Consider the following 44,340-nt stretch of genomic DNA (forward strand, 5'->3'; position numbering starts at 1 on the left):
GTACAATGGCTCGAGATATTGTTTCAATAGTAGATGCAATAATTGAATCCTAATGAAGCTTATGTGGGTGAAAAATACATTCAAAATAAAAAATACAGACGTTTAGTAAATTTTAAATACTTTCTCAAATAATCAATTGATGGAGGATAAAACTGTGAAACATCTAAGGAAATTCTTAAAAAGGCTTTTTATCCTACTTTTTATTTTCGTTCTTATTGGTATAGGTATACTATTTGGTACTGAATACGGTCGGGGTCTTCGGATAACCCTTGCTGAGAGCATACTGACTTCTCAACATCCACAATATGTAAATTATACCTTCTTATCTCAAAAAGAGTTAGATAAATTGGTGGAAATTGTTAATAATCCGAAGTGGGAAAATAGTGATAATGGAGTATATGAAAAAGTAGCAGAAAAAAGATTAAAAGAATTAAAAAAACAACCTTTAAAAATCGATGTTGAAACCATTAAAAGTAACAAATCTAGTCGTTTTCATTTTGAAGGGAAATTAGTGACCATTAGTAATCCTTTCAATGTTAAACTTGTTACCCACCAAGGTACCCAGGGGAAAGACAAGGGGGAAAAAATTAGCGTAATGGCAAAAAGGAATGATGCTATTGTTGCTGTGAATGCGAGTGGATTTGCTGATGAAACTGGTAGAGGTGGGGGAAGTGTAGCAAGCGGAATTGTAATAGAAAATGGAGAAATTATTGATACAGGACACGATAAGGATTCTCCTGCCATCATTGCTGGATTAACTAAATTTGGTCAAATGATAACTGGAAGTTACTCTCCACACCAACTATTGGATAAACATGTTGTATCCGCAGCAGGATTTATGCCACAGCTCATTGTAAATGGGAAAAAAATGATAACAGAAGGTGACGGAGGTTGGGGGTCTGGACCACGTAGTATAATGGCCCAGAAAAAAGATGGCTCCATTATGTTCCTAGTTATAGATGGTCGACAGGCACATAGTATAGGCGCCACGTTGAAAGAATGTCAAGATATTTTATATGAAAAAGGAGCTATAAATGCAATGGCCATGGATGGAGGTTCTTCTGCTACCCTATATTTAGGTGGGGAAGTTAAAAATTCACCTTCTACTCTATCTCATGAGGACCGATTCTTACCAAATGCTTGGACGGTAACAGCGAATCCAAAGCAAAAAGTACAAATAAAGATAGATGGAGAAATTACTGATTTGAGTTCATTAAAAGATCTAGACTAATCAAACCGATTCTGGTGCAAAAACATTGGGTGGACAAATTCTCTAGGTGGGACAATTCTGCTCCTTAGAGAATTTGCCCTTTTTATCGTATGTATGACTTCGATTTTAGCTAATGTTTTGTTTTCTAATATTCTAAATATGATTGTTTCCGCTTCAAATGGAGTAATAAAATTATTCTACCGTAGTATTCAAATTAAGCAATTAAATCATAAAAATAGCTCGAAGTATAGAATTTTATTTGGAGGAACTGTATGAGTAAACTTGCTCAAAAATTATTTATTAATATATCAATTATAATCTTTCTTATTTTTACATTGTCATTATTATTAACAAATTATTTTTTACCTAAATATTATTTATATAAAACACGAGAAAAAGTTAATACTGTGACAGCACAAATACAAAATCAATCAAAAGAAAAATTTATGGATAACATTCAAAATATGGAGGAAAATTATAATCTAACTATTGTGTATACACCTATAACCAACAAAGCAGATGATTTGAGCAGGTCTTTACGTGAGGAACTTTCAAAAAAGCGAGTTACATTGAATCGTTTTTGGATTGGAATAGAAAAATTAAAACAAGTAGAAAAAGGTGAAAAAGCCGGTGAACTATATGATCAAGGAAAATTAAAGGCACAATTCTTTGCTAATGTACTTTCAAAAGAAGATATGTTTATTGTGGTAGGGGTATCTATGGCGTACTCAGATGAAATCATAAAGATACTTAATAATTTCAATATTTTTGTTTTTAGTATTGCCATTGTTATAATTATCATTTTAGTATGGATACAATCTAAAAAAATTACGGATCCTTTAAAGCAACTGAGTACAGTTACAAAAGATATTTCAAGCTTAGATTTTAAACAAACTAATATAAAAACCAATGATGAAATTCAAGATCTGGCTGAGAGTATAAATATAATGAGTAATAAACTATGCCAAGCCCATCACGATTTAACTCACAGAAATGAAAATTTAAAAAGAGTTATGGGTGATATTACACATGAATTAAAAACGCCTATTGCATTGATTAAAGCATACTCTCTTGGAATCAAAGATGGGTTAGACGATGGAACATATCTAGATACTGTTATTAAACAAACTGATAACATCTCAAATTTAATTGAAGAACTTTTGAAATTTGCAAAAATAGAACGGAATGAATTAAAAAAAGAACAATTTAATATAGTATCACAAATTCACAATATTTTAGAAGCACATGAAATTGAAATGAAATCCGAAAATATAGATGTATTTTTAAAATATCCACAAGATACGTTACTTATATTTGGTGATAAAGAAAAAATAGAAATGGTTCTTAATAACTTTATTTCAAATGCAATTAGATATACAACAAATCAAAAAATAGAAATTAAGTTAGAGGAGTCTCGTGAACAGTTGTTGTTTAGTATAAAAAATGGAATAGAATTTTCAACTACAACTAAAATCGAGAAAATTTGGGAACCATTTTTTGTCTTAGAAAGCTCTAGAAGTAAAGACATATCTGGAACAGGTTTAGGTTTAGCGATTGTAAAAGGAATATTAGAAATGCATGATTTTCAATATGGCATTTACACTAACAAAGATGAAATAGAATTTTATGTGTATATGCAAAAGGGCTTAGAGTAAATTAATATTGTCTAATTATCAGTGCTAGAATGCAATCATAATAGTTTCTTTCTTTAAAAATTTGCATCTTATCAAAGTTGAAAATATCCTACAGTAGGTGCTTTATGTGTAAAAAGGTAAATATCTCAGAGGATTTTTCGTAACATATATCTCCACTTGGTTGGGAACATATCACATTGACAGGTAATTATGTGTGGAACTTAAACCAAAAAACAAATTTCAATAATCTAAGACCATTACGAGATAAAAATTATATAAAAAAGCAATAAAATAAATAACCGATTCCTTAACGTACAGGAAATCGGTTGTTTTGTGTCCAAATTGTGTCTAAACGTACAATTTTCCCGAAATGATATGGTGACCCCATGCCCATCAACTTAACATTTTGAAGTATCCCCCAAATGAAAAAAATTGCACTGTTAAAGGTAAATATAGAATTAGAATGTAGATTATCAAGAATTAATAATTAGTAAAGTAGAAGATTTTAATAAAAATTGGTAAAATAGTAACCAAGTATTGAAATTAGAAATAGGACTGTGTTAAAAAAGGAGATTCTATACTATGGAGCAAATTATTTCAAACAATAAGAACGAATCTACAGAGATATATTATAAATTATTCTCTATGTTATCTTTGTTAACTTTTCATAAGATCACATCCATTGAAAAGAAAAAGAAAAGCCTTAAGCTTTCCCTTGAAAAAGAATTAAAAAATTTAACAAAGAATAATCCTTATAAATTATAATACGGTTCCCAAAGATTAAACTCTATAAGAGAATTTATAGGATTTTATTAAACCAATATAATCTCATATTAATTTGACCTTAAAAACGCTATTCTTTTTGTAGAAATATACAGAAAGGGTGGCGTTTTTTATGAATCTTTCGATTCAAGGTGAACTACAATCATTTGCTGAAGAGTTGCATCAACATCTTACTCCCTCATTTTTAGAGAATCTTGCTAGGGAACTAACTTTTGTACAACGAAAGCGTAAATTTTCAGGTCATGATTTAGCTATTATCTGTGTCTGGGTTAGTCAACGTGTTGCGAGTGATTCATTAGTTCGACTGTGTAGTCAACTTCATGCTGTTACAGGAACTCTTATGAGTCCAGAAGGACTCAATAAACGTTTCAATAAGAAGGCGGTTTGCTTTTTAAAACATATTTTCTCCACATTATTAAAAAATAAAATTTGTGAAACATCATTGATTCCAAGCTCTTCAATCACCTATTTTCAACGGATTCGTATTTTAGATGCAACGATTTTTCAAGTACCAAAACATTTAGCTAATGTGTATCCTGGGTCAGGTGGTTGTGCACAAACAGCGGGTATAAAGATTCAATTAGAATATGATTTACATAGCGGACAGTTTTTAAATTTTCAAGTTGAACCGGGGAAGAACAATGATAAGACCTTTGGAACAGAATGTTTAGCGACATTACGACCTGGCGATCTATGTATTCGGGATTTAGGCTATTATTCACTGGATGATTTAGATCAAATGGACCAACGTGGCGTGTATTATATATCGCGGCTTAAACTAAATAATATGGTGTATATCAAAAATGAGTTTCCTGAATACTTTCGAAATGGGACAGTAAAAAAACAATCTCAGTACATCAAAGTTGATTTAGAACACATTATGAATACCTTAAAACCAGGACAGGTCCATGAAATAACAGAAGCTTATATTGGAAAGGATAAAAAACTATTTACACGAGTTATTATATATCGATTAACTGAAAAGCAACTTCGAGAACGTAAGAAAAAACAAGTGTATACGGAAAGTAAAAAGGGTATTACGTACTCAGAGAAAAGTAAACGCTTAGCTGGTATGAACATTTATGTTACCAATACACCTTTGGAATGGGTACCGATGGAACAAATACATGATTTTTATTCTCTTCGCTGGCAGATTGAAATTATCTTTAAAACTTGGAAATCCTTATTTCAAATTCATGATTGGCAAAATATCAAACGAGAGCGATTAGAATGCCACATTTATGGAAAACTCATCGCTATTTTTCTATGTTCTTCTACTATGTTTAAGATGCGACAATTAATTTTACAAAAGAAGAAAAGAGAATTAAGTGAATATAAAGCCATTGGAATGATTCAAGACCATCTATACATTCTTTATCAAGCTATACAGCAAAACACCCGAGAAATAACAAGGATTTTAATCCGCTTATTCCATCTTCTACAGAAGAATGGACGAAAATCTCACAGATATGAGAAGAAAACTGTCTTTGATATTCTGGGTGTTGTCTATGAGTATAATGGATTGAGAAAACAAAAGAAAGCTGCATAGTAAAAAAATGAAACCCGTTAGGGTTTATTTAGTATGCCTATTTTTAAGGAAATCAAATATTTTAAGAGCTTTTTAGTTTATATGAAAAAAATTTATTTTATTTCCGTTCTTAAGTTGATGGGCATATATGGTGACCCCTATTATGAGTATTCTAATCAAAGAAGATAAGACGAAGGTTTTTCATTTTTTCCTGGAGAATGTTACAAAAATCAATTAGTAAGGTTAATCCTTCAGGTGGACTAAGAAAACTCGTTGTTATTATACATAAGGTTGTTTTACTAGCACCAAATGATCCAGGTAATCCAAAACGATAACTACTACTAATTTGGCATAATTTGTATTAATACCCCTTTTCGGGGGATGGGCAAAGAAACCCAAATAAAAGGTAGGCACCTCTTATGAAAGAGATGTCTACCTTTTATTGTCCCAAAATATGACGAACTTCCGTAATATCCATATTCGTAAACTTCGCAATATCTTCTATATCCATTCCGTTTTTATGCATGCCACGGATTAATTGTTCTCTTTCAGCTAATTTACCCTTTTCAATGCCTTTTTGTTCGGCATATTTGAATTTAGAAGCTTCATCAATAAGGGCTTTCTGTCTTGCTTCATACGACATACGGAATGCAGGGTCTTGACTCATCTTTTCCCACTTTTGCATCGCATCTTTTAAAATTGGATCTCGATTCATGGCAATCTCCTCCAGCGTATGTGTTAATTGTGTATCCTCATTTGCAGATAATAACAGTAACCATCTTACAAAGGCATCTTCCCATGGATTCACTTGCTCTTCTTTCCATTGATCCATTAATTTCGGAATTTCAATCACATGGAGTTCTAAATCATCTAATAGTAACTTTTGCAACTGAATATCCCATAGCTTTCCTGTTGTATGGAAGTTTTCATACTCAGAAAAGACAGGAAAGTTCAATATATTAATGGTTATCGTTTTTCTAAGTGCATCGTAAGAGTTACCTTTTTGTAACTGGGATGCATATAAGCGACTCCAGTAATACAAGCTACGCTTTAAAAAGTGATGTTGGTCATTGAGTTGTATTTCTACTGAAATTTGTGTCTTATCCTCTAATGTAGCTAGTACATCTAGGATAGACAACTTATCGTTTTCATATTCTCTATGCAGGTGTGGGTCTTCTATTTTCAATTTTTGAATCGGTGAAGATAAAGAAGACGCCAAGATAACATTTAAGAATTGCATTAAAATCTGTTCGTTTCCTCTTGAGCCAAATAATTGTTTAAATGCAAAATCGACTCGTAAATTCACTAAAGGTTGATTCATGGTTAGAGTCACCTTTCTTTTCGGTATTCTATATGTCTATTGTAGCGAAGAGTAAACAGAAGAAGCAACCCCTGAAGATGATGTTGGTCGGTTTTCTTTTTATTAATTAATACGGTATGTAAAATTATATACAAAGTTCAATTATAGGATTCATACCCAACTATTTTTTATAAATTAGTTGCATATTTTGCAAGGCGATCCGCTAAATCATTGAATTCATTACCGCTATGAGCCTTTACTTTTATAAATTGTATATTGATATTCCGCATGTATTTCTGCATAAAATCTTGGTACTCTTGTGTTTGAGGGTTTTTAGCTCTCCAAGCTTTTGTTGCGAAATTTTCAATACCTGTATAGTCATAGTACAAAATCATGTGTTTCCAGCCATTCGCTAAAGCTAATTCTACCGCACGTCTTGCACCCATGAGCTCAGCACCTACATTATGAGTAGCTGTTACATCTGGGTAGGGATAGGCACTGAAATCCTTTAAGTACACTTGGTTTTGAACAATCATCACTAAGCCATATCCTGCAATTTTTCGCTTCATGTTATAACTTCCATCAATATAAACTTCTACGATGGATTCTTGTGAAACACCTGAAGAATGTAACTTTGTTGGCTGTTCTTTTATGTTTTGAGAAGGAGGAGATACCTGGTGCTTTTTATTTTGAATGAGAGTGGATGACAAATATTGTTGTGCTTCTTTTTTAGAAGGAAAAGAGCGGTACTGGGCACCTGAATACCCTTTCACATGCGTCTCACATTCTTTCCAAGAATAAAAAATACCGGTTTCCCTTCCTTTTCGCACAGCATATACTTTCTTTTTCATTCATCTTCCCCCTCATTCCATTTCTAGCCAGCCCTCTTCTTATGTATTATATAACTGAGAACACAAGAATATAAGATTTAAATGTATACTAGGGTTATGTGTTGTATGTTTTTATAAACAATACGGTACGTGAAATTATAGGTGTGGGGGGTGACTATTTACACCTTCCCTGTAAATCTGAATTCTTTGTGATATCATTCCTTTATAATACATTAAAGGAATGGGAGGAAAAAATACATGGAAAATCACCCAAATTGGCAACCTATCCAAAACTTGCCTATCATTGCAAATCTAATTGATGGGCAATCTTCAGATGCTAAAGAACAATATATAAATCTTTTAGAAGCCCGCAACAAACCTCATGTGTTGAATGATGCAATCATACAACGCACCATCCGTGTTTACACGGAACAACTAGAATTTGTATGGATATTTAAAGAACAGCTTTCCAAATGGATAAAAGAAGAGCGTTTAACACCTGTCGAGCAAAGTGAAATTGAACGCCTTCAAGGACAAGTGCAACAATTACACCATACTTTAACCGATATTTTAATTTTAACGGAAGAATTAAAAGAGGGAACCTATGAAAAGGTAATGGAAAAAAGTGATTTGCAACTTGGAATAGAATCTTTGCAAAAGATTAAACGATCCGATTATTGAGAAGAAATGCTTACACAAAAACGGATTCTGCAAGCAAAACGAGAATTTGTACATTTCTAGTAAAAACGTTATAATAGCAACCTAAAATGAATCATTACCTGGAGGTATACATATGAATAAAACAGAACTTATCAAACAAGTTGCCCAGGAAGCAAACTTAACACAAAAAGATGCAACTGCATCTGTGCAAGCTGTTCTGGATCAAATTACACAAGCCCTAACAAAAGGCGACTCTGTACAATTAATTGGATTCGGTACATTTGAGGTACGTGAACGCTCTGCACGTACAGGACGTAATCCTCAAACAGGAGAAGAAATGTTCATTCCTGGAGGAAAAACACCTGCATTTAAAGCGGGGAAAAGCCTAAAAGAGGCTGTAAAATAGATTAACATATATAAAAAGAAGAGGGATTCTTAATCTCTCTTCTTTTTCATATGAACCATTCCTTATTTCACTAAGTACTGTTGCAATTCTTTCATCAGATAATCTGCCCCTTCTGAGCTGACAATAATTTTACCGTTTGCTAATACAAAATTACGTTCTGAAACTTCTCCTGTCACCATGCAAATTCCATCAGGTTGATACTTCTGTAAAACAATTTTCTCTCCGTCTACAAAGATTTCAATTGGTGTTTTAGCCTCTATATCTAAGGTATTCCTTAATTCCCTAGGAAGCACAATACGCCCCAATTCATCGACTTTGCGAACTACTCCTGTTGATTTCATCAAATCTCTCCCTTTTTATCAAATCTATTTTAACAAGGTTTCTTCAAAAATCAAAAACATGAACATCCAGAAATACACACTAACAACTTGTTAGAAAGGTAAATCGTCGTCCGAAATATCAATTGGTTGACCTGAATTAGAGAATGGATCATCATTCTTTTTAAAGCCAGAGTTACTAGATTGATTAAATGAGTTCGAACCTTGATTACCAAAACCAGCTCCTACTGGCTGTTGATTGAATGAATTACGTTCTCCTCCACCACTATTACGTGGCTCTAAAAATTGTACACTCTCGGCAACTACTTCAGTAACATATACACGCTTCCCGTCTTGCCCATCATAATTACGTGTTTGAAGACGACCATCTACACCAGCTAAGCTACCTTTCTTTAGATAGTTTGCTACATTCTCTGCAATTCTTTTCCACACTACAATATTTATGAAGTCTGCTTCTTGCTGTCCATCCTTCTTAAATTGACGGTTAACAGCTAGCGTAAATGTTGCGACCGCAACCCCATTTGGCGTGTAACGCAAATCAGGATCCTTTGTAAGACGACCAACTAAAATTGTACGATTTAAAGACATATGTTTATTTCCTCCCTTAGTTCTCTTTATTTTTTAGGTTCACCAAACCATTCATACATGGCTTGACGACTAATAATCCATTCCTTCCGCTTTCCTTTTGGATGTAAAAAGAATTTGATTAAGCCTTCATCTAACATCCGTTGTAACTCTACTACTTTCTTTTCAGTCATACCTGAAGGGCTGATTTTGTGTTTCAGCGTTTCACGAGGAATTCCCCAATAGAATGATGCTTCACTTGGCGTCATGTACTTCTCAATTTCTTTCATGAATATCTCCTTTGTTGTTTTCCTTTTATGCTATACTGATTAGTGAAGGGAATGTGCTAGATTCCCTTCACAGTACGATACTCATTCAAATACCCTTTGTTTGCTTTTTGCAACAGAGGGTTTTTATTTTTGATACTTAAATCTTGATTCTAAAATAGCCAAACGAATGAGTTTCACTTTAATTTCCTTACTCAAAGATAACCACTCTGGCGTATTAATTTTCATCATTGTTCCCTCCTTTTCTTTACATCATTTTGATTACTATCATATCTCTTTCTAACTCATTGACCTGCAAATGATATGGTGTGCCTGTTGCTTCTAGCGCATTGCAAAACATTTGATAATACTTAAAATTACTAAAATCGAAACCAATTTGACCTCTTGTAAGGAAATGTCTTAAGTCTTGAATTACTTCACCTGACCTCTTTTTCATAGTAATCACTCCTTATCTCTTTTGCTCTTATAAGGTCATTTTAACTCGTATTATCCGACCTTGCAAGGTCTGGGTGTTGAATTTTCTAAATTTTTGTTTTTTATTACAGAAGAATAAGTGCCAATTTATATTAATTAACACGGAAAACTTTAAAATACCATTTGAGGCTCATATACTACCTTAAATAAGGTTTTCATCCATCCGATACTTGTTACATTATGTTCAATGATAAAATTCAATACAGAGCAATCTGAGAACCCGTTTTTATAAGAACTTCATATTTTTGAATAAAATAAAAAAGAGCTGAATATAGTTCTTTCAGCTCATCTATTAATAGCTTCAGTATGCGTACAAGAAGGGAATTGAGAACAACCAAAAAACTTGTTGTCATTTTTCTTTGAATATCGAATCACCAATTGCTGTTTACAAACCGGACATTTCCGTTCTGCTGGCTCAACTTGCTGATACACATCCTCTGCTTTTTGTTCTGGATTTACTTTGTTAATTAAGTTTTGAAGCTCCAATCGATCAATGAGCTTTACCTGACATACTTTTGCTAGTTCTTCAGCTTGTTTTGTAAATACACTATTGGTTACGATCCACGCCTCATCAGCCTTGTAGTATGCTTTTCCTGCGTACACCTCTTGCACAGCTCGAATCCCAACTCGGTTTCTTATTCCGTATCGTTTCGCCTGGATAACAACACGATTTTTCCCTTTTAATATGACGTCCACGCCGTAGTCACAAGAACGCTTTGTAACCTCTGGACGGTATCCAAGTTCTCGAAAGAGAGCCTTTAGATACACTTCAAATTGAAACCCATCCATTTTATCAATGAACTGAATCCCCGACTTTGCCATCCTCTTCAAGATTCGAATTTCATGTATTTTTCTAAAACTCCATTTTAAGATATGAAAGATAATATATAAGCCCATTCCATACAAAAAAAGCTGTAGTATTCCTGGCATCGCTAATGTATTAGACACTTCGTTCCATCTCCTTTTTCTGTATTTGCACCGCTTGTTTCTTTTGCTGTGGTTGCATTTGTTTGTGAAGTTGTTGCTGTTTTTCAGTTGATTGTATGACTACTTTCAGTACATCATTCCAATCTTTCTGCTGTGATGGAAGATGCATTTGAACACGTGGTGTAATCGTTAAAGCTCCCATCTTTTCCGTAAACTCTTTCCCCGCTTTATCATTATCTACCGCGAGGACAATTCGATTCACGGGAAGTCCTTCATCCTTTGCCTCTTTAAATGTACGTAAAACTGTCTTCATCTTCAGCCCATTCATACTAACGAGCCTGGCATTTTGAAGACGGGCTTGTTGTAACGTCCAATAGGAAAGAAGATCAATGGGACTCTCAAAATAATAAATGGATGTTGGTTTTCCAACATCCACTGTAAATCCTGTATGCGGTTTTCCATTCGGTAAGATTTGTTTAAATGAGCCTCGCTTATTCTCCATCTTAACCGTCCCTTGTCGTTCTGCACCTACTATATCCCCGGTTCCACCTTTCTCCCGCCATTTAAACACGACATTTTTCTTTTTATCTTGTGCGATAAGGTTTTGGCCAATCAGCCAATTGACTAATCGGGAGTCAATTTTACGCTCCTGGGTTAAATACTGCTTAATCGCTTGTTTATCCTGGACTTCTAAATGTCCTGGATAGCGAAATGGCTCGTCTTGTTTCGGCTCTTCTTCCTTAGAAGATGTAAAGGTTGGATAATCACCAAGATTCACATCACGGACAGCTTCTTGAAAAGACATGCCATAGTACATTCTCGCAAAACTTATGGCTCCATATCCTTTCTCCCCTCGGCTATTCCATGCATACATATTGTCACGAATTAATAAGCTATCGTGCTCTGTATGTCGGTAGTAGTTTCCCTCTTTTTGAAATTTCTCCCCTTTGGCTTCTAAATACGACAACAAATCCACATCTTTTGCTTTCATGACTTCCTCCTCTGCCAGTCGATATGTCATGTTGGCACCTCCCCTTGTTGTGAATGGTTTCAAGAATAAAAAAAGAGAACTGTTTGTATCAGTTCTCTACATTATTTACCGAATAAAAATTTCAATCGTTTCTCTTGTGTACTGTAAGATAACCGAGCATCAAATTTCTTCCCTGTTTTTTTGGCTTCAAACCCTTTAATTTGATCCGTCATATTTTTTTCTAATAATTTGATCACATTGCTACTACTAATTTTCTTTCCAGACACGACTCCTGGAATAATGAATTCACAAGTCTTCTTATACTGTTCACATAAGTAGTTTGTTTTCCCTACAATCACTCGGCTCTTACACAGCGGACATTTCCCTAGCGTTCGATCTTCTATTGTTGGAAAACGAAACTTTAATCCCTCTTTATCCAAATAAAGTGCCGCCGTAAATTCACCCTTTTCCCCTTTAAATCCTTGAATAAAGTCTGAGCATTGTCCTTTCAAGATCTTCTTCATTTGAGAAGGAGGAATCGCTTTTTCTTTGATTTTGGCTGGCAACATGAACTTACAGCCATTTTTATATTCTGTGCATCCGAAAAATGTTTTCCGATGAAGAATATCCCCTTTTTTACAGTCTGGACACTTCCCAAGAGACAGCTCTTCTGTCGTCGGAAACTGGAATTGCACTTTCCCTTCTCGTAGCACCAAATATGCTGAAAACTCTTTCTCACCGGATTTAAAGCCTTTTAACAGATCCGTTTTCTTGCTTTCAAATAGCTTTTTTATTTGTGCTTCAGGAATCGCTTTTTCTTTAATTTTCTTTGGCATACGGATCTCACACTCAGGATAGTTACTGCACCCATAGAAGTTTCCTTTATGAAGGATTTTCCCCTTTTTACATGGACAACGGCATACTTCAATTTGTTGATTCCAATTCAAAATCATTTCATCCGCTACTTTTTCTTCTGTTTCTCCCAGCTTCGCAACCGTATCTTTCACAAAAGTATTTGTATTTTCCACAAACTCACCGTATGGCATTTCTTTCTTTTCGATCATATGAATCATCCCTTCCATTTCAGCCGTATAAGCTGGATTTTTGATTTCATCTATCGGAAATTTCTCTACAAATGCACGACCAATTTTCGTTGTACGAATCTGGCCATTAGTAACTGTGATGTAATTTCTCGTTGCAAGCTTAGGAATGAACGTCTCTTCTGTTGCGACTGTTCCAATCCGTTTTCCTTTCATTAACTCTTTTAAATGGTCATCATCTAATTTACGACCGGCGGTCTCCATAAACGTTAGAATGGAACTTTCAGTATGAAATGCTGGTTTCTTTGTTTTCGACTGAACTAAGTCATGTTTTACGATTTGGAATGAGTCTCCTTCATATAAAAAAGGGATTTGAAAGCTTTCCACAGAACCTTCTTCCATGTCCTCATGAAATACGCTTAAAAATCCCTTCTCTTGAAGAACTTTCTCTTTTGTACTATATGTGTTTTCCTCTTGATCCATAAACTGTACCTCACGTACCAAATAAACAGCCGGTGGCATAAAATTCCCAATAAATCGTTTCACAATGAGGTCATATAATTGAATTTCTAATGGTTTTCTATTGGTCCCGTCATATGGTTTTGTTGTCGGGATGATGGCAAAGTGACTATCTACAAGTTCATCGTTAAAAGTGGCATGTTTTTCTGTAATGGTATGCGTATCTACAAGTTGCACCAAATCCGCATAATTGGTAGACTGCAAGGCTTGGAATACTTCTTGTACTCTGCCTACCTTTTCCGTTGGCAAATGCCTGGACGATGAACGAGGATACGAAATCCAACCTTCTTCATATAAACTCTGAATATGTTTTTTTGCGGTCTCTGCACTCACTTTCAATTTTGAATGTGCCTCTTTATACAAATCCGTCAGGTTATATAACAATTTTGGTTTCTTTTTTCTGGTACTCTCCTTAAACTCCGTTACCGTTAATGCTGTACCAACTAATTTAGCACCGAGCTTTTGCAAAGGAGTCGGATCTAATAATTGGTCTTCTGTCTTCATGATTGCCTCTAAGCCATTGTCTGTGATGAGCTTCAAATTATAGTAGGTTTGTTCTCTATAATTCTCTATTGCTACTTCACGTTGCCAAATCTCATGTAACAGACACATTTGCACACGCCCCGTTGCCAATAAGAATTGATTTTTAGCAAGTTTCGTTGTACACCCTCTCGTCACATTCATTCCGAGAAGATAGTCCAGGTATTGCCTTGCTTTTGCGGAGTTTGCAAGTCCGTCATAGTGTTCTCCTGGCTCTAATCGATTCAATCCAGCCTCTAATTCTGCTGGTTCATAAGAAGAAAGCCAAAGACGAGATTGTCGTTTATTTACGCCCGCATACTCATACATTTCACGATAAATCAGCTCACCTTCACGGTCTCCATCACAAGCGTTGACCACATGATCTACATCTTGACGCTGTAATAGCCCTACTAGTGTATTGATTTGTTCAATATAATCTGGTTTTACCTTATACTCTGGTTCTACTAATATAGGTAAATGTTCAAACTTAAATTCTTTGTATTTTTCATCCATTTCTTCTGGATGCTTCAGTTCTAATAAATGACCCGAACACCAACTAATAATATATTCCTGGTTTTCAAAGTATCCATAATACGGTTTACTCCCCATATGTTTTTCTGCATTTCGAAAACGTGGTGATTTTAATAATTCATATGCAACTTTTGGCTTTTCCGCAATAAATAATGTTTTCCCCATTGTCTATTCCTCCTCATGTATGTAAACATATTCGTTTTTCCGTTTCATTCTCCGTAATTTGAACCATTTTATCGCGCATTTCCCCATCCATATACAAATGTTCATTGTCACGACCACAAGTAACATACAACCAGCAAATAACCAGGGATTCATGACATCTTTCTCCATTCCCAATCCTTCTGTAGAAAGACATACATTTGTTTTTTCTCTGATAACACCTCACGTGCCATTTGAATTTTTTCTTTCGGCAAAGAAATGAAAATTAGTTCTTCTGCACCTATCGTTTCTGCCCATACGCCGGTATAATCGATGTCTACAATCTCAACGATATTTACCATTCTTTTCTCCCCTTTCATTGTTAAAAAGAAGAAGAGCACTGTTTAACAGTACTCTTCTTACAATTTATTTATTAGGAACGTTCCATTTCCGTTTCCTTTGGCTGTTCTTTCTTTTTCACCCCTTTAAAACGATGGAAAATCTGTGCGAATTTATTTTCGTTTTTTGGTTCTTTTTCCTGACTGGATTCTTTATTGCTCTTTTTATCGTATTCTTGTTTTTCCTGATCTAAAGCTTTTTCCAGGTTAGTTAACTTTTCACGCTGAGAATCTGTTAGATTCATTCCTTTTAACTCCTGAAGAGCTTCCTTCTTCAACCGATATACTTCAGGATAAGAATGTGTTTTCTCAAACTCTTTCATTTCTTTGACACGTTCTTCCCGACTCTTGGAATACGTTTCCTCTTGTTTCCCTGGGCGATCTTCCTTTTTCTCTTCTTTTGATACCTGTTCTTTGGAATCCGATGACTTCTCTTTATCACTCCCCAATATTGCCAATACTTCAGCCTTATACTGTTCTTTATATTGTTCCTCCTCCTGAGAAGGAGCAATCTCTTCTAGTACTTGTTCCTTGTATGACTCTTTATAAGCATCTTTCGGATTTTCTTTTGGTACCATTACCTTATCTTTTTTCTGTAATTGCTCTAGGGGTTCAAAAGACTGTTCTACTTGGTTTTCCATCTTTGGATTGGCTGTTTCGTCCATTTCTTTCCTTTCAATAGCTCTTTGTTTTATCATATTTTTCACTACATCAGACAACAGCTTTTCTCCTGTAATTTGAAGAGAGGATTTCGACCAATTCTCACCATCTATTTCTTGTTCATATACTCTCACTTTCCCTGTACCATGATGAACATCAATTGTGATATCTCCTTGCCCCCAGTCCATTTCGCTTGTCACAGATGGAATTGCAAAACGCGTCATACCTGGCTCGACACCTCGTCTTACCTCCTGCATATTCTCTTTTGGAAACCTCTCTTTTTCTTTTCCAGCTGTATTCATCGCATATTCATATAGTGCATGTTTTACATCTTCTTGTTTTACATCTTCTTGTTTTACATCTTCTTGTTTTACTTGTTCTTGTATACTCATTTTTGCCTTCCTCCTTAAAATAAAAAATCACTTTCCGTTTTAAAAGGATAAGTGATGACTATTTTTCTTCATTTAATTGTGAAAACAAAATGATTATCGCTCCAATTCCACTTCCTGTTTCTTTTTCTTTGTTACATTTTGGAATTGTGCAAAGTTCGAGAATGGTTTAAACTGTTTCTCACGATCAACCACTTTAGATTCAGTTTGTTTTGTAGCCGTAACTCCTTCTTTATTCAACTTTTCTTGCACTTTATGTTCTAATTGTGTGACAGACTCTTGTGTGATGAGTTCATTATCAATCGCTACATGTTTCGTCGCAAAATACCGTTCTTCCATTTGTACACGATGGATAATACTATCAATATCGTTTACTGTTTCATGAGATTGCGCTCGCTTAAATGCTTCATACTTTCCACCCAATTCTTTTTCCATAGAAGCCGTAACATGTTTAGCTGTGTGCGGAAGTGGGTTTATTTTTTGTTCAAGGGAGTCAATGGACGCATATCCTTCTTTCTTCATTTCTTTATACAATTCCACTTCTTTTTCACTAAACGATGGATTTTTTTGCTCCTCTCCCTTATCAACTAAAATGCCATATCGTTCATCTTTTACTATTTCATCCAGACTCATTTTTGCATCTTTCTCATGTAGAAGAAACGATTGATTGCCTTCTCCGTCGAAGATGGAATTCTGAACTTTTTCATATACATCTGATTTCAAAATATTGTCCAAATAGACATTTTCTCGATTACCGTTTTTCTCCATTAAAGAAACATATAAATCTTCTCGATCAGACTTATCAGGATTCCATACTGATAAATAGTTGATTTCTTTTGTCACGGCATCCATCATGTGTATTCTTGCGACTTCCTCATCTTGTATATCCTTATCCAAGACTTCAATCGTTATTAAATGAGCTGGTGTTTCTTTCAAACTATCATGATCCATATCCTTTATATTTGTCATACTTTCCACCTCTTTTTCATGTATTTGCTCTTTCACTTTTTCCAAAGTGTTTTCAATCGTTTCAATAAATTCAGTAGAAGTTTCATGTACTTCTTTTAATAATTTAGATTTATCTTTTAGCTCTTTTCCTTGTGTCCAGTTCGCTAAATAACCTAACGAATACTCGCTTGTATCAATTCCAAAATAGGAAGAAACCGTATAAGCTGTCATCTCTGCTTGAAACTCTTTTTCAGATGCTGAGTAATTCATATGCGTTTCTGCTGTATGAAGTTTGGCATGGGCTAATTCATGAAGAAGCGTTTTTACATTTTGCAATTCACTATTTCGTGGATTTAAAGCCACCTCTTTTGTTAAGGTGTAACTCACCCCCTTTGCAACCCCAAGTTCTTGTTTTGGTTCAATAATTTTCACGCCGTTTTTTTCAGCAATAGCCTCCATTCCTTTGTATAAACTCTTGTAATCCCCTACGCTTCCTTCTAGCCAACGGTTTGGAAAAATACGAGGTAAATCTTCAGCTTTTACGTTCGTCTGAGACACATCAAACACATAGCCGACAGAGAAATATAATCGACCTGGTTTGACGTCTACCTTTTTAGATTCAATCTGTTTTTTCTCTTCTTCACTTGCTTTTGCAACAGGTTTCCAAGTGCCGGTTTTGTCTTTAAATTTTGCTGTTGTCCGGTTCGGAACAAGGATCTGTATTCCTTTCTCACCCTTATTAACCGAAAATCCTTTTTCTTTCCAAAAAGAAAAGGAACCCACGGCTTTGGATCCCTCAAATTGACTCTGTATTAATGCAATGTTAGATGGCGAATAGCGATAAAATTTTGCCATAAATGATAAATACTCTTTTAAATCTTCTGGTGAACGAAAGTAGCCTTCTATACTTTTTTCCATCTTTTTCGTCAGTGCTTCTACCTTTTGTTTTTTCTCTTCAAATGAAACAGGGGAACGCTTCTTACTCATTGTTTTCCGCTCCCTTTGATGAAGCTTCTATTAATTCATCCATCGTTTCTTCATTCCAGGTTTCTAAATCTGTTGGAACACATATTGTACGAGTTTTCATATTAATAGGAATGAGTAAATCATTTTGCGGAAGCTCAATATAATTGAATAGCTCTTTTTCTTCCTCTTCTGTTAACTGGATTGTAACTTCTTGATTGCCCACTTCAAAAGTGACTTCTTTTTCGCCAATAAATTTTATGATTCCAAGTTCAATATCTTCGTGAAATAATAACATCTTCGTTTCCCCTTTGCTGATATAAGATACCTATCTTAATTCCTTGTTCTTTACTTTTGCGTTCCACTCTACCATACTACCTAGCCATACAAATGGAATTGCAGTCCCTGCGCAGTGTAACAGAAACAATGTATCCGTTACAACCTTCGTTACATATAAACAGAGTAACCCTACACCCACTATGCAACCTAACACCAATAAACGCACAAGTTGTTTCCATTCCTTTTCAATGACTAACATGCTGATTACTCCTACACAAATGATTAACAGAAAGACAGCAACCATACCTAACGAATTGGGCACGGTTACAATTGGTTCAATTCCTGAAGATCCCATCTCTCATTCACTTCCTTATCAATTGATTTCATCAACAGGTATAAATACTGTTTCCTTTTGTCCTCTGGACGCCTGATGATCTACTTTCTTTTGTCTTTTATGTGCAATTCTATCTTCTACTACTTTTCTTATATGCTTTGTTGCTTCTGTTTCTGCGATATCAGTTGTACAAACGCCTTGATAATTTTCATGTTCATAAATCCCATTCATAAACTCAAGTAACATTTGCGTATTTTTATCCGCACTATTGGTACCGAGTCGGATTTTTGTCAGCTCTTCTTTTAATACTTCATGAAGATGTTTTGTCACAACTTCTGTAATATAACGAAGCGACCATTCTTGTTGTTTTGCTTGCTCATGATCTCTACACATTTTGGCAAGTGCTACACCGTTATATCGAATTTGATGTTCTTCCATATAAGCCCTAAAGTAATGATCTGTTTCTTCATCAATCGTAAATAACCGCTTTACCTCATTTTCTTTCATCGTTCATATCCCCTCTCATTTTGCTGTTGGATGTCCCTCTGAAGACGCTCATAATAACGTTGGTTTTTCCAACTTTCATATTCACTTTTAAATGCGCCCTCCATCTTTTTGAGTGCATATTGCATCGAAACATTTTTCTGAAAGTTCTTTCGCTCTCTAGGCTTTCGGTCTAACATTTTATCAATGCGCTGTCGTTCCTTATCGTACGCTTTCATCTCTTGTAAAAATGCGTTTCCCATTCGCTTGTGAAGCTCTTCTATTTTATTTTCCTTATAATTTTCATATCGTTTCTTATCACCAGAACCTTCTCCATATGCTCGCTTTAATACATCCACCTCTTTATCTAACTTTTGAAGAAACTGTTTATAATCTTCTTTATGATGCTTCTCAATATATTTTTGCGTCAATGCATCAAGATGAGGACGAAGAGGACGCAATGTACTGTAACTGTATTGCCATTGCCTTTTATCTTCTGGTAAACGTTTATAAATGAACTGGAATAATGGTTTCAACTCTCGATTGCGCCACTTCAATGTGGAATCATCTTTCTTTTTATCAACCATATTCTTTCGAATCAAATCGTTAATCTGTTTTTGTTCTTGCCCACGATCCATAATATTTTGAGCCACTTTCGCTTTCATCGCATCTAATGTTGTTTGTTTTCTCTTGCCACGGTCTCTCGTTGGATATGGCTCCACTGTTGCGATATGAATATGAATGTTATCCGTATTATAATGAATCGCTCCTGACCAAACTGCTGTATGTTCTAATCGTTCTCTTTTCAACATTTCTTTCATGGATAAGCGAGTAACATCCATCAATTTTTTATCATCAACTGTACGTGTTTTCGGGTCATATATGCCATGTTCTGCAAGCCATTGGTTATCAAATGTAATCACATCTTGCCACATGATACTGTTATTCTTTTGGGCGAGCTGAAACATCTTTTTTAGGTCTTTCTTTTCCTTTTTATTCAAACTGTTACTCTGTTCTGTAAATAAAGCGGACGTCTTTTCAGAATCTCCCATGTAATCTTGATACAGAGAAAACATTCTTTTGTGTGCTTGCCCTTCTTTTTTTGCTTCTTCTCTGTCAATATACTCCACATAATTTTGAAAACTTTCTCCATCTGCTGTCACAAATTTAGAGACTGTTACAACCCCTGGCGTCACTTTCGCTTGCATAGGACTTGTTGAAACACTCATGCCTCTTCATCCTCTGTCATGAGCTTTAAAAATGCATTCATCTCCTTTACAGCTTCGAAACAACTTTCCATCGCATAGATATTTTTTTCGAGCAACTGTTGAAGATACAATTCACGATTTTGTTGTTCCTGATAAAACGCTAAGGTCTCCAGTTGACCTCTCAAGAATTTATCTCTTGAAAGCCCTTTTGCTTTTGCGATTTCATCAATTCGTTTTACCGCAACTGGATTCATATTTCGAACTCTTACCTCCATTTTCACTTCCTCCTCTAAATTCGGGATCTCCACTCAAAAAGAGAGAGAAGAGCATAAGGGGTTTTTGTTCCCACCTAGGGTGTGAAGCTAGGCAAAGCCTAGCGAAACCGTGGGAACAAGAAGAACTCCGAAAAGTCGAGTCGAGGTCGACTCAAATTCCCCTTTAGTTGAGTCACGGTCGACCCACTTTTCTGCATAGGTTGACTCGAGGTGGAGTCATAAATAAAGAAAGTCGAGTCATGGTCGACCCAACTTTTTTCATAACCGCTCCGCATCTTTTGCCTTCTCATCTAATTTTTTTATCTTTTCTTTGACCTGCCCTTGCTCCCATTTGTATAGTTCAACCTTGTCTTTTGATTGCTTAATATTCGTTTCTTTTGAATTGATTTTTGCATCATTTTCCATCTTTTCCGTTTCCGTTTGATACTTAGCGTCATTCTTCCATTCTGTGATTTGCTCTTGCCACTGTGTTTGTTTAGATGTTTCTTGTTTCATCATTGCATCGTATTGTTTTACTTTTTCTTTTAATGTTTTTTGCTCGATACCAATGAATACTTTCGCATAAGAGCCTTTACTTTTTTGTGAAATCCCTTCTTCTACATCTGTTTTGTTTTGATCGGAGAAGAATGATTTTAAGAATGTTTGCTTGTCATCTTCTTTTGAAACTTCTTTTTCTTCTTCCGTCTTTTGCTTTGTCTCTAGCGTCACATCTCGAATATTTTTTTCAAATACATCAAGCGCAACTGCTTGCCATTTAGGAGATAATTCTTTCACTTGTACAACAAGATTCTCATCATCCTGATACACAACTTTCACCGGTAATTGAAGATTTGGATTTACTTTTTCTTGCGCTTGAAACTGATATTGCTCGCCATCTGCCCCCTCTACATGAAGAAACATTTCTATTGTATGAGAAGCTGGATCATACGCTCTTCTTTCCACTGTCATTGTTCGACTTCCAAATAACGCAACCGGCTTTTTTAGTTCTGTATGATAAACCGGTTCTTCGTAAGGTACATATAATTTCGAGGTAAAGAACAAGAAAAAACCGACCAACATAAACCCTACAATCAAACCATATATCCATGATTTTTTTCGTCTCAAATTCACACCACTCTTCACAACTTCCATGTACCTAGCACCTCACTTTTTTAAGATGGAATAATTTGAACTGTTAGTTCTTCTACATTGGTTACTTGCCAATTCTCTTGATTCTTTTGTACAGTCACTTTCATCACATTTTTTGTTTTATCCGTTTTTCCTTGCGCTCCTATGGTCAATGTATTTTGAAATTCCGCAATGATTTCTACCTGAGAAGCTCCAATCGTATAGGCTTGTAAGTATAACTTCATATCAGATGGTTTAGATACATAGGTATCATCCATTTCGAATGTATCCGTCGGATAAAAGAGTTGAAATATTTCGTCCTTCATCAGTTTTTTTGCCTTTGCTCTTCGCTCCTCATATCCTTGCTTTTCTCGATGAAACGATAACTGAATAAACTGTTCTACTGTTGAAAGATATGCTTGCCTCTGTTGTTCCTGTTCCGAAGGAAGTGTTTCCTTCACTTTCTTTTTGAGTTCTTCATTTTCAGTTTGCAACACCTGATTTTGAACTTTTAATCGTTTTACATCTCCTGTTTCATCGTTACGAGCGTACAGAAAGATGTTCAAAAAAGTAACGCCTGCAATCACAATCGCAAGCGTTATAAACCAAAATTTCCTTTTATCTTTTTCAATCGGCTTACTCATTTTTTCCGCCTCCTTCACTTACATTTGTTTATTTAGGATGACTATATTTTTTAATAGCGTCTCACATGCCCACTAAATACTTTACTCCAGTATGGGTTTGATAAATTTTCGATTGAAACCCCCTTGTTTGTTTGACAACCAATAAAAGTATTCTGGTCAATTACAATGCCAACATGACCGTCATGTTTATACGTATCAAAGAAAATCACATCTCCAGCTTTCATTTCCATTGGTGAAATCTGTGTGCCAATTTTATTCAAGGTTTCTGTACTTACAGCCCCCATTGGACTTACATTCATTCCTACTTGTTCAAATGCCCAGCGTACAAAACTACTACAATCAAAGATGCCTCTTGCGATGTCATTTGTGTTCCGTCCACCACCAAATACATAGGTAGAACGTCCTATCCATTGACGCCCCACATCAGCAACTTGCGAGCCGGAAGAACCGCCTCCTACGGCACCTCCACCGCCGTTGACAGGCACACCAGGCGTATAATATTTCAACACGGCATCAACATAAAGCGCGTCGCCATAGCATGCCCCATACGGTATCATTTCTGGTCGTACACAACGATACATGCCCGTATGTTTCACTTTTTGATATTGCTCTGCGGAGAACTGAATGGCTAATTCTTTTGTATATTTACCTCCGTGTTTTGCAATAAAATCGAAGAATCCTGTTCCAAAGTTGTAGGCTTGCAAGGCTGTTTTAATATGATCCATATCACCCGGTCCCGTGACACCCGCTCGCTCAATCGCATGCTTAAATTCTTGAACGCCAGCCCAAATAGAGTAGTCTGGATCGGTAATACAATTCGGCCCTTTACAGTACTTTGTATTGAAAGCTCCTTCAGAACTTTGCATGGGATCGAGTCCACGTCCACCACTCTCCTGCATCATTTGACTAAGCATTAATGGGACAAATGCCTCAACGCCGAATTGCTGGGCATACTTCCGAATTGTCGGCTCCCATTTCAACACTTCTGCCGAAACATTTGCCGTCCCTATACCACCCTGTGGGTATGTAATATCCCCTTGCTTTTTATTTCCTTCCATTCCACCAATAAGTGTCATTGTAGCCCCTAAAAGAATTGTTCCAAGGAGAAAAAGTAGACTCAGAGCGATCATAATCAACCACTTTTTCGGGATAATTTTTAGTACAAGATGCATGAATTATGCCCCTCCTCCAAACAAAGCTAACTCTTCTTCTGTTACATCGACTTTAAATAAAATGTTCTTCACGGCACTGATGCATAACAGCACATCTCCTGTTGGTAAAAACGGTATTTCATTCAGTTCACTTGTACTGATTTGTCCCGCAAATACTCGCCGTAACATATCTAGGTTGTTGCTATCTTGTTGCATAATAAATTTGTACTGCGTAAGCTCAAAGAGTGTCTTAATTTTTTCTACCGCTGCCACACTTGCATCCTCTGGCACAAAGTCTCGGATAGAATGACTTGCAAATACAATCCCTGCAAAATATTTACGTGCTTCTCGGCTAAACTTAATCGTAAAATCCACCGCATGTTGACTACGTTCACTCGTATTTATCAGATGATGCGCTTCGTCCATGATAATGAGAAAACGCATTACGTCTTCAAACTTTAATTCCTTTCTATCAAACGCCTTCCACTGCGGTTTTCCGTTTTCTAGCATCTCATCCCACATTAAGTTCATTACACTGAAAATCTGTGCTTGATAGATTTCTTCTTTTAAACTCATAAGATGGCGCAATGAAAAAAAGACAATTTGCTCTTTAGAAAAATCTTCTATTGTAGAAATACCGTTAAATAAATGTCCATAATTGTCTACTAAATTGATAAGATTTAATTCAATCAGTTCTAAGCGTTCCTTACGAGTCGGACTGACATTAGAACGGTAGATTCCTTTCTTTATATCTTCGTATAATTCTGTACGAACAAAATGTAAATAATCAGAGAAAATCGGATATTCACTTGCTGGTAAACTCGTAATATGATTGACAGCTTTCGATTCATCACTCCATAATTTCTTAGCTACATACATTTTGCGCAGTAAATTCTCATACTCCTTAATTTCATCATCTTTTGCTTCTGGCGCAATAAAGCGATAAAAGATACTCATTTTAGATAAATGCTGGGTAAATGAACCTTCTTCTGTTTCAGCCGTCTTATACACTTGAAGCGGATTAATTTTTCCTTGTGATCCATCCAGTGCGATCTGCTTTCCATTATATTCATGCACAATATCTTCAAACTCACCTGTAATATCAAATCCCCTGATTTTATACCCCTTCATCGCATAATCACTCATGATTTTTTTCAGCAAGGTTGACTTACCAGCTCCCATTTTCCCGATTACAACCGCATTATAACTTTTTCGCTGTGCATCTTTATGAAACAAATCAAAAATGACACTCCCCTTTGTTTTGGTAGTGCCATAGTAAATCCCATATGGATCATTTAGAAATGTAAAGTGAAACGGGAAGCCTCCGGCTAAAGAAAGAGCCGGTACTTCTTTTCCATTTCGTTTATTAATATATTGCTTTTGCATTTCAAAACTTGATGTGAGGGAAGCCCATTCATGTTCTTGTTCATTTAAGAAAATGGCTCCTCTAAAATTATATGATTCTAATGTTTCCATGACTTCTTTTGCTTGTTTTTCAAGCTCTGCCATTGTTCGTGCGGAGATATAGATACGTAAGTGAACTCGTTTCAGCACCTCTCCTTTTGATACTTGTTGATACAACTGTTCCAACTCTTGAAACTGTTGTTCCGCTTCAATTCGTTCAATATTTTCTTTTGCGTTCGCATGTCGAACGCTTTGTTCTGCCATTGATTTATTAATGGATTCAATCACTACTTTTCGGCTGTCACTTATAATATCTAACGTTGTAATGACATTCGGCATATTCATGATAGGCTCTAACCAAAAGTCATTTACTGTCGTTTGATACCCGTATACATGAATACAAGCTTGTAATCCATCTCCACCTTGCACATATAGTTCTTTAAAGTGAATGCCCCCTTGCGGTTGAATCTGGGAAACTAATTCTTTATTGATTTGTTTCTTTTCTTTTTTCTCTTCTTTCTTTTTCTTTCTCTTCAAAAAATGTAGTACAGACACATTCATCACCTCTCCTTATTTTTTCGAACCGATTTTCGAGTTTTGATTATGCAATTTATATAGAATTTCTATTTTCTTTTCCTCTTCCATTTCTAATAATGGTATGCATCGTTGCAAGTACCTTTTTGACGACTCCACCCGTTCTTTTACAACAAATTCACTCTCACCATATACAAATAAAAAGTACTCGCGATTTGTGCGCCCCCATTCTAAATACTGAAGTTCTTTCAATTTTTGTACGAGGAAACGCTCGTATAATGGATTCTGACATGCTTCAATTTTCTTGAGTAGAAAACGTTGTTGCGGCTCTGTAGAAACGGGAAAGTTCATGGATACAATTTTGATGGACTCTTGATACGATTGGTAATAGTGGGCAAGGTGATAAATCGCAAATTCTGCTTCTTCCTCGTTCAGGGAGTAAATATCTGTTCCCTGGATCTGCAAGATATCTACAAAACCTTGTTCTTCCCGAAATTCAAAAACACCATTTGCTGTGATATCAATAATTGGGATAATCTCTGCAATACTCTTTTTTATATGAGGTGGTTTTTCTTTCTTTTTAGCTTTTTTAACTTTTTTCTCTTTCTCCTTCTTCCCTATTCTTCCCGAAGCCTCGTCAATCTTCGCTGTTTTTTGTACAACCTCTTGCTTCTTATTTCCTAGATGTTGCATCATATTCTTCTTTGTTTTCTTCACCGACACGACTTCTTCTCTCAAAGGAGCAACGACAGGTTGCGTTTCTTTTTTTTCTTGAAATCCTTTTATTTTCACTACCTCGCCTGGTTTCTTTTCTTGTTTTTGTGGTTGGAGAAAAGGTTTACTTTCGCTCTTCTTTTCTACCTGTCTATTCATTTCTTTTTCATTGAATAATGCCATCCCATTTCCTCCTTCAGTCTTGTTCCTGGTCAATTGCACAATACGTAGAACGCTTTCTAGCTAACGCAATGAACAATACCTCAAACATCCGTTTTTGTGGGTTTGTATTTGGACGAACAATCAAAATCACTCCTACTATCAACATAAAAATATAATATGGAATTTGAAACATGGGATGAATCAAAGGCTTCGTTGTCATGGTGAAAACCACAAGCCCAATAATAAACAGTAGATCGAATAAAAATAACGCTTTGTTAATCTTTAATTCCGTTCGTATTTCCTTCGGGATATTATAACTTGCCATTTACATTTCCTCCTTTTAAGGCCGAAAAAAATAAGCATTCCTTGTATGCTTACTGTGCTCTACCCTATGCATCTTTTCTAGGATTTCTTCTTGAATTCTGATTTACATTTGGCTTCTGACTCACGCCCTTATTTTGACCTTTGTTTCGTAAACTCTCCCCTGTATTTTGTCCAAGTTGATACGAACGTTTTGTCTGTTGTACCGTTGGAGAACTATGAAAAGCATTGGAAAGGCGATCCTTTGCATATTGTCCAATTGTACGATTTTCTCTTTGCGGTACTGGGATATCACTTGTAGAAGATGGCGCTGTATCTACTGGACGAGATGAACCTGAAGAACTCTCACCGCTTGATGGTGTTCCGCTATTACTTGGTTGAGAAGGTTCTGGTGCACTTGTCGGTACTCCGCTACTTCCGGGTTGCGATGTTCCTGGTCTACCGGATGGTGTCCCACTACTACTTGGTTGCGATATTTCTGGTGTACCTGATGGTGCTCCGTTACTACTTGGTTGTGATATTCCTGGTATACCAGATGGTGCTCCACTACTACTTGGTTGTGATGTTCCTGGTGTACCGGATGGTGCTCCGCTACTACTTGGTTGCGATGTTCCTGGTGTACCAGATGGTGCTCCGTTAATTCCTCGTGCGCTTGATGGTGTTCCGCTATTACCTGATTGTGGTGTTCCTGGTGCACTTGTTGATGCTCCGTTACTACCCCGTTGTAGCGTTCCAGATGTAGCTCCATTCTTACCACCTGATGTATTTTTTGTAAGGTTTGGTTGCGTTCCCTGCCCTTCTTTTTTCGCATCTTTATCAAAACCAGATGATTTCATTTCATCTTGCAAAGACATTGCGCCACCGCCTGCCTCGCCTTGGGACGCTTGACTTTTTTCTGTTCCAGAACCTGATTGACCCATTTCATCTTGTATAGATGAATGACCAGTTCCATTTGCCCCGCCATCGGCATCGCTTTGCTTTTCCTTCCCTTCTTTTCCATTCTCTTTACCTTGCTGTCCTTTTATTTGCTTCTGATCTTGTTGTCCGCTATCACTTGCTTTCCCCGCATTTTTATATCCGCTTGCCACGCCAGCGACACCTGCTCCCACTTGTAATGCACCATTACCTGCGCCTTTCATCATGCCACCAACTTTCGACATCGTACTACTTGTTGCTTTACTAAGCCCTTTTCCAAGTGCGTATCCACCAGCAACAACTCCCCAGCCATTTTTAAGCCCTGCATCAATACCAAAAAGACGTTCACAAATGACGGGACCATCTACAACTGCAAGGCTTAAACAAATTAAAGCCATGACGTAAGCAATCCCATCTACATTTTCATGAATATAATTCATACCAATGAGGTAGAGCTTTAATGAAATAAAAATCATAATCATAATTAAAAAAGAATTTAAGATATTGAGAAGGATGTGCTTTGTCTTTTGTCCGTTTGCCACATCTGCCGGTGCAACTAAGTTTGCTAGAATGTAACTGAAAGCTAATTCAAAGCACAGTTTTCCAAGTTTGATTGCTGTAAATAGCAGTGTCATACCAATGACAAACAGAGACGGAGCGATTTTCCAGAAATCCCAATCCCAGCGGTAATATTTATCTGGCCAAAAATCAAACCATCCGTTTTTCAAGTCGATGAGTACTTCTTTTCCATCTGGTGCAACACTAAGTTTCTTTTCTAATATTTTTTTTCCATCATCAGTTAGTCCTTTATCCTTACTAACTTTAAAATCTTTATCAATTTTCTCTAGAATATCAATTCGTCTAATATTCTCTTGGGGAATTTGATTTGGTTCTTTTAATTTTGTGGTTTTCCATTCTCCTATATCAAATTGCGCTACATCTGTGAGACCATCTTTTATAATTTTTTCACTTGTTGTTCCACTTCCTTTGAGATCCACTGCCTTAATTGCCTTATCTGTGAATTTGTCTGCCTGCATCATCGCTGTACTGAGTAACACAATTACGCCCATACTGATAAAAATATTGACTGCAATTTGTTCTCGATTCGTTTTTCTATTAAATATCAGTGTGTATCCAATATAAATGAGCGAAAAAGCAAATAGTACATACAAAACCGGTTGAAAGTCTCGTACAAACGATTGTACTTGTTCTGAAGCAAACAACGTTTTTACCAAAAGAATTTTATCTGTAATCCCTTCTAATGCATCTACCAGATACGACAATCCAATAATAATCATCCAACCAATCGAACGGAGTATATAATTGATAAAGCCTCCAATTTCTAAATAATCATTAAACATCTTCAATATTTCTAAAACTTTTTCATCATTCATATTTTCACCCTCCTCTCTTATGCTCCGAATACATCTTGTATGGTCATATCAAAATGTTCATCAACTTCATCCACCCGGATGACAATTGGTGCTTCACCAGCTCCTCCTGGTTGTAACACCACAACACCATTTGTAAGCCCAATCATCACTTCTTTTCCTGCTGTTACTTGTTTCCCGTAAACTTGTAAAATATGTTGTAAGGGATTGGTTACCTGCATCATACTTCCTCCTTCACACCTTCTTTTTCTAGTAAACTATCCATAACTTCACCGTATTTTCCATTAATCAACCGATAAATATTCTTATCAATTTCTCCTGTTGTCACTAATATCTTCAGCTCATCAATAAAGTTTTCCATTGTACTTGCTTGAATATCCGCTAATGATTTGTTCCATTGCCTCATACATTGTTTTTCAATGATGTTCCAAATGGAACGATGTGTTTCAAAAAATTCTTCTGCTGTTTTGTACTTCCAATTTTCCAAGGTAAGTGGCTCAAATGGACTAGACGGTTCTGATTCGTACACTGAACCCGGTTCAGATGCATACGCCTCTTCTGGAATCTCAATATCTTCATCAATATCCGCAAATTGTGGCTCCTCCGGATCCTCTTCTGAAGGAATCGGAACTGGTTTTGGTTCAGATACTGCTACATTTAATTTTTGTTCCTCTGTTTGTTCTGTTGGTTCCTCTTCTTGTTTTGGGATGAAATCAATAATGAGATCCTTTGGATTCACATATTCATGTAAAGAACGAATATCGATATCTAAAATAGATTGATCTGTATCAAAGTCGTCTCCAAGGTATTCCCAGCGATATTTCATAACCGTTTTTCCTCGGTTCAGAATTGGGAAAGGCTCTATTTTTTCAAATTTATTATCTCTACGTTTCATAAAACGTATAACTGCACTTTCTCCCTCTTGGAATCTCATTAACTCAGTTGGTGTTAATAATGGTTTCGTATCGATTCCTTCCGTTTTACTCTTATCAATAGACAATCCTTTTCCGCTTCGAGATAACGAATTGATTGTTTGATTCCCTAACTTTTCAGATATTTCTTTGGCGGTTTCTTTATTCCCAGATTGAATATAAATTTGATTCCCGCAATTATCTTGAATCGTTGTACTTGCGTCTCCATATTTCATTTTTAATTGAGGTAGAGCTTGCACAATAAGGTTAAAGCGAATATTTCGCCCTAAACAAACCGTAACAATATTCCCCATATCATCAATTGGTGGCATATTACCAAACTCATCCAAAAGGAAGACTACTTCTCTATGACACTTCCCACCACGAGCTAAACCAGCATACTTAGATAGCACAAAATAGAGCTGTCTAATAAAGATAGAAGCGATCACATGATTACTAGAATCGTAATCCGGAACGATCATAAAGACTGCAATTGGTTTTTCAAAGATAACAATGTTTTCAATTTGTAATCCATCTTGTTTCTCGACAACTTTGTATGTTGTTTCACCTGTATCTTTGTTAATTGTTTGAACCTCTATGATCGTTTTTTTCTTTGTTTCGCTTTCCATTACATGGATACGTTGCCCCTTTCTTACCTTTTGCTTAAAGTTCAGTTCAAAACGTCCTTCTGTATCTGTTTTGATACTCTCTTTCGAACCATCCGGAAATATAATTTGTACCCGCACCCTTGGTGTTCCTATTCCTTGTATACTTTTCCCAAAGCCAATGCGCTTTAAACCGATACTATTACGAGATGTCATTTTTGCAATTCCTTCGAATGTAAAGATGGATAGTTTACTCATTGCTGTACTAAAAATTCCACCTCTTGTTGTGCCACCTTTTGCAAAATTTGAAGTCGCATACTGCATCTTTGCCACACTATCCGCCGGAAGCATTTCAAAGTATATATCTAACATATTTTTCGTATTTCCTTGCATATCAATCACAATCTCTTTCGAACCAAGCTCTGATAACATATTGGCAACCGCATACATACAAATTTTATCTTCTGTTTTTTCCTCAATACATTTATCTATAATCGCTAAAATTAGCGCATTACATAAACTCATCGCACTGGTATTCCAAAATGGGTCTTTTACATTTGGATTGTAGTAAAGAGAGTAGGATAAGGTATTACAAAGTGTTTGTGCTGTCGCTGTATCCCCTTTTTTATAAGCATCTTTAATGAGTTGAAGCAAGTTATAACTCATGGACTCTAAAGGATTAATTAAATTTAAAACTTCAATATGAAAACCTCGTTGTTCCAACGTTTTTTTAGATGCTGCCAGCAATTCACCCTTCGGGTCATTCGCGATTATAGAGGGTTGTATTTCCGCACGAGAATACGCATCAATCGTTGGAAATACAAAGGTTTCCCCTTTACCAGACCTTGTTGTACCAATGATTAGGTTACTAACTGCCCCATCATCTATGAGTAGTCTTCCCGCTTTTGCACTATCTTTTAATTTTTTAATTTCTTTCCATTTCTCCATTCCTTTTGCATCTATAACCCTTTTTGCTTGTTGGAAAATGGCCTTGCAAGAAACCACATCATATCGGGAAATGACAACGCCACCCTTCCCTTCATATCTCTCCGTTTTATCTGGAATGGCACGATACTGCTGTTTAACTTCATCTAATGTGGCAAAACGAGATGAATCTTTTTGATTGTGATTCAAATCTTTAAAGCTTGAACGGATTTTGTACGTGAATTGCAATGTACATAAGCTCGCAATCATGAGTAATATCAAATAGATAAAAAGAGGATGTTCAAAGGTATATAAATCCTCTATTCCAATATGAAAAGGTTTTGGATATAATAAATCCGAAAATGTTGTTTTCACTATTTCTACAATGACGTTTCCTAAAAAATTAGCAATAAGAAAGATTCCACTAAACAAAAAAGTACTCATCGGGATGAGTACTTTCCATTCAGCTAATTTATATTTTAGTGGTGGCTTTGGATTCACACTTCCAAACATTTTCTTGCTCTCCTTTCATATTTGTTCCAACTATCTTCTCTTGGTTCAAAAGCTCCTTTACAATGTCTTGTGTAGCTTGTTGTAAAACCACTGTATACACAATAAATGCTAAAACAACAAATCCGATTACAACGGTAATTTGTGTGAAAATCATTGTTATTGTCGCTCCCTTTCTTCTAAGATAATTTTCAATTCACTATAGAATATCCATTGCTTATATCCCATTCGAACAAATAATAAAACAACAGGCGGTGATAATAATAAAGCCATTAAAAACGCTAAATTAGGTATATTTTGCTCTTCTACAAAGACCATACTAGCAAGTAAGCCAATTGCTACTAAAATTGCTATTGGAATGTCTAGTAGCAACATTCGTTTCTTCACTTTCTTCTCCATCCTACCCCGTATAGACCAAATTATTAGCATATAAAATGCAATCATTAGAATATAAAATACACAAAATCCTATAATTGCGTCTACTGTATGTTTTTGTGTCCATTCATACCCAGAATGGTTGATTCCCCAAATGATATAACCAATTCCTAATGCACCTAATAACATGTAGATCCCTAAACTTATTTTTCTCCCATACGCTATGCATTTTTCCATCCGTATTTTCCTCCCTTTTTAGAAAATAAAAGAGCTGATTGAAGGTTTAACCAGCTTGTGATCTGTTTTATTTATTATTTGTGTGCCAAAGTATTCTTTTCAGATTGTGACGTCTGTTTTAAGGCGATTCTGATTATTTGTAAACCAACTACAATACCTGTTACAAGGAAAACTAACGGATAAAAAGCTCCATCTTTGTATCCGAGAAAGAAACCAAGAGCAAAAAAAACACCACAAACACTACTTATCATCAATGTAGATAATCCAAACAAATAGCTTACCTTAAAGATAGTCAATTTTTTATAGTCCTGATCCATTACAAGTAACCCTGTCATGAAACTAGCTCCAATCAAAAGAACTGTCATCAAAAGATACATATGCGCTCTTTCAAAAGTGATACTTGACTCATGATACCAAGGGAGCCAACTTCCTATTCCTTGATACCATATAATTCCATACCACCAACCAAACATCCCGACTATTATCAAATAAAGCCATCCTAAAAAATGAACATGATTACTACGAGCCAACTTCTTTATATGATCCATTTCAAACTCCCCTTCTAAAAAAGAATATAAAAAGAGCTGGTTGAATTTTCAACCAGCTTGCTATCTTTTCTAAACGAAATCCTAATTTGTACTTAAAAAATATTCATCGATTAAGCATAATGAATTGAGGGAATTTAATATCAATTTCTATTGGAGGTAATGTTTGAAAACTGGCTATGATTTTTGTGTTTACCTCTTTCATTTGTTGTAAAAATGATAAAAACTCATTTACTTCTTCGGCAAATAAATAAAATGCGTCATCAATTATTACAAAGTCATGCTGTTTAGCTAAATCAATTATTTCTTTGCTCAATTCTACTTTCGGACAGGATCGATTGCACAGGTTTATAACATTTAACTTATCTCCTTCAAACAATTCTTTAAGATCTCCATACTCACCAATAAAGTCTAAAACCATTACATTATCTAACTTGATAGCAAGTTCTTTTAAAGTTGCTGTTTTACCTGTAGCAATACCGCCAACAATCTTTAAATTTTCTTTTATGTTTAATATCTCATTTGTTTGAAACATGTTATACCCTCCTTTTAAATCATTATTTATACACAAGTTGGTTAAATTTCCGAATTGTGTATTTTTTCATCTTAACTGACGTGCGCTTCATATTTTCTCCAATACTTAACTCATACAACTGTATTTGGTTTCTTCTGATCTGTCGGCGGTTTTGGTTTATCTCCTCCGTCCGTTGGCGTGTCTACCGGTGGTTTTGGTTTATCTCCTCCGTCTGTTGGCGGATCTACTGGCGGTTTCGGTTTGTCTCCCCCATCTGTTGGCGGGTCTACCGGTGGTTTCGGTTTATCTCCCCCATCTGTTGGCGGGTCTACCGGTGGTTTCGGTTTATCTCCTCCGTCCGTTGGCGGGTCTACTGGCGGTTTCGGTTTATCTCCTCCGTCTGTTGGCGGATCTACTGGCGGTTTCGGTTTATCTCCTCCATCTGTTGGTGGCTCTACCGGCGGTTTCGGTTTATCTCCTCCGTCTGTTGGCGGATCTACTGGTGGTTTCGGTTTATCTCCTCCATCTGTCGGTGGGTCTATCGGTGGTTTCGGTTTATCTCCTCCGTCTGTTGGCGGGTCTACCGGTGGTTTCGGTTTATCTCCTCCGTCTGTTGGTGGCTCTACCGGCGGTTTCGGTTTATCTCCTCCGTCTGTTGGTGGCTCTACCGGCGGTTTCGGTTTATCTCCTCCATCTGTTGGTGGCTCTACCGGTGGTTTCGGTTTGTCTCCCCCATCTGTTGGCGGGTCTACCGGTGGTTTCGGTTTATCTCCTCCGTCCGTTGGTGGATCTACTGGCGGTTTCGGTTTATCTCCTCCATCTGTCGGTGGGTCTACCGGTGGTTTCGGCTTATTTGGCAATGGATTAGAAGGTTTTTCCTCTACTTGAATAGGTAGTTTTATATTTTCTTGTGGTATCACATCTCCGATGCTAGCTACTGTTGTATCTTTTATATTTCCAAACACAAGTTGATTATCTTTCGTTTCTGTTGGAACACTATTCGATGCAACAATCGCAACATCATCTGTATTTAAATGACTTGATTTTGATAATTCCTGGTCTAACATAGCCACGACACGTGATGTCGCTTCATCTGAACTTTTGATATGACTTGCAATCTGTTTATCTTTTGTATTCAATGGTTGCTTTTTCATATGATCTAATACAAATGCAACATCTTGATTGGGCTCCTGACTCTTCACAGCATTTTCTGTTAAAGAAGCAAAATCTTTTTCTTGTAACTTTTCGGGTTCTTTCTTTTCTTCTTGTTTCTTTTTCTCATTTTCTACTTTTTTAGAAACAGATGCTTTTTTATCTGTTTTCTTACTTTGCTCTGAACCAAATAAGCTACACCCTGACAAAATCCCTACAGATAGAGAAGTCGCTGTAACTGTAAGCCCCATCTTTTTTAAAACGTTTTTATAATCAATTGGCATTTCATTTCCTCCCTTAGATTTCCTTCAATACTTTATCGATGTTTTCAATCTTTTTCTTTTTCTCTTCATCTGGTACTGTTGATTGCTCCACTTCTTTCTTTTCTACTTCCTTCACTTGTTTCATCACATTCTTATTGCCTTGTGCTTTTGCAAAGGTAAAGCAATCCTCATATTTTTTAAGCCTCAAATATGCATCTACAATGGATTGTTCTCGGCGACCATCTATACTCACCTTATCTTTTAAACGAACAACCTCTTCATCTTTTTTTGCTAACACTGCTTTTTCAAAGTCGATCACATCATTTTTGGCTTGAATCTCATTCACTTTTTTCAAATTATCAATGGCTACGTAGTAGCTCACAACACTTTCCGCAAATTTTGGTTCATACTGTAAGGCCTTACTGGCTTTCCCGCTCAACAAGTAAGAGAATAAAACTGCCTTTTGACTCTCTTTATCTAATTCTTTATAATCTAACTTCTCAAATTCTTGAATCGCCTTTGGATATTGTTGAATCGAGGCTTGTTGAAGTCCTTTAACAAGATGTGTATCTGGTTGACTTGTTCTTGCCTCAACTGAATTTGATGGAACAGTATACAAGGAAAACACGCTCACAGCACCTACTACGATCCCTCCAATTGCTCCGCCAATCATTTGATACAAATGTTTTTTGTTCCCTTTTCCCTCTTCTAAAGGACTATCTGTTTTTTCTTGTTGTTCTCCTTTCTCCCTGGTTTTCTCTTCTGGCTCTTTTTCTTCTTCTGGTGGAGCAATCTCTTGTAAAAATTCTTTAATATCTTGTTTCATGAGTTGTAAAAGTGCTTCTTTTTGCCCCTCTTGGTCTTCATCCATTTCCATAGAGGAAAGTTTATTCTCTACATGTTCATACAAATGAGAAGCATAGCCAGAACCTAGGGACAATGTCCCTGCATACATCTCTTCACTGTTTTGATCTAAAATGTGAAAATCTACATGGATAATATTTTGTTGTTCCTGTAACTCTTGTTCCAGTCGATACGTAAGCTTACACGCATCCAGTAAAGACATTTTTTGAAAACTTTTAATCTCTGGTGTTGCACTTTTGGTAAACATGACCTCTAACATAAGTAATTTCCCCCTCTCCTTTCTAACGCTTTATGGCATATAAAAAGAAGCTATACAAGTGCATAGCTTCTTTACCAAAACGTATTCCGTTGTCTCTTCACATCCAAAAGAACAGGATAGATCCAAACTTGATATTACTATTAATGCCTTCTGCCAATCCTTTTGCACCCATTACAATAATTAACCCTACAGCTGAACCAATAAACCAGCCTTTACTCTGGTGTCTTCCACGCTCACCACCCCAGATCAGGTAGTAACCACCTATACAAAATGCGATAGCTGCACTAATGATTCCTAAACGTTGTGCCCAGGTTAAAACAGCTTCACCTGTACTAACTAAACTAGACATGCCATCTCCAGCACCTAAAATCAAGTTATTTAATTTAAACATCTCTTACACTCTCCTTATATTTGTGTTATACAACTTCATTTGACTGAGAAAGTGTACCTGTACCTTCAGGTACCCTACTAGGTCCTTTCTCTTCTTCTACAAATAGAGTGAGCGCTTCTAAGATTAAGTCTTGATTTCCTTCAACGAACTGTTGATGTTGTGCGTGTAACCAATTTTGATAACTTTCTCCTTTGACCTTCAGTAACTTTTCGACTAAGTCTTTTGATTTTTTTAAATCTCTTTGTGTAACAGTTGGAATAGGCAATTTATCACACCGCCTTTCTATCCCCTTATTTATCGATATACATTTCCTTCATATTACGTACAAACACATCTAGTTCTTTTTCTAACTCAGATGATTTATATTTTTCAAATTTAATTTCCTTTTTCAGTTCACCCTTTTGATAATATGCTAATGTATCTGGATTTTGTTTTACACCATAGTATGATTGATCTTTAGTTCCATCATATTCGGGGTGATAACTATTCAATTCTTTACCACTTACGCCATTAGTATCAAAAGCTTTTTTTACTTGATTTGTATTGAAATCTCTTTGTTCTTTATCAAAAGAATAAACTACAAACCCTGTACCATCTTGTAACATGAATTTTTTAACCTCTAATGGTTTTAACTGTTCAAGTTCTCCTTTCTTGCTATTAGAAAATACCAGTGTAGAGCCAATCCCTAGAACGGCAACCAATGCAATGATGACGGCAATGATTTTTGATTTTTGAGTCATACTTTTGACCTCCCTATGTTATTAAACAAGCGATTTTGGAGTCTACTGAGAGTTCAGATTATTTCTCCACATCTGGTTGTTATTATAGCAAGAATATTGGGAAAATAGTGATAAATAACCATTTATGGCTGATATGGTAAACCCTATATTGGCATGCATATCAGAAACAATCCCGACTCGCCTCTGATAAGCCCAATACTGCACAACGTTTTGGCATGTACGTAGAACCTTGTGTATCTACTGTTTTTCGTTTTCATCGCTTCTTTAGAATGTCGAACTTGGGATATTCCTCACGATTACTTACTCCTACAGATAATGGATACACCGTATCTTTCCCGTGGTCACAGGTGTGTTTTAAGTATCCACACACCGAACTTAGAAATCGTATACCCAACCCTTCTAGTGACCGTTTCGAAAGGGGGCACGCATGTGAAGTTTTCAAAGGGCAATTGTGCTTTGATAAGGAAAAACTTTCGTTTTGAACGTCTATAAAAATAGGTACGAAATTGTTGGTTTTTCCATTATCATCGGATAAAGCTATTTATCTCAGCACACTCCAAAACCGCTTGTTTGTTCTCAAAAATCGTTTTATTTCCGCCGTTGGCGCACGGTTGTCAATTCATCATTCTGGTTTCTTCTCTTGGCAATTATTTTTTGCTTTTCATCCATGACTGAACGGACACGGTAATAGATCTCTGCAACCCTCTCAATGTTTCCTGTCGTATCTTCTACCGCTACCGCTCCTTTTAGCTGATACACTTTGCCATCGAATGTTTTGACACTTTGTGCACATGACGACGATATATCATAGAATGCAAGTCTTTGCTCTTTTCCCATGTCTATCGCCTCCTTCAAAAGGGAAGAACTTATTTCCCCCCTTTCATCTCGTCTAGTTTTATAGTCATCTATATAGCATGAATGACTGTGATATCCCGAAACTTTTATATGACTCCCCAAAGTACAAAGAATATTTCGAAATCTAAGACTATGCTAGAACTGTTGTCTGACACGATGTAGCAATTCGTTTTGCTCCATGTTTTCCGTATATACGTTGTAAGACGGAATGAGATTCTACGACAATTGAAGTTCGGATATTATAGGTAGCACTTTCTTTTAAAAACTGCTCTATATGAGGGATGGGATAAAGATCAAATTGATAGAAAACGAGATGAATCGGTCGGATTTTCTTCTTTTCGGTTAGAAAGTGGAGAAAATGAGATAACGCCTCACCTCTATCTTCATACGTACTAGTAACCGTATCTATACTGACATACATGATCACTTTTTGATTATTTTCATAATCTAAGAACACTGTATCACTTAACAAATTGTGCTTTACAATGTGATATCCTTGCGCTAGCTTCTGTCGATGTGTATCTTCATACACTTGATCCGTTGGATCGAAAATAAAGATAAACTTTTGTTTAGCTTTCCTGACACCCTCAATTACTGTCCTATAAGCTTCTTGAGAAGCCTTTGTCACATCCACACCCTTTTCTCCTCGATCAAAAATTCCAATCGCCTGTAGAAGCCCTGAGCACCTTTGAATCACTCCTAGCATGTCTATGTCTCCTTTCTTATCTCATTCTTTGAAACTCTTTACTTAATATTGAAACCAAAAATATTCCCGTTTCTTTTCCAGATTTTCGTGCCTCATTACATGTTCATCTAATACCTCTAACAATTTTGTAATGGTTCCTTCTCTTGTCTCATTCGCTGATAAAACCAGAACTTTAAAAATTTGATAAGCCGGATGACTTTGATCGAGTGAATTTGTTATCTCCGAAAAGTAGTTCTTCTGATCGTTCACTTTTTGTATGAACTCTCTGACCTGGACTAAATCCAGATAATACAAGTTCTTATGTCGCTGATTTAGATATAAGATGCTACCAGCCAACAATTTTGTAGCGGATTCAATCCAAAAATCATATCGCTCTTTGGGTTTCACCACCGTTTGTGCGATTGAAATTGCTTGCATGAGTTCTTCGGAAAGCCAATCACCCTTACGATGCATCTTTCCGTTTCCCGATTTCCCTCCAATCCATGCATTTGAATGACTCCTAACCATTGGCTCCTTCAAAATAAATGGCTGTTTGGTTGTTCCGATGTAGACTCCTGACATCTCATTTCATCCTCCTTCGGTTTCTTACAACTTGCTCCCTACCCAAAACACAATTGTCCAAATGAGAAGTGCAAGTATACATGCATTCCGACAGCCAACAAAAAAACCAAGCGGGTTTTCATCTATTTCACTGAAATGAGCTTGGGTTTTCGTCATATTTTCTTGTCTCATCTTGCAATTCTCCTTTTCTTATTTGGCATTATTGTGCTTTCTTACGGTTTCTTACTACAAATACCGCTCCCATTGTACCAAATACGATACATGCAAGCCCGATCCATTTTATATATGGATTTTCAGCTTTTCCACCAGTTGTTGGAAGATGAGCTTCTACTTTCTTAGGCGCTTGTTCTGGGTGCACCTTCGTCACAATCGGTTGTGGCTTTTCCACCTGTGGAATGACCGGCTTTTCTGTTACTTTTGGTTGTTCTGGTGTCTGTGGTTGTGGTGTTTCTGGCTGTTCTGGTTTTTGTGGTTGCTCTGGTTGATGTGGTGTCTCTGGTGTTGGTGGCGTTGGTTTCTTCTCATCCTTCACCGTATGTTTAATAATCTGGCCATTTTCTTTAATCTCGAAAGAGAAGGTTTCCTCGTTGATTACATACCCTTCTGGTGCGAGCGTTTCACGGTATGTGTACTTGCCATAAGGTAATTTAGCGAATTTCGCAATTCCTTGTTCGTTCGTTTTACCTTTAACTACTTCTTTTCCTTTTGCATCATAGATAGTAAACTCAGCACCTGGCAATTTATTATTACCATCTGCTATATCTACCTTTGTTATTTCTAAAGAGCCTGTAATACCTTTATTTTTTGCGGTTAATTCAATTGTTTTTCCATTCTCAGAAATATTAAAAGGAATTGGTTCTTTTGTAAGTACATAACCAGTCGGTGCTTGTTTTTCCATAAACATGTAAGATCCAAACGGTAAATTATTTACTTGAATCAAACCGTTTTTATCACTTTTGTGTTCACTGATTTTCTTCCCTTTACTATCTTGAAGAATAAATGTTGCACCTTCTAATTTCTTATCTGGATTCTCTTGATCTACTTTGAGAAGTTGCACATTCCCTTTTACTTCTTTGTTTTCAACAGTAAATGTAAGTATTTTCCCATGTTCTTTAATCTCGAATGGATATTTTGTTTTATTAAGAAGATATCCTTCGACTCCTTTTGTCTCTACAAAATAATACTTTGCATATGGGAGATCCTTCACTTGAGCAATTCCTTGCTCATTTGTAGTAGTCTTCGTAACTTCTTTTCCATCCGCTGTATATACTGTGAACTCTACTTTCGGAAGAACTTTTCCACTGTCATTTAACTTTTTAATCTCGATGTTTCCTTTTACTTTCTTGTTCGCTACAGTGACTGTTGTGACCTCACCTGTTTTCACTTCAATCTTTTGAGGTTGGTCATTCAGTACATAACCAGTCGGTGCTTTCACTTCTTTCAGGGTATAATTCCCGATTTCTAAACCAGAAAGGCTTGCTGTACCTTGCTCATTTGTAGTCATTGTGCCAACTTTTTCGTTTGCACTATTCAAGACTTCAAATACAGCACCTTGTAGCAATTCTTTCTGCTCCCCTACTTTTACCACTTTCAATCCACCAAGGGATTTCCAGTTTACATGTAGATCAGCGCTGACTTTTTCCTCATTTCTTTCTAATAAAACCGTTGCATCTTGCACTTTGTCTGTACCTTTATAAGCTACTGCATGCAACTTAGAAAGAGTTGAAGTTACTTTTAAGGAAAATTCACCACTCTGAGAGGATTTTGGTACAAGGATACGGAATTGTTCCCCTAGGTTAAATTGTTGTTTCTCTTCACCGTTTGCGGAAACAATTTTCGTTCCAGTTGGTGCACTTGTTAGTTGTACTGTAAATACACCGCTTTTTGCATTACTTTCTACTTGGTACAAGGTCGTTTCAAAGTACTCATTGTTTAACTTTGCTTCTTGATTATCTGTTGGTGTTACATTCATGTACATTTCTTGTGTTTCCTGGCTTGCATTTGCCCCATCAATAATTGTTTTTACGGCTTTTGCAACATTCGCATTCTTATGTTGAACTTCACTAATGTCAATTTGACCTAATGCTGTCCAAACACTGAGTTGGGTCGCATAATGCGCCTCTTTCCAATCGGAAACACCTAATTCTTCAGGACTCTTTTGCGGATATCCATTTAGAAGAACTTTATATACAACATTGTCTGTACGTCCCATCTCTGGAAGATCTTCACCACCAGGTGAACGAAGTCCATATGTAAGGCAATACGCAATTTGACCATTCTTATTCTTTAATAATTCGGTCCGAAGGTCTTTGCCATACATGGGGCTATAACTCCAATTCATTTCGTATTTCTCATGATTGATGACTTCAGCACTTGCTTTTGTCAGTGGAAATACAAAATTCAGAACAACAAGAAGCATACTCATGACAATGAGTAACGTTTGATACGATCGTTTCAACATGACTTAACAGCTCCCTCATATTATGCAGTTTTCAAAGATCAAAATTCTATTTGAATTACTAGTTTTTTTTACTATAATTAATCTTATATAGTTAATCTGGAACTTTATTTAGTAACTTTAACTTTTTTATTTATTCTCGAACTCGGTAATAAGTTGGTATAAAAAAGTATTCGACTGGTTTATTAAAAAACTTAGCAATTTTTTCCGCTCTTTCGGAATTAACACTTGTTTTTCCTTTCTCGATTGCATGAAGAACTTGAGGTTTAATATTAATTTTTTGACCGAGTTGTGTTAAAGAGTAATCTTTTGATTTCCGTTCACTTAATAACATAAGTATAAAATACCTCCTCTCGATTAGTATAAATTAAGTATACATCACTTATAAAGTGAAAAACAAGTAAAATTTACTAAAAGAATAAATATTTAGGTTTTATTTACTTAAATATACACAAAATATTATGTATTATATACTCGTTTCGGTATTTTTAACACATCCAGGGTATGAATTTATATGAAAGGACTAAAAATATGAATATTTTTAGCGAGCGTTTACGAAAATTACGCCAAGAACGTAGTTGGTCAATGAAGGAATTAGGGGAAAAATTAAGTGAAGTTGTAGGATCCTCTTTTAGTTCTGCATCTGTATCGAATTGGGAAAAGAAAGGATCAGAGCCTCCCTACAATATCCTAGCTGCAATAGCACAAATTTTTGATGTTAGCGCTGACTATTTAATAGGAATAAGTGACACACCTACTCTAAATAATGAAATAGCTACAGAAAAAATTGAGCATAAACAAGACATAATTAATAATGTAGAATTATATTTGACAATAAGCGAACATGAAAAGAAACAAGACATATATACAAAAGTAAAAGAGTTACATCAAGAAATTCTTTTGTTACCTGATAAAAAACAAGAACAATTAGAAAAAGAACTGACTGAATACCTTAAGTTTTTTGGATATAAGTACGATCAGTTACATGTAGATTTCGTTAATTTCACGAATTACCTTCAACATGAACTACAAAAAAAGGTCTCTAAACATTAGAGACCTTTTTTGAAGATTACACGCCATAATTTAATTCAATTAATCTATAAACAAACTGTTTAAGTAAAAAATACTAATTATTAGATTGATATTCTATCTTAATAGTTATAAAATTAATGCATAAATAAATTTATCGTTTAAATTATTACAAATAAAAAAGCCCTACCACAAGCCATTTTTAATTGATTCAGCGGCCAAACTGAAAAATCAATTAAAAATCCTAAGAGAGTAGGGGTTTTATCCATATCTAAATATATATTATCTAGAACCATTATAGCACCTAATATATATAATGTGAATAAAAACCTCTACTTTTCCAGCATTTTTCTGTTTCTTTGTGGTGGAAAAAATAGGAGGTTTTTTCTGTGTTATTAAACAACTTTTTGCTTAGTCGAGCAAAACGTGAACTATCCCCTCAATTATATCGTATCCCTAAGTGCAAGACGGGAGCTATTAATAAAGCAGTCAAAAGTGTAATTAAAGATATTGATAGTATTCTATTAGACTGTGAAGGCAAAACAACAAAAGAATACTTCGAGAAAACACCACGCCGATATGAAGCACTTGAAACCGTACTTTCCTACCTTGTTCAAGAGGGATTTTCCCAAGTTAGACAAGAGCGTATTAGTCAAAAATCAGGTATTTCTGTACCATTAATCAATTTTATTTTGAATTGGTTAGAAGACCTTCAGGTATGTCACCAAATTAAAACAAGACGTCATAATAAAATTGCGCCATCCATCTACATTTTAAGCCTACATAATAATTACTTGAAAATTATTGAGTATTTTAAGCAAAAATGGGCATTATCAATCAATATTTTTTCTACTTTTACAGATTTTTTGTCCAAGAAAATTGGTGAGAAAAACCATAAGGATACAGATAAAAAAGAGGATGCTCCGGTTTCGAAATGTCATGGATTTGATTTATTCAATCCTGTCGAAGTAGAAGTTGAGGAGCAAGAAAATGAGGAGCAAGAAACGAATTCTGACGGAGATAAAAAATTAGAACTTAGATTCCGTGAGATGGATGAACATATGAGTGATGCACAAAAGAAGCTTTACATGTACATTTTAACGCAAGATACATATATTACTGAAAAAGATGCTTATACAATTGCTTTACGTATGCCACCAGATGTTGACTGGGAGGTAAAAAAGACTTTCGAGGAGTGTGTACGTTGGTTTGAACGTAACCAAGCAGATGTAAGTACTCCTGCGCATTTCATAGAGATGTACACAAAAAAAATCCGTGCATATAGAAAAATACGCTGGGAGAAATTCAAACAAGACATGGCATTTAAGAGAAAAATTAATTTCACAAAGTTCAGAGAGATGTTAGATCCTAACTCTTAACTTTTATTTCTCACAACAAAATAAAACTAATGTAGCCTTGTTCAAAAAAATTGAAGCTAACAAGGCTTTTTGTCATGCAATTATAATTTGTATTCAATAAATCTATTAATCTTATCAT

At 35.9% G+C, this 44,340-nt stretch carries 49 protein-coding genes; 8 read left to right on the plus strand and 41 right to left on the minus strand.

Features of this window, described 5'->3' with window-relative positions; genetic code table 11:
• The first annotated feature begins 154 nt into the window (after window positions 1-154).
• The 4 genes from ACQGS6_RS04220 to ACQGS6_RS04235 all read left to right on the plus strand — a co-directional run bounded on the left by ACQGS6_RS04220 (window position 155) and on the right by ACQGS6_RS04235 (window position 5,176).
• The gene (locus ACQGS6_RS04220) at window positions 155-1,231 is read left to right on the plus strand and encodes a phosphodiester glycosidase family protein (RefSeq protein WP_426964894.1); all 1,077 of its coding nucleotides are present in this window, start codon (window positions 155-157) and stop codon (window positions 1,229-1,231) included.
• A 251-nt stretch (window positions 1,232-1,482) separates the two neighbouring features.
• Entirely contained in the window at window positions 1,483-2,865 is a 1,383-nt protein-coding gene (locus ACQGS6_RS04225; RefSeq protein ID WP_426964895.1) for an ATP-binding protein, read from the plus strand.
• Window positions 2,866-3,426: 561 nt separating this feature from the next.
• Window positions 3,427-3,609: a hypothetical protein gene (locus ACQGS6_RS04230; protein ID WP_231009079.1), complete on the plus strand. Its 183-nt coding sequence runs from the start codon at window positions 3,427-3,429 to the stop codon at window positions 3,607-3,609.
• Window positions 3,610-3,739: 130 nt separating this feature from the next.
• The gene (locus ACQGS6_RS04235) at window positions 3,740-5,176 is read left to right on the plus strand and encodes an IS4-like element IS231E family transposase (protein ID WP_426964896.1); all 1,437 of its coding nucleotides are present in this window, start codon (window positions 3,740-3,742) and stop codon (window positions 5,174-5,176) included.
• A 418-nt stretch (window positions 5,177-5,594) separates the two neighbouring features.
• Here ACQGS6_RS04235 and ACQGS6_RS04240 read toward each other — a convergent pair whose 3' ends face one another.
• Both ACQGS6_RS04240 and ACQGS6_RS04245 read right to left on the minus strand, forming a co-directional pair.
• Window positions 5,595-6,476: an Rpn family recombination-promoting nuclease/putative transposase gene (locus tag ACQGS6_RS04240; protein ID WP_087994886.1), complete on the minus strand. Its 882-nt coding sequence runs from the start codon at window positions 6,474-6,476 to the stop codon at window positions 5,595-5,597.
• 167 nt (window positions 6,477-6,643) lie between these two features.
• Window positions 6,644-7,306 carry a viroplasmin family protein gene (locus tag ACQGS6_RS04245; RefSeq protein WP_426964897.1) on the minus strand — a complete coding sequence of 221 codons (663 nt, stop codon included), beginning with the start codon at window positions 7,304-7,306 and terminating at the stop codon, window positions 6,644-6,646.
• 237 nt (window positions 7,307-7,543) lie between these two features.
• Between ACQGS6_RS04245 and ACQGS6_RS04250 the strand changes: the two genes are divergently transcribed.
• Together ACQGS6_RS04250 and ACQGS6_RS04255 are read left to right on the plus strand one after the other, a co-directional pair.
• Window positions 7,544-7,966, plus strand: coding sequence for a hypothetical protein (locus ACQGS6_RS04250; protein WP_426964898.1), 423 nt, complete (start codon window positions 7,544-7,546; stop codon window positions 7,964-7,966).
• 112 nt (window positions 7,967-8,078) lie between these two features.
• Window positions 8,079-8,351: an HU family DNA-binding protein gene (locus ACQGS6_RS04255; RefSeq protein WP_002205087.1), complete on the plus strand. Its 273-nt coding sequence runs from the start codon at window positions 8,079-8,081 to the stop codon at window positions 8,349-8,351.
• A gap of 62 nt (window positions 8,352-8,413) precedes the next feature.
• On the opposite strand, the gene ACQGS6_RS04260 is transcribed toward ACQGS6_RS04255, so the two are convergent.
• From ACQGS6_RS04260 to ACQGS6_RS04450, 39 genes are all read right to left on the minus strand, one after another.
• Window positions 8,414-8,692 (minus strand): AbrB/MazE/SpoVT family DNA-binding domain-containing protein, encoded by a 279-nt coding sequence (locus ACQGS6_RS04260; RefSeq protein WP_002205089.1) that lies wholly within the window; start codon window positions 8,690-8,692, stop codon window positions 8,414-8,416.
• Window positions 8,693-8,782: 90 nt separating this feature from the next.
• The gene (ssb, locus tag ACQGS6_RS04265) at window positions 8,783-9,277 is read right to left on the minus strand and encodes a single-stranded DNA-binding protein (RefSeq protein WP_426964899.1); all 495 of its coding nucleotides are present in this window, start codon (window positions 9,275-9,277) and stop codon (window positions 8,783-8,785) included.
• 26 nt (window positions 9,278-9,303) lie between these two features.
• Complete coding sequence (locus ACQGS6_RS04270) at window positions 9,304-9,543, minus strand: hypothetical protein (RefSeq protein ID WP_002205092.1); 240 nt, start codon at window positions 9,541-9,543, stop codon at window positions 9,304-9,306.
• A 244-nt stretch (window positions 9,544-9,787) separates the two neighbouring features.
• Window positions 9,788-9,976: a hypothetical protein gene (locus ACQGS6_RS04275; RefSeq protein ID WP_426964900.1), complete on the minus strand. Its 189-nt coding sequence runs from the start codon at window positions 9,974-9,976 to the stop codon at window positions 9,788-9,790.
• Between the two features lie 323 nt (window positions 9,977-10,299).
• A complete protein-coding gene (locus tag ACQGS6_RS04280; protein ID WP_426964901.1) occupies window positions 10,300-10,962 on the minus strand; it encodes a restriction endonuclease in 663 nt (220 codons plus the stop codon).
• Window positions 10,955-11,962, minus strand: a complete 1,008-nt coding sequence (locus tag ACQGS6_RS04285; protein ID WP_426964902.1) for a DUF3991 and toprim domain-containing protein — start codon at window positions 11,960-11,962, stop codon at window positions 10,955-10,957. Before ACQGS6_RS04285 ends, ACQGS6_RS04280 begins: the two co-directional genes overlap by 8 nt.
• A gap of 71 nt (window positions 11,963-12,033) precedes the next feature.
• The gene (locus tag ACQGS6_RS04290; protein WP_426964903.1) at window positions 12,034-14,688 is read right to left on the minus strand and encodes a DNA topoisomerase; all 2,655 of its coding nucleotides are present in this window, start codon (window positions 14,686-14,688) and stop codon (window positions 12,034-12,036) included.
• Between the two features lie 149 nt (window positions 14,689-14,837).
• The gene (locus ACQGS6_RS04295; protein WP_426964904.1) at window positions 14,838-15,026 is read right to left on the minus strand and encodes a hypothetical protein; all 189 of its coding nucleotides are present in this window, start codon (window positions 15,024-15,026) and stop codon (window positions 14,838-14,840) included.
• Window positions 15,027-15,097: 71 nt separating this feature from the next.
• Window positions 15,098-16,114, minus strand: coding sequence for a hypothetical protein (locus tag ACQGS6_RS04300; RefSeq protein WP_426964905.1), 1,017 nt, complete (start codon window positions 16,112-16,114; stop codon window positions 15,098-15,100).
• Between the two features lie 93 nt (window positions 16,115-16,207).
• Entirely contained in the window at window positions 16,208-18,046 is a 1,839-nt protein-coding gene (locus ACQGS6_RS04305; protein ID WP_426964906.1) for an ImmA/IrrE family metallo-endopeptidase, read from the minus strand.
• Window positions 18,039-18,320: a hypothetical protein gene (locus ACQGS6_RS04310; protein WP_277547026.1), complete on the minus strand. Its 282-nt coding sequence runs from the start codon at window positions 18,318-18,320 to the stop codon at window positions 18,039-18,041. Before ACQGS6_RS04310 ends, ACQGS6_RS04305 begins: the two co-directional genes overlap by 8 nt.
• Window positions 18,321-18,350: 30 nt before the next feature.
• A complete protein-coding gene (locus ACQGS6_RS04315) occupies window positions 18,351-18,656 on the minus strand; it encodes a hypothetical protein (protein ID WP_426964907.1) in 306 nt (101 codons plus the stop codon).
• An 18-nt stretch (window positions 18,657-18,674) separates the two neighbouring features.
• Entirely contained in the window at window positions 18,675-19,142 is a 468-nt protein-coding gene (locus tag ACQGS6_RS04320) for a hypothetical protein (RefSeq protein ID WP_088070539.1), read from the minus strand.
• Window positions 19,139-20,347: a MobP2 family relaxase gene (gene mobP2 / locus ACQGS6_RS04325; protein ID WP_426964908.1), complete on the minus strand. Its 1,209-nt coding sequence runs from the start codon at window positions 20,345-20,347 to the stop codon at window positions 19,139-19,141. The genes ACQGS6_RS04320 and mobP2 overlap by 4 nt, the downstream gene beginning before the upstream one ends.
• Window positions 20,344-20,601 carry a hypothetical protein gene (locus ACQGS6_RS04330; RefSeq protein ID WP_426964909.1) on the minus strand — a complete coding sequence of 86 codons (258 nt, stop codon included), beginning with the start codon at window positions 20,599-20,601 and terminating at the stop codon, window positions 20,344-20,346. The genes mobP2 and ACQGS6_RS04330 overlap by 4 nt, the downstream gene beginning before the upstream one ends.
• Before the next feature lie 258 nt (window positions 20,602-20,859).
• On the minus strand, window positions 20,860-21,732 hold the full coding sequence (locus tag ACQGS6_RS04335) for a hypothetical protein (RefSeq protein ID WP_426964910.1): 873 nt from the start codon (window positions 21,730-21,732) through the stop codon (window positions 20,860-20,862).
• A 20-nt stretch (window positions 21,733-21,752) separates the two neighbouring features.
• The gene (locus tag ACQGS6_RS04340; protein ID WP_426964911.1) at window positions 21,753-22,352 is read right to left on the minus strand and encodes a MerR family transcriptional regulator; all 600 of its coding nucleotides are present in this window, start codon (window positions 22,350-22,352) and stop codon (window positions 21,753-21,755) included.
• Window positions 22,353-22,402: 50 nt separating this feature from the next.
• Window positions 22,403-23,428: a lysozyme family protein gene (locus tag ACQGS6_RS04345; protein ID WP_404841065.1), complete on the minus strand. Its 1,026-nt coding sequence runs from the start codon at window positions 23,426-23,428 to the stop codon at window positions 22,403-22,405.
• 99 nt (window positions 23,429-23,527) lie between these two features.
• Window positions 23,528-25,468, minus strand: a complete 1,941-nt coding sequence (locus ACQGS6_RS04350) for a VirB4 family type IV secretion system protein (protein WP_426964912.1) — start codon at window positions 25,466-25,468, stop codon at window positions 23,528-23,530.
• 9 nt (window positions 25,469-25,477) lie between these two features.
• Window positions 25,478-26,338 (minus strand): hypothetical protein, encoded by an 861-nt coding sequence (locus tag ACQGS6_RS04355; protein ID WP_426964913.1) that lies wholly within the window; start codon window positions 26,336-26,338, stop codon window positions 25,478-25,480.
• Window positions 26,339-26,351: 13 nt separating this feature from the next.
• A complete protein-coding gene (locus ACQGS6_RS04360; protein ID WP_016110490.1) occupies window positions 26,352-26,642 on the minus strand; it encodes a DUF5592 family protein in 291 nt (96 codons plus the stop codon).
• Between the two features lie 64 nt (window positions 26,643-26,706).
• Window positions 26,707-28,947 (minus strand): pLS20_p028 family conjugation system transmembrane protein, encoded by a 2,241-nt coding sequence (locus ACQGS6_RS04365; protein ID WP_426964914.1) that lies wholly within the window; start codon window positions 28,945-28,947, stop codon window positions 26,707-26,709.
• Window positions 28,948-28,964: 17 nt separating this feature from the next.
• The gene (locus ACQGS6_RS04370) at window positions 28,965-29,168 is read right to left on the minus strand and encodes a hypothetical protein (RefSeq protein ID WP_426964915.1); all 204 of its coding nucleotides are present in this window, start codon (window positions 29,166-29,168) and stop codon (window positions 28,965-28,967) included.
• Window positions 29,165-31,897, minus strand: a complete 2,733-nt coding sequence (locus ACQGS6_RS04375) for a VirD4-like conjugal transfer protein, CD1115 family (protein ID WP_426964916.1) — start codon at window positions 31,895-31,897, stop codon at window positions 29,165-29,167. Before ACQGS6_RS04375 ends, ACQGS6_RS04370 begins: the two co-directional genes overlap by 4 nt.
• Window positions 31,857-32,051: a hypothetical protein gene (locus tag ACQGS6_RS04380; protein WP_088070525.1), complete on the minus strand. Its 195-nt coding sequence runs from the start codon at window positions 32,049-32,051 to the stop codon at window positions 31,857-31,859. Before ACQGS6_RS04380 ends, ACQGS6_RS04375 begins: the two co-directional genes overlap by 41 nt.
• Before the next feature lie 2 nt (window positions 32,052-32,053).
• Window positions 32,054-32,506 carry a hypothetical protein gene (locus ACQGS6_RS04385; protein ID WP_088070523.1) on the minus strand — a complete coding sequence of 151 codons (453 nt, stop codon included), beginning with the start codon at window positions 32,504-32,506 and terminating at the stop codon, window positions 32,054-32,056.
• A gap of 74 nt (window positions 32,507-32,580) precedes the next feature.
• Window positions 32,581-33,054: a hypothetical protein gene (locus ACQGS6_RS04390; RefSeq protein WP_426964917.1), complete on the minus strand. Its 474-nt coding sequence runs from the start codon at window positions 33,052-33,054 to the stop codon at window positions 32,581-32,583.
• Window positions 33,055-33,157: 103 nt separating this feature from the next.
• A complete protein-coding gene (locus ACQGS6_RS04395; RefSeq protein WP_088070521.1) occupies window positions 33,158-33,586 on the minus strand; it encodes a hypothetical protein in 429 nt (142 codons plus the stop codon).
• 110 nt (window positions 33,587-33,696) lie between these two features.
• A complete protein-coding gene (locus ACQGS6_RS04400; protein WP_426964919.1) occupies window positions 33,697-35,001 on the minus strand; it encodes a hypothetical protein in 1,305 nt (434 codons plus the stop codon).
• 13 nt (window positions 35,002-35,014) lie between these two features.
• Complete coding sequence (locus ACQGS6_RS04405; RefSeq protein ID WP_426964920.1) at window positions 35,015-36,103, minus strand: hypothetical protein; 1,089 nt, start codon at window positions 36,101-36,103, stop codon at window positions 35,015-35,017.
• 97 nt (window positions 36,104-36,200) lie between these two features.
• A complete protein-coding gene (locus tag ACQGS6_RS04410; RefSeq protein ID WP_002187987.1) occupies window positions 36,201-36,494 on the minus strand; it encodes a hypothetical protein in 294 nt (97 codons plus the stop codon).
• A gap of 25 nt (window positions 36,495-36,519) precedes the next feature.
• Window positions 36,520-36,759 carry a hypothetical protein gene (locus tag ACQGS6_RS04415; protein ID WP_061687780.1) on the minus strand — a complete coding sequence of 80 codons (240 nt, stop codon included), beginning with the start codon at window positions 36,757-36,759 and terminating at the stop codon, window positions 36,520-36,522.
• Between the two features lie 25 nt (window positions 36,760-36,784).
• On the minus strand, window positions 36,785-37,234 hold the full coding sequence (locus ACQGS6_RS04420; RefSeq protein ID WP_088070514.1) for a hypothetical protein: 450 nt from the start codon (window positions 37,232-37,234) through the stop codon (window positions 36,785-36,787).
• A gap of 588 nt (window positions 37,235-37,822) precedes the next feature.
• Entirely contained in the window at window positions 37,823-38,071 is a 249-nt protein-coding gene (locus ACQGS6_RS04425; protein ID WP_002187991.1) for a hypothetical protein, read from the minus strand.
• Between the two features lie 148 nt (window positions 38,072-38,219).
• The gene (locus ACQGS6_RS04430; protein ID WP_061687778.1) at window positions 38,220-38,795 is read right to left on the minus strand and encodes a TraM recognition domain-containing protein; all 576 of its coding nucleotides are present in this window, start codon (window positions 38,793-38,795) and stop codon (window positions 38,220-38,222) included.
• A 42-nt stretch (window positions 38,796-38,837) separates the two neighbouring features.
• Complete coding sequence (locus ACQGS6_RS04435; protein ID WP_426964924.1) at window positions 38,838-39,302, minus strand: hypothetical protein; 465 nt, start codon at window positions 39,300-39,302, stop codon at window positions 38,838-38,840.
• Between the two features lie 78 nt (window positions 39,303-39,380).
• On the minus strand, window positions 39,381-39,527 hold the full coding sequence (locus ACQGS6_RS04440; protein WP_426964921.1) for a hypothetical protein: 147 nt from the start codon (window positions 39,525-39,527) through the stop codon (window positions 39,381-39,383).
• Window positions 39,528-39,555: 28 nt separating this feature from the next.
• Window positions 39,556-41,817 (minus strand): SpaA isopeptide-forming pilin-related protein, encoded by a 2,262-nt coding sequence (locus ACQGS6_RS04445; RefSeq protein WP_426964922.1) that lies wholly within the window; start codon window positions 41,815-41,817, stop codon window positions 39,556-39,558.
• A 130-nt stretch (window positions 41,818-41,947) separates the two neighbouring features.
• Complete coding sequence (locus ACQGS6_RS04450) at window positions 41,948-42,148, minus strand: helix-turn-helix transcriptional regulator (protein ID WP_061687776.1); 201 nt, start codon at window positions 42,146-42,148, stop codon at window positions 41,948-41,950.
• A 197-nt stretch (window positions 42,149-42,345) separates the two neighbouring features.
• Between ACQGS6_RS04450 and ACQGS6_RS04455 the strand changes: the two genes are divergently transcribed.
• Together ACQGS6_RS04455 and ACQGS6_RS04460 are read left to right on the plus strand one after the other, a co-directional pair.
• Window positions 42,346-42,867, plus strand: coding sequence for a helix-turn-helix domain-containing protein (locus tag ACQGS6_RS04455; RefSeq protein WP_065486242.1), 522 nt, complete (start codon window positions 42,346-42,348; stop codon window positions 42,865-42,867).
• Between the two features lie 365 nt (window positions 42,868-43,232).
• On the plus strand, window positions 43,233-44,222 hold the full coding sequence (locus ACQGS6_RS04460; protein ID WP_426964923.1) for a Replicase RepFR55: 990 nt from the start codon (window positions 43,233-43,235) through the stop codon (window positions 44,220-44,222).
• The last annotated feature ends 118 nt before the right edge of the window (window positions 44,223-44,340 follow it).

This window comes from Bacillus sp. GMs2/2 (assembly GCF_050172095.1).
GTDB lineage: Bacteria > Bacillota > Bacilli > Bacillales > Bacillaceae_G > Bacillus_A > Bacillus_A cereus.

What these genes read in the sequence shown, in the direction of transcription:
- ACQGS6_RS04225 (WP_426964895.1), top strand. Translation starts at nt 1,483, where the DNA reads ATGAGTAAACTTGCTCAAAAATTATTTATTAATATATCAATTATAATC.
- ACQGS6_RS04230 (WP_231009079.1), top strand. Translation starts at nt 3,427, where the DNA reads ATGGAGCAAATTATTTCAAACAATAAGAACGAATCTACAGAGATATAT.
- ACQGS6_RS04235 (WP_426964896.1), top strand. Translation starts at nt 3,740, where the DNA reads ATGAATCTTTCGATTCAAGGTGAACTACAATCATTTGCTGAAGAGTTG.
- ACQGS6_RS04240 (WP_087994886.1), bottom strand. Translation starts at nt 6,476, where the DNA reads ATGAATCAACCTTTAGTGAATTTACGAGTCGATTTTGCATTTAAACAA.
- ACQGS6_RS04245 (WP_426964897.1), bottom strand. Translation starts at nt 7,306, where the DNA reads ATGAAAAAGAAAGTATATGCTGTGCGAAAAGGAAGGGAAACCGGTATT.
- ACQGS6_RS04250 (WP_426964898.1), top strand. Translation starts at nt 7,544, where the DNA reads ATGGAAAATCACCCAAATTGGCAACCTATCCAAAACTTGCCTATCATT.
- ACQGS6_RS04255 (WP_002205087.1), top strand. Translation starts at nt 8,079, where the DNA reads ATGAATAAAACAGAACTTATCAAACAAGTTGCCCAGGAAGCAAACTTA.
- ACQGS6_RS04260 (WP_002205089.1), bottom strand. Translation starts at nt 8,692, where the DNA reads ATGAAATCAACAGGAGTAGTTCGCAAAGTCGATGAATTGGGGCGTATT.
- ssb (WP_426964899.1), bottom strand. Translation starts at nt 9,277, where the DNA reads ATGTCTTTAAATCGTACAATTTTAGTTGGTCGTCTTACAAAGGATCCT.
- ACQGS6_RS04270 (WP_002205092.1), bottom strand. Translation starts at nt 9,543, where the DNA reads ATGAAAGAAATTGAGAAGTACATGACGCCAAGTGAAGCATCATTCTAT.
- ACQGS6_RS04275 (WP_426964900.1), bottom strand. Translation starts at nt 9,976, where the DNA reads ATGAAAAAGAGGTCAGGTGAAGTAATTCAAGACTTAAGACATTTCCTT.
- ACQGS6_RS04285 (WP_426964902.1), bottom strand. Translation starts at nt 11,962, where the DNA reads ATGACATATCGACTGGCAGAGGAGGAAGTCATGAAAGCAAAAGATGTG.
- ACQGS6_RS04290 (WP_426964903.1), bottom strand. Translation starts at nt 14,688, where the DNA reads ATGGGGAAAACATTATTTATTGCGGAAAAGCCAAAAGTTGCATATGAA.
- ACQGS6_RS04295 (WP_426964904.1), bottom strand. Translation starts at nt 15,026, where the DNA reads ATGGTAAATATCGTTGAGATTGTAGACATCGATTATACCGGCGTATGG.
- ACQGS6_RS04300 (WP_426964905.1), bottom strand. Translation starts at nt 16,114, where the DNA reads ATGAGTATACAAGAACAAGTAAAACAAGAAGATGTAAAACAAGAAGAT.
- ACQGS6_RS04305 (WP_426964906.1), bottom strand. Translation starts at nt 18,046, where the DNA reads ATGAGTAAGAAGCGTTCCCCTGTTTCATTTGAAGAGAAAAAACAAAAG.
- ACQGS6_RS04310 (WP_277547026.1), bottom strand. Translation starts at nt 18,320, where the DNA reads ATGTTATTATTTCACGAAGATATTGAACTTGGAATCATAAAATTTATT.
- ACQGS6_RS04315 (WP_426964907.1), bottom strand. Translation starts at nt 18,656, where the DNA reads ATGGGATCTTCAGGAATTGAACCAATTGTAACCGTGCCCAATTCGTTA.
- ACQGS6_RS04320 (WP_088070539.1), bottom strand. Translation starts at nt 19,142, where the DNA reads ATGAAAGAAAATGAGGTAAAGCGGTTATTTACGATTGATGAAGAAACA.
- mobP2 (WP_426964908.1), bottom strand. Translation starts at nt 20,347, where the DNA reads ATGAGTGTTTCAACAAGTCCTATGCAAGCGAAAGTGACGCCAGGGGTT.
- ACQGS6_RS04330 (WP_426964909.1), bottom strand. Translation starts at nt 20,601, where the DNA reads ATGGAGGTAAGAGTTCGAAATATGAATCCAGTTGCGGTAAAACGAATT.
- ACQGS6_RS04335 (WP_426964910.1), bottom strand. Translation starts at nt 21,732, where the DNA reads ATGGAAGTTGTGAAGAGTGGTGTGAATTTGAGACGAAAAAAATCATGG.
- ACQGS6_RS04340 (WP_426964911.1), bottom strand. Translation starts at nt 22,352, where the DNA reads ATGAGTAAGCCGATTGAAAAAGATAAAAGGAAATTTTGGTTTATAACG.
- ACQGS6_RS04345 (WP_404841065.1), bottom strand. Translation starts at nt 23,428, where the DNA reads ATGACACTTATTGGTGGAATGGAAGGAAATAAAAAGCAAGGGGATATT.
- ACQGS6_RS04350 (WP_426964912.1), bottom strand. Translation starts at nt 25,468, where the DNA reads ATGAATGTGTCTGTACTACATTTTTTGAAGAGAAAGAAAAAGAAAGAA.
- ACQGS6_RS04355 (WP_426964913.1), bottom strand. Translation starts at nt 26,338, where the DNA reads ATGGCATTATTCAATGAAAAAGAAATGAATAGACAGGTAGAAAAGAAG.
- ACQGS6_RS04360 (WP_016110490.1), bottom strand. Translation starts at nt 26,642, where the DNA reads ATGGCAAGTTATAATATCCCGAAGGAAATACGAACGGAATTAAAGATT.
- ACQGS6_RS04365 (WP_426964914.1), bottom strand. Translation starts at nt 28,947, where the DNA reads ATGAATGATGAAAAAGTTTTAGAAATATTGAAGATGTTTAATGATTAT.
- ACQGS6_RS04370 (WP_426964915.1), bottom strand. Translation starts at nt 29,168, where the DNA reads ATGATGCAGGTAACCAATCCCTTACAACATATTTTACAAGTTTACGGG.
- ACQGS6_RS04375 (WP_426964916.1), bottom strand. Translation starts at nt 31,897, where the DNA reads ATGTTTGGAAGTGTGAATCCAAAGCCACCACTAAAATATAAATTAGCT.
- ACQGS6_RS04380 (WP_088070525.1), bottom strand. Translation starts at nt 32,051, where the DNA reads ATGATTTTCACACAAATTACCGTTGTAATCGGATTTGTTGTTTTAGCA.
- ACQGS6_RS04385 (WP_088070523.1), bottom strand. Translation starts at nt 32,506, where the DNA reads ATGGAAAAATGCATAGCGTATGGGAGAAAAATAAGTTTAGGGATCTAC.
- ACQGS6_RS04390 (WP_426964917.1), bottom strand. Translation starts at nt 33,054, where the DNA reads ATGGATCATATAAAGAAGTTGGCTCGTAGTAATCATGTTCATTTTTTA.
- ACQGS6_RS04395 (WP_088070521.1), bottom strand. Translation starts at nt 33,586, where the DNA reads ATGTTTCAAACAAATGAGATATTAAACATAAAAGAAAATTTAAAGATT.
- ACQGS6_RS04400 (WP_426964919.1), bottom strand. Translation starts at nt 35,001, where the DNA reads ATGCCAATTGATTATAAAAACGTTTTAAAAAAGATGGGGCTTACAGTT.
- ACQGS6_RS04405 (WP_426964920.1), bottom strand. Translation starts at nt 36,103, where the DNA reads ATGTTAGAGGTCATGTTTACCAAAAGTGCAACACCAGAGATTAAAAGT.
- ACQGS6_RS04410 (WP_002187987.1), bottom strand. Translation starts at nt 36,494, where the DNA reads ATGTTTAAATTAAATAACTTGATTTTAGGTGCTGGAGATGGCATGTCT.
- ACQGS6_RS04420 (WP_088070514.1), bottom strand. Translation starts at nt 37,234, where the DNA reads ATGACTCAAAAATCAAAAATCATTGCCGTCATCATTGCATTGGTTGCC.
- ACQGS6_RS04425 (WP_002187991.1), bottom strand. Translation starts at nt 38,071, where the DNA reads ATGGGAAAAGAGCAAAGACTTGCATTCTATGATATATCGTCGTCATGT.
- ACQGS6_RS04430 (WP_061687778.1), bottom strand. Translation starts at nt 38,795, where the DNA reads ATGCTAGGAGTGATTCAAAGGTGCTCAGGGCTTCTACAGGCGATTGGA.
- ACQGS6_RS04435 (WP_426964924.1), bottom strand. Translation starts at nt 39,302, where the DNA reads ATGGTTAGGAGTCATTCAAATGCATGGATTGGAGGGAAATCGGGAAAC.
- ACQGS6_RS04440 (WP_426964921.1), bottom strand. Translation starts at nt 39,527, where the DNA reads ATGAGACAAGAAAATATGACGAAAACCCAAGCTCATTTCAGTGAAATA.
- ACQGS6_RS04445 (WP_426964922.1), bottom strand. Translation starts at nt 41,817, where the DNA reads ATGTTGAAACGATCGTATCAAACGTTACTCATTGTCATGAGTATGCTT.
- ACQGS6_RS04450 (WP_061687776.1), bottom strand. Translation starts at nt 42,148, where the DNA reads ATGTTATTAAGTGAACGGAAATCAAAAGATTACTCTTTAACACAACTC.
- ACQGS6_RS04455 (WP_065486242.1), top strand. Translation starts at nt 42,346, where the DNA reads ATGAATATTTTTAGCGAGCGTTTACGAAAATTACGCCAAGAACGTAGT.